Here is a 54107-nt window from a genome sequence, read left to right as displayed (position 1 = left end):
GCAGCAAGCCCAGGCCCGAGGAGGCATGGACGTGGCGACGGTGGTTGCTGTCGCCGCGCACATGCAGATGAAGATGACGATGCTCTGCGGCACCGTCGTGGCGGTGCTCATGGGTGTGCAGTTCCAGCCCGAACGCTGTGCGCACGGCAAGGGCACCCACCACCAGCAGGGCCACACCCACCAAAAATTCCGCCCAAGACGACATGGCCTCCACGTGGGCCAGGTCTTTCAGACCAATGGCGATCAACGCCAGAACCACAACTCCGGTGGAATGACCAACGCCCCAAGCGAGGGCATGTCGAAAGGCGGCCCATGGCTTGCTCAGGGAGAAGGGCGCCATTGCCACCAGGTGATCAGCACCACCGACCACATGAACGGCCCCGGCTGCGACACCGGTCAAAACGCTAATCAGCACAAAGAACCGCCTGAATGTCGCAATTCTGCATCAGCAGTGAAAGAGGAACGGCCTTAACCGGGCTGGATCAACTGCACCAAACCAGCTTCAACATCCGGCTGGCGCATCAGGGCTTCCCCCACCAGCACAGCCCCGGCACCGGCGGCCTGCACACGGTCGAGATCGGCCCGGCTGAACAGACCCGATTCACTCACCAGCAGCACCCCCTGTTGGTTCAACCGGTCGTTGAAATCGACCAGCAGCCGCTCGGTCGTGGCCAGATCCGTCTCGAAGCTGGTGAGATCACGGTTGTTGATTCCGATGAGAGGGAAGCCACCAATGCTCAGCACACGGTCCATTTCGGTGGCGTCGTGAACCTCCACCAACACGGTGAGGCCCAGAGCCGCCGCAGCCTTGTTGAGATAACGAAGATCCTGATCCGAAAGGATGGCAGCAATCAGCAGCACCGCGTCAGCCCCGGCCGCCTTGGCCTGGAACAGCTGATAGGGGCTCAGCACAAACTCCTTGCAGAGCAGAGGCAGGTCTACGGCCTGACGCACCTGCACCAGGACATCAAAGCCGCCCTGGAAGAAGGTTTTGTCGGTGAGCACCGAGAGGCAACTTGCACCGCCAGCGGCATAGGCCTTGGCGATCGCCACCGGGTCGAAATCCTCACGGATCACCCCTTTGCTAGGGCTCGCTTTTTTCACCTCAGCGATCACCGCTGGTTTCGTGGCGGCCGCCTGAAGCGCCCCCAGGAAATCCTTGGTGGGGGGAAGCTTGGCAATCTGCTGCTTCAGGTTATCGAGGGGAACCTTGTCGCGGGCGGCATCGATCTCACGATCTTTTTCCCAGACAATCTTCTCGAGGATGTGACGCGGTTCCTCGTCGTCGTGGGGCACCGCATATTCGAGATGGGCCACCCGCACCTTGGGGTTGGGGGGACGACGGCGGATCTCCATGGAAGAGGGAAATGACTGGAACGAAAAAGCGGGACGGGATCAGGCGGCCAGCTGGGCGGCTGCTTGCTTGTAAGCGACCTCCACCACCTCGCTGAGGGTTGGGTGGGTGTGCACTTCGGTGGCGAGCTGAAGCACGCTCTGGCGCCGGGCAACGGCATTGGCCACCTCCTGGATCAGGTCGGCGGCGTGAAGTCCATAGATGTGGGCGCCAAGCACTTCACCACTGGTTTTGTTGAACAGCAACTTCATCAGGCCATCGCTATCCAGCTCAGCCAGAGCTTTGGAATTGGCCTTGAAGTAGCTGCGAACGGAACCAAGCTGGAAGCCATCCTTCTCCGCCAAAGCTTTGGCATCCGCCTCGGTCAGGCCAACAGAGCTGATCTCGGGATGGGTGAAGGTGGCTGCCGGAATGCTGCGGTAATCGATCTCGCGCCCATGGCCAAGGATGTTGTCCACCGCAACGGTGCCTTGGGCAGCAGCCGTGTGGGCCAGCATCAGCTTGCCGGTCACGTCGCCGACGGCCCAGAGATGGGGAACAGGTTGGCCATTCACCAGAACGCGCATGGCGTCGTCGATCGGAACGAAGCCACGGTTCGTCTCCACATTGAGTGACTCGAGGTTGAGGCCCTTGCTGCTGGGAACACGCCCGGTGGCCACCAGAACGGCATCCACCTCCAGGGTCTCCACCAGTTCACGGCTGTTGAAATCAGCCAGTTCGATCTGCACGGGACAGCCCGGGGTGACCTTGCGGGCCAGCAGACCGGAACGCGCATCGATATCGCGACCATCAATCAGATGACGCCCAGCGATCTTGGCGATGTCGGGATCAAAGGTGGGCATCACCTTGTCCATGGCCTCGATCATCGTCACCTCGCAACCGAGGGCGGTATACACATCAGCGAATTCAAGGCCGATGTAACCGCTGCCGATGATGGCGATCCAACGGGGCAGCCATTCCAGGTTGATGGCTTCGTCGCTGGTGAACACCGTGCGGCCATCGGTTTCGATGCCTGGCGGCACGAAGGGATCAGACCCCGTGGCGATGATCACGTCCTTGGCGGTCAGCACCCTGTCCACCCCGCTGGGCTCCCGCAGCCCCACCTTCTGGCTGCCCTCCAGACGGCCGTGGCCTCGGAGGATCGTCACCCCTGCCCGCTCAAGGGTTTTGGTGAGGTTGGTGCGAATGGTCTGAACCAGCTGATTGGCGTGATCAGCGATCTTCTGCCGCTCGAACCGCACAGGAGCAGCATGAATTCCAAAGCTCGCGAGGTGCTTGTCGTCCGCCAGTTCCCGCACTTTTCCACTGGCTGCCAGCAGCGCCTTGGAGGGAACACAGCCCCTGTTCACACAGGTGCCACCCATATCTCGGGATTCAACGATCGCCGTCTTCAGGCCGTGTTCGGCGGCATGTTTGGCAGCGTCGAAGCCGCCGTAGCCGGCTCCAATAACAATGACGTCGAAGTCGAAGCTGGCGTCGCTCACCCGAACTGCTGCGATGTGGCGGTCATTGTCGCTCTTCGCCGCTCCAGAAGGAGAGGAACAGCGGCAGACGCCACATTCAGGGATTCCACCCGTGCGCTGTGGGGGAGCGTGACGGCATGGGTGCAGCAGGCCTGCAGGTCCGGATGCAGACCTGCACCCTCGGTTCCCAGCACCAGTGCCGTCGGCAGCGTCCAGTCGAGATCCCAGTAGGGAACAGGTGGGTCAGCCTTGGTCGCATCGGGCACAAGGGTGGCCACCACCTGCACACCCAAGGCCACCAGCTGCTTCAGTTCCTGCTGAAGCTGTGAAATCGCCATCGCTTCGCTCGGGCCAAAGCGTTGATGCGGCAGCTGAAGCAGAGCACCGGCAGAGGCCCGCAACACCTTCGTGCCGAGGGGATCAACACCAGCTCCCATCCAGACCGCGTTGACGTCAGCCGCCAGGGCTGTGCGCAGCAATGTGCCCAGATTTCCAGGATCCTGAATCCGATCCAGGACAAGGAGAAAATCCAGCTCTGGAGGGACAGTGGGCAGTCGATCCAGGGGGCTCAGGCAGGCAACACCATCGGGTGTGACCGTTGTGAGCGAAGCCCGCAACACCTCATCGGTGACGATCCGCCACCGCGTCTGGGAACAACGTGCAGCCAGGGCCGAATGACCTTGCAACCAGGCTTCGGTCGCGATGATTTCCTCGGGCGCGTTGCCCTGCCTGAGAACTTCCTGCAACAGGTGGGTGCCCTCAAGAAGCAACAGCCCCTCGGCCTCTCGCCCCGCACGGGTGGCCAGGGTTCGCAGCCGTTTGACCAGGGGATTGCGTCGGCTGCTGATCAGGGGAGAGGAGGAATCCAGAGAACGACTCAGAACGCTGCGTGTTTGCGCACGTTCAGGCCTTTGTGAACGCTCAGATTTTCGCCATCCAACTCAAGGCCGTTGATGGCTGCGATCTCCCCCTTGATTCCCTCCGCCGCAAGGTTTTCGATCATCTTTTTGATCACTTGATCCTCAACGGTGGTGTGATCGATGGAATCAGGAGTAAGCAGCTCAAGGAACTTGCCAACCTTGGAAGCAACAACTTCCGAAGCGTTGGAGATCTTGAGAACGATCATGGTTGTCGAGAACTGCTACCCGACAAAGTTAGTGCGGATGGGGAGACTTGAACTCCCACGATGTTGCCACCACTAGTACCTGAAACTAGCGCGTCTACCAATTCCGCCACATCCGCTGGCGTGTCGTGTTCGACCGGATGAACATAGGGCATCGCCGATCCGTGACTGCCCCGGCCCCGTAACAAACTGTCCAGTTTGGACGCCGGCCGTCTAGACGGTCTCAAAGACTGTTGCCAAAATCCGGACATTGGGGATCAGCTCATCGATGATGGCCGTTGCAGAAGCGTCTCAGGAGAGTCTCAAGCAACGCCTCAATGTCAGCGGCGGACATTTATTGAAGGGAACGCTTCGTGTCAGCGGTGCGAAGAACTCCGCCCTGGTGCTGATGACAGCCAGCCTCCTGAGTGAGGAGACCATTGAGCTGACCAACATTCCCTCTCTCACAGACATCGATGGCATGAGCGCCATCCTTGAAGCTTTGGGGGTTCAGGTCGACAGGCAGTCGGACTGCATTCGCCTCACCGCCGCCGAGCTCAATGGCTCGGCACCTCCCTACGAGCTGGTCAACAGCCTTCGCGCCAGTTTTTTCAGTATTGGCCCCCTGCTCGGACGCCTAGGACACGCGCAGGTCCCCCTTCCAGGGGGATGCCGCATCGGGGCTCGTCCCGTTGTCGAACACATCCGCGGCCTGAAAGCCCTCGGCGCCGTCGTCAACGTGGAGCACGGAATTGTCACGGCCTCAGTGCCCGGCAGCAAAAAACGCCTGACAGGCGCTCAGATCGTGCTCGACTGCCCCAGCGTTGGCGCCACCGAAACCATTCTGATGGCAGCGGTGCTGGCCGATGGGGTCTCCACCATCGAAAACGCTGCTCAGGAACCTGAAGTGCAGGACCTGGCCAACCTGCTCAACAGCATGGGCGCCCAGGTGAGCGGCGCTGGCGGCCCGGTGATCACCGTTCAAGGGGTGGAGCGGCTCCGTGGTTGCACCAACTATCCGGTGATCCCGGATCGCATCGAAGCCGGAACGTTCCTGATGGCAGCCGCCATCACCCGCTCACCACTGGTGGTGGAGCCCGTGATTCCCGAGCATCTCAGCGCTGTGATCCAAAAGCTTCGCGATTGCGGCTGCTCCATCGAGATCAAGGGGAGAGCCGTGACGATCACCCCCGGCGAGATCACGGCCGTGGACATCACCACCCAACCGTTTCCCGGGTTTCCAACCGATCTTCAGGCACCGTTCATGGCCCTGATGTGCACCGCGAAGGGCACCAGCGTGATCAGCGAGAAGATCTATGAAAACCGGCTGCAACATGTGGCCGAGCTGCAGCGCATGGGGGCATCGATTCGGCTCAAGGGCAGCACAGCCATCGTTGAAGGCGTGGCTCAGCTGAGCGCGGCGCCCGTCACCGGCACCGACCTCCGTGCAGCCGCTGCCATGGTGCTGGCTGGCCTCTCCGCTAAAGGAATCACCGAAGTGGCTGGTCTGAAGCACCTTGATCGGGGCTACGACGACCTCGCAGCCAAGCTCAGCGCTGCCGGCGCTGAGGTGAAGCGCAACATCCTCTGAAGAGGGGCCCTTCAATCAATACAATCCCTGTGCGGGAGCCTGGCGGAATTGGTAGACGCAGCTGACTCAAAATCAGCCGGCCACTGGTCTTGGGGGTTCAAGTCCCCCGGCTCCCATCCCTCCGCCGTCATGAACACCTACGGCCGTTTCCCTTTGGCTCTGGCCAAGGGAAAGGGCTGCTGGGTCAAAGACACCCAAGGGCGGCGCTACTTGGATGCTGTTGCTGGCATTGCCACCTGCACCCTGGGCCACAGCGACAGGGTCATGCAGCGGGCTCTGCGCAAGCAGCTGGGACGGCTCCAGCATGTGTCCAACCTCTATCGGATTCCGGAACAGGAAGAGCTGGCCAGCTGGCTGGTGCGCAACAGCTGTGCCGACAGCGTCTTCTTCTGCAATTCCGGCGCCGAAGCCAATGAGGCCGCGATCAAGCTGGCGCGCAAGCACGGCCATCAACGGCGCGGCATCGAACAGCCGGTGATCCTCACGGCAGCAGCCAGCTTCCATGGCCGCACGCTCGCGGCGGTCACCGCCACCGGTCAACCCAAGTACCACAAGGGTTTTGAGCCCATGGTGACCGGGTTTGATTATTTCCCCTACAACGATCTGGAGGTCCTCGAAGCCCTGATCAACCGCTACGAACAGTCCGGTCCCTCGATCGCGGCCGTTCTGGTTGAACCCCTGCAAGGAGAGGGTGGCGTCAACCCTGGAGATCGCACTTTCTTTTCACGCCTGCGCGAGATCTGCACGGAGCGAAATATCCTGCTGATCCTTGATGAGGTGCAGGTCGGCATGGGGCGGAGTGGCCGCCTCTGGGGTTATGAGCAACTGGGCATCACCCCTGACGCCTTCACCCTGGCCAAGGGCCTGGGCGGTGGTCATGCCATTGGTGCCCTGCTGGTGAACGCGTCAGCTGATGTGTTTGAACCCGGCGACCATGCCAGCACCTTCGGTGGGAATCCCTTTGCCTGCCGGGCGGGGTTGACGGTGGCCACCGAAATCGAACGACGAAATCTGCTGACCAACGTCACAGCCCGAGGCGAACAACTGCGCGACGGGCTCCAGGAGCTTGTGAACTGTTTCCCCGAGCACCTGCAAGGCGTGCGGGGCTGGGGCCTGCTGCAGGGCATCGTGATCCGGGAGGGCAGCAGTTGGACGGCCCCCGCGCTGGCGAAAGCCGCCATCGACCACGGTCTACTGCTGGTAGCGGCCGGACCCTCAGTGCTGCGCATGGTGCCCCCACTGACCATCAACAAGCGCGAGGTGCGCGAGCTGCTGCGCCGTCTTGCGGCGACCCTCTCCAGCCTCAGCTGAGTGGACGATCTGTCTGATCTGATCCCACGCTTCGACCTGCGTGGCATGGATCTGCAGTTGGATCGCATGGATGCGGCCCTCCGCGAGCTCGACCATCCCTGTCGGACGATTCCCGCGATTCAGGTGCTGGGCACCAACGGGAAGGGATCCATCGTCAGCTTTCTGGAATCAGCCCTCTGTGCCGCCGGCCTCCGCTGCGGGGTCACCACCTCCCCTCACCTGGTGAGCTGGTGCGAACGCATCCGGATCAAGGGGACCCCCATTGCGGTTGAAACCCTGCGCAGCCGGTTGCAGGCGCTCCAGCCGCTGAGCGAACGGCATCGGCTCACCCCGTTTGAACTGCTGGTGACCGCCGCCCTGTTGGAGTTCCACCGGCACGCCTGCGAGCTGCTGGTGCTGGAAGTGGGGCTGGGGGGACGGCTTGATGCCACCACGGCCCATCCCTGCCGTCCTGTGGTGGCCGTCGCCAGCATTGGGATGGACCACTGCGAGCACCTGGGCCACAGCCTCACCGCCATCGCGACCGAAAAAGCGGCAGCGATCCCGCCTCAGGCGACCGTGATCAGTGGCGCCCAAGCCCCTGAAGTGCAGGAGGTCCTGGAAACAACCTGCCGCACTCAGCAGGCCACGCTCCACTGGGTGAAGCCGCTGAATTCCAGCTGGCAACTGGGCTTGCCCGGCGCCATTCAGCGCAGCAACGCCGCTGTAGCCCTCGGTGCCTTGCAAGCCCTCTCGGGCCTGGGCTGTTCGTTACCTGAAGCGGTGATTCAGGAGGGCTTCGCCAAAGCCCACTGGCCCGGTCGCCTGCAAACCGTGCATTGGGGCGTCCACACGCTTCGCCTCGATGGAGCCCACAATCCACCGGCCGCAGTGCAGCTGGCCGAAGAACGCAGCCAGTGGAGTGGTGCCTGCAACGGTGTTGTTTGGATCCTGGCGATTCAGGCCCATAAGGACGCTGTCGCCATGCTCCAGACGCTGCTGCAGCTCCAGGACCAGGCCTGGATCATTCCGGTGCCGAGCCACAGGAGCTGGAGTCGTTCGGCCCTCCTCCAGGCACTACCCCAGCTCGAGCACCAGCTGCAGGAGGCCGACGGCCTCGAAAGTGTGCTCCACCAGCTCAGCAGCAATGGATGGCCGACACCGATGCCGATTGTTGCCGGATCGCTGTATCTGATCGGTGACCTGTTCGCTCGCGGCGTTGTAACGGCAGAGTGAGCACAGCTTAGGCGTGAACTGTGCTGCGAATCTCCCGGTTGCTGGGCCTTCTCCTGCCACTCCTGCTCATGGCAACGCCGGCCCTGGCCCTGGACACCTCAGCTGGAGTGGGACTGCAGGATCGTGCCCTGTTCCAGGAAAAGGTGGACTACACGCTCACCAACCAGAGCAACGGCGACTTCGAGGGGCAGAACCTGGCCAACACATCCTTCGCCGGAGCCGTGGGCCGCGGAGCGAACTTCCGGGGCGCCAACCTGCATGGCGCGATCCTCACCCAAGGGGCCTTTGCCGAAGCTGATTTCCAGGGAGCTGACCTCTCCGACGCCCTGATGGATCGCGCCGACTTCGTCGCCACCGATCTACGCAATGCCGTGCTGACGGGGATCATTGCGTCGGGCAGCAGCTTCAGCAACGCTCAGATCGAGGGGGCCGATTTCACGGATGCCCTGCTCGATCGTGATGATCAACGCCGGCTGTGCAGCGAGGCCGATGGCATCAACCCCAGCACCGGAGTTTCCACCTTCGACAGCTTGGGCTGCTGATCCTCAGGAGCGCTCCTCCCAACCTCGAAGCTTGCCGGGATTGAGCAGGCCCTCGGGATCAAAGCGCTGCTTGGCCGCCACCTGATCGGCATCGATGACGCCAAGGCCGCCGTCTTCCACCGTGATCACGTGGGGGTTGAACAACATGGCACCCGCGGCCCTGCAGTCGTCCATCAACCGGTTCAGCTGATCTGCCCCCTGCCAACGCACGAGCGGCAGAGCCGCCAGCCGAGGACAGCCCTGCTGACGCACAAGCTCGAGATGCCAGAGCAGGGCATCACCCCAGCGCTGCTTCAAGGCCGCCATCGCTGGGGCCTCCGGTTGCGGCAACAGCATCTGCAGGTAGGTCCATCCCGGCTCTGAAGCCCGCACATGCAGGGTGGTGTGGTTCCAGCTCAGCTCGCGCAAGCCATTGCCCCCGGAGAGATCCTCAGGGCCGAGATCCCGCAGGATGGCGCCAGCTGACTGCGCCATCCGTTGCAGGCTGTTGAGCCCATCGGGGGCAACGAGCAACAGCAGCCGGTGCGCCGAGACGGCAGGACCACCCCAGCTGGGCATCCGGGGCAACAGCGGCTGTTCCAGCAGGCTCGCCAAATGGAGATCCAAGGCCGAGGCAGCGATCCGTTGCATCAGCTCAATCGCCTGCTCCCAGTGCTCGCAGTCCACGCTCACCTGGTGCCAGTTGACCGCTGGAGCTGTGGCCAGGCTGAGGGCCGTGATGATGCCGTTGGTGCCGTAGGCGTGATTCAAAGCCTCCGCATCCATCTCGCCAAGTTGATGGCGCCGGGCATCGGGGCGTAGCGGCACGATCTCCAACCCGAGCAGATGACCTGGATCCCGCAGGAAGCCCCAGCGCAGGGAACCGATGCCCCCAGAGCCCCCTGCCACAAAGCCGCCAATGGTGGCGCTGCGCCAGGTGCTGGGCATCAAGCGCAGCTGGCGTCCATGGCGGCGCAACTCCTGATCCAGATCGCGCATCACACAGCCCGGTTCCACGGTCACCACCCCGGTGATCGGATCAATCGAGCGGATCTGCCGCAGGGCCGTGGTGAGCATCACCACGCCGCCCTGCAGAGGCACACACTGGCCGTAGTTCCCTGTCCCAGAGCCGCGCAGGGTTAAGGGAACCTGGTGCTCGGCGCAGGCCGAAGCCAGCCGTTCAACGGCATCCACCGTGCGCGGACGCACCACCAACTCAGCACGGCAGGCCTCCAGCCGCGGCGTCAGCACGGGGGAGTACTCAAAGGCGTCCCGGGAATGGCGCTGCAGCTCCCCCGGTTCATCCAACAACTCCAGTTCCGGATCAACGCTGAGTGCTTGCCGCAGGGCAATCAAGGCTTCGGCGCGACCCATGGCGTGGCGGAACACTGGTCAGGGTCTAGCGCCTGGCGACGACTGCCAGTGGCCGTCCACGAGAACCTGACGCTGCGGAGCAGAACGGATCAGGTCCGACCATCCCTGGCCCTTCATGCTGATCAGATCGGCAGGAGCGCCGGCCCGCAGCACCCCATCCCATTCCAGTTGAAGAATGGCCGGCGGTGCCGTGGTGAAAGGGGCCAGGCCCAGACGCTGCCAGGGCAACAACTGAGTCCACGGAATCGATGCAGCCAGCAGGGCCAAGGGGTCGAAGTCACCTCCCGGGAACCAGGGATCGGCCACGTTGTCACCCGCCACCGCCACAGGAACACCGGAACGTTGCAACTGACGGATCGGAGCCTGCGGACGCTGAAGGGGGGTGGCATCGTCCGCCCGTGCGAGCAACCAGGCATTGGTCAGGGGCAGGGCAATCACACTGAGCTGCGCTGCTGCCATGCGCTCTGCCAACCGCGCCAGAGAGGACGCCGGCAGAAGGGAAAGACTGCTGGCATGGCTGCAGGTGACGGGAACCTGCACCGGCACGCGCTGCAGGGCCTTCAACAGCTGAACCATGCCCTGCGCCGCACCGTGATCCGCCTCATCGATGTGGAGATCGACGCCGCAGTTGTGGCGCTCAGCCAGGCGCAACAACACCTCCAACTGCTCCGTGACCACGGCCGATCCACAAGGAGGTGTCAGAACACCACCAAGGCAGCCGCCACTGGCGGCCACACGACGCGCCAGAGCATCCGCTTCAGCTGAACACCAGAATTCCAAGGGCACCAGCGCCACCAGCTGCAAGTCGATGCGGCGGCGCCAGCGCTGCTGCAGGGTGAGCAAGGCATCCCAGCTGGGCTCAGCGCCAGGGCCACCACTATCCACATGGCTGCGCATGGCCCGCAGCCCATGGGCGAATGCTCTCTCCATGGCGCGTTCTCCGCGTTGAAGCACGCAGGCGACGGTTCGGGAGCTGTGCTCCCGCAGGTTGGCCTCCAGGGCACCCCCGTAGCTGCCGCTGAGGTTGGGATGCTCCTGCCAGGTGTAGGCCTTGTCCAGATGGACATGGCAATCGACCAAGCGCGGCAACACCATTCGAGACGGTGGCACGCGTTCGGCAGACAGGGGCTGGGGCTCCCGCAGACGCCCCTGCTCCCAGGCCAGGCGCACGGGCGTCAGCCCTTGCTTCTCAACCTCCGGCAAGGGCGTTGAAGGGGCGAAATCCAGCAGTCCCAGGGGCGCCCAGGCCTCAAGGACGCCACTCCCCGGCTTGGAATCAAGCGACGGGGCGTCCATCACCGCTCAGCACCGTTGCTGGAATCGGTGCTGAGGACCACGAAACGACCGGCCACACCAAGGCTGAGCACTTCAAAACCAGGCAGGCGCAGACCGGGCAGCATCTCCTTCTTTTCCATCCGAGTGGAATACAGACTGGCCACAAACAAGTTTCGACGGGTGGTGAACCGACCCGCCAACGCCGCCAGTGCATCCCGCTGGGAGGCAATCAACTCAGGGCAATTGCGAATCCACAGACGCAGCACCATCGGCAGGGTCGGCTCGTCGCAGAGTTCCTTGGTGCCCAACCGGACCAACTGATCACCGGCATGGGTTTGATAGTCCTCCAAAGACGGGTTGGACACCACCAGCGAGAGCACCCCGACCGCTGCAATCCCCCCCGCCAACATCGCCAGAGCAGACCGACCTTGCGGACGCGATGAAGGGGACACCAGGCAGGCTGCAGCTCGTGTTGGTAGATTCTCACGGACGCGGCGGGCGTCGCCAAGTGGTTAAGGCAGCGGCTTGTGGCGCCGCTATTCGGGGGTTCGAATCCCCTCGCTCGCCCTCTCAACAATTCAACAAAGCCCTGAGAAGCGGTTCTGCTCCCCAGCGGATAGGATCTGTGCAGGGAAGACCCAGCGTCTGGCGGATGCGCTCCACCTCGTCTCGAGCCTGAGCCTCATCAAGGCGGGCGGTGTTGAGGGCGACCGCGGCAACCTTGGCTGGCTCAGCAGCCCCATCAGGCCGCGCCCAGCTCGCCAGGGATTCTGTGGTGGCCACCAAGGCCTCAAGGCTTGGAAGCGGGATCTGAGGCAGTCGATCGATGGTCTGCTGTGCTGCCCGATGCACGAGCAACAGAGCCGTCGGCTGCGTGCCCCGCAACAGGGGCAACGTGGCCGTGGAGGCCGGATGGCAGAGCGATCCCTGACCCTCCACCAGCACAAGACCCTGCTCCGGCAGAGCCGCCGCCGCGCGAAGCACCGCCGCCTCGACCGCACCGGCGGCGTAATCGACGCGCACAGCATCCAGAGCGACCCCTTCTCCGCTGATCAGAATTCCGGCCTGCCCTGTGCCCACAAAGCGCGCGGGGATCCCGGAGCGCTGGGCTGCCTCCAGGAGAGACAGGCATGCGCTCATCTTGCCGACAGCCATATCGGTGCCAATCGCCAGAAGGCGCCGGCAGGGAAGCTCTGCGGCGCGTGCCTGGCCAACGTTGAGGCCTTCCGGCTCCCGGCGCAGATCCCAGATCCAACGGTCGCGCCAGCAGGCGTCTGCCAGTTCGGGATCATCGGCCAGGCGGGTGTGGAGTCCGCTGGCGAGATAAAGGCCTGCGCGCAACGCCGCCAAGGCGTCGTGGCGAACAGGATCAGGCAGCCGCCCCCCCGAAGGAGCCAGGCCCACCACAGCAACCTCAGGCTCGTAGGGCAGAGCAGCAGACAAGTCCGCCACCACCGGCACATCACGCTCGATGCCGGTGACGCGTTGCAGAGACTGGCCCGCATGGTCGGGATCGATCACCGCGACGATCGGTCCAGCACGGTGTCGGAGCATGGCCAGACCGGTCTTGCCGGTGAGGCTGGCCAAACCACCGTGTTGGAGCAGCACCAACCGCATCTCCCGAAATCCAGACGGCGCTTGAATCCCGCTCATCACGCTGCAGTGCCTCCTGCCTGGCGGATCCCCAATCCAGCCATCGCCGAAGGCCGCAGACGATCGTCCTGCAACTCAAGGCCAACAAAGGGGTCATCCACCAAGTTGAGATGGCTGTCGAGATCCGGCCAACGAATCAGAGGCAAGATCTGGGCCGCTGCACCGTTCAACAACGAACTGTCGGAGTAGCAACCCACCATCAGGTCCAGCCCCTTCTTCTGCGCCACTTGGGCCATTAGCAAGGCCTGACTGAGCCCCCCGGTCTTGAGCAGCTTGAGATTCACGCCATCCACCACTGGGGCCAGGCGCAGCAGATCCTCCAGATCCCAGCAACTTTCATCCGCCACCAAGGCCATCGGACAGTGCGGGTGCAGCGCCGCGAATCCCGCTGTGTCCTGCGTGGGATCCAGGTCTGGAGCCAGAGGCTGCTCCAGCAGCACCACCTGGTGTGCGGCCAGGGGCTGCAGCATTTGCTTGGCCTGATTCACGGTCCATCCGCCATTGGCATCCACCTGCAGTTCGATGGCCACACCCTGCCGCTGGGATCGATCCGTGATGGCCTGAGCCACCGCCCCCAACAGGCTGAGGTCGTGGTCCAAGCCGTCAGGGCTGCCCAGCTTGAGCTTCACCCGCGTCGCCGGCAGCTGCGTCCACCAGCGTTCGAGACGATCCAACACGGCATCCACTGAAGCCAGTCCCAGGGTGACGCTGGTGGCCACACCCTCGGCTGGGTCCAATCCCCAGAGCCGCCACAGCGGATGGCCGAGCCGTTGCCCATGCCAGTCCCACAAGGCCAGGTCGATGGCACAACGGACCGGGGGACTCAGGGATGCAAGCAGGGGCTCAAACCGTTGCGGACGGTGGGGATCCAGAGCTTCCAGTTGCGGCAAAAGCCCCAGCAGCTCCTGTTCCACAGCCTCAAGGGCAAAGACTCGGTGGCCGGTCTCAAATCCCCCGGTCTCGCCGCGGCCCACCAGCCCATCACGTTCCAACCTGAGCTCCAACCGCACCACGGCAGCTGTGGTGCCCCTGCTGATCGTGAGGGGCACGGCCTTGGTGAGCGAAAACCGTGTGAGGGCCCAGCCCATCGCCATCCGGCTGTCAATCTCCAAACTGACACAACACCGCTGTGACTCACACTGAGAAGGCTTGAGCCAGAGATTTGGTCGCCTCCGCCCCCCTCGCCACTGACGCCACCGCCAACCCCCAGCGCGGCAGCTACTGGATCACCACGTTCGGCTGCCAGATGAACAAGGCGGACTCCGAACGGATGGCGGGAATCCTGGAGGCCATGGGCTATCGGGAGGCGTCAGCCGAACTGGATGCCGATCTGGTGCTTTACAACACCTGCACCATCCGGGACAACGCCGAGCAGAAGGTTTACAGCTACCTCGGCAGACAGGCCCAGAGGAAACGCAGCAACCCCAATCTCACCCTGGTGGTGGCGGGCTGCGTTGCTCAGCAGGAGGGCGAGTCCCTGCTCCGGCGGGTGCCGGAGCTGGATCTGGTGATGGGACCGCAACACGCCAATCGGCTTGAAACCCTTCTGCTGCAGGTGGACAGCGGTCAGCAGGTGGTCGCCACCGAAGACCACCACATCCTTGAAGACATCACCACGGCCCGCCGGGACAGCAGCATCTGTGGCTGGGTGAACGTGATCTACGGCTGCAACGAACGTTGCACCTACTGCGTGGTGCCCTCCGTGCGCGGAAAAGAACAATCACGGCTGCCCCAGGCGATCAAGCTGGAAATGGAGGGTCTTGCCGCCCAGGGCTACAAGGAAATCACCCTGCTCGGCCAGAACATTGATGCGTACGGCCGCGATCTGCCGGGCATCACGCCGGAGGGTCGCCGCCAACACACCCTCACGGATCTGCTCCATCACGTCCACGACGTGGAGGGCATTGAACGGATCCGTTTTGCCACCAGCCATCCGCGCTACTTCACCGAGCGGCTTATCGATGCCTGTGCCGACCTGCCCAAGCTCTGCGAACACTTCCACATTCCGTTTCAGAGCGGGGACAACGACGTGTTGCAGGCCATGGCCCGGGGCTACACCGTTCAGCGCTACCGGCGGATCATCGACCGCATCCGTGAGCGCATGCCCGATGCCTCCCTCAGTGCCGATGTGATCGTTGCCTTCCCTGGCGAAACCGATGCGCAGTACCGCCGCACCCTCGAGCTGATCGAAGAGATCGGTTTCGATCAGGTGAACACAGCGGCCTATTCACCCCGGCCCAATACCCCTGCGGCCCATTGGGACAACCAGCTGCCGGAGGAGGTGAAGGTGGAACGCCTGCGCGAAATCAATGCCCTGGTGGAACGCTGCGCCCGCAAGGCCAATGCCCGCTACGAGGGGCGTACGGAAGAAGTGCTGGCGGAGGGCATCAACCCCAAGGACCCATCGCAGCTGATGGGGCGAACCCGCACCAATCGCCTGACCTTCTTCAGCTCCACCGGAGCGGATGGTCGTGCCTACGAAGCGGGCGATCTCGTGCCGGTGCGCATCGATGCGGTGCGCTCCTTTTCACTCAGCGGCAGCCCCCTGCCCCACTGAGCACAACGCTGATACCTTTGGCGCTCCCACCGCTCAGGGGTCGCCGCATTCATGCCGTCCAGTCCCATCACGGTCGGGCTCGTCTTTGGAGGCCGCTCTAGAGAGCACGACGTGTCGATCCGATCTGCGGCGACCGTCGTCCGAGGCCTGCGCAGCGGGCAGAACCGAGAGCGATTCACGGTACAGCCGATCTACATCGACCGTGATGGTCGCTGGTGGGGAACAGATCTGTCCGAAGCAACCCTGGCCTCCGAAACCGCACCGGAGCTCAACCCACCTCTGCCCCCATCAGGATTCCAGGGGTTCCCGGAGGGATGTGATGCGGTCGACCTCTGGTACCCGGTGCTCCATGGTCCCAATGGAGAAGACGGCACCATTCAGGGGTTGTTCCAGCTGACCGGCAAACCGTTCGTTGGTGCCGGCGTGCTCGGCTCAGCCGTCAGCATGGACAAGCAGGCGATGAAATCTGCTTTCGCCAGCGCCGGGCTGTCCCAGGTGCCCTATGTGGCCCTGCACGCATCCGAACTCGAGAACGCGATCAGCCGATCGGCCCTCATGGATCGGATTGAACGCGAACTGAACTACCCCTGCTTTGTGAAGCCCGCCAATCTCGGCTCCTCGGTGGGCATCAGCAAGGTGCGTTCCCGCCAAGAACTGGAAGCAGGCCTGAATCAGGCTGCAGCGCTCGATCCAAGGCTGGTGGTGGAGCAGGGCGTCAACGCCCGAGAAGTGGAATGCGCCGTCCTGGGGGGACGCATGCTCGAAGCGTCGGTGATCGGTGAGGTTCGTTTTGATGCGGACTGGTACGACTACGAGACGAAATACACCGCAGGGCGCAGCACCACGTTGATTCCCGCTCCACTACCCGATGAAGTGGCTGACCGCATCCGCGCCCAGGCCCTGCAGGCCTGCGCTGCCCTGGGCGTCAACGGCATGGGTCGGGTGGATTTCTTCTACGACGACGCCAACGATCAGCTCTGGATCAACGAAATCAACACCCTGCCTGGTTTCACGGCCCAGAGCATGTTCCCGATGCTCTGGGCGGCCAGCGGCGTAACACTCGAACAGTTGGTGCACAAACTGATCCAAACCGCAGGAGAATGAACGCAGCGTCCTTCGCCTAACCCATGAGCCACGGACTGCTCTGGTTTCCTCTGCTGCTGGCCTTTGTGCTGCTGGCTTCGCTCGGATGGCTGGAACGGCGGCGCCAAAACCTTTTTCGCACCTGGGCCGAAGGCTCCGAACTCGCCAAGCTCGATGGTTGTGGTGGTGCCCGTCTGAAAGACGGTGAACTGCACTGGAGCAGCTTCGAGGCGGGAAGTTTCCAGGATCAGGGCTCGTTTGACGTCTGCAAACTCGAGCTTGTGGAGCTGATGTCGCTGGCGTCCGGTGATGCGCCCCTCACCGACGAATCCCAGGGGCGTTGTCGGCTGCGCCTCATCGGGAAAGATCTGCAGATGGATGTGCCCTTCTCTGATGCCGACCGCGCGCGCAGCTGGGGTGAGCAGCTGATGGCACGGGCCCGATGCGACCTGTGAGCCGGGTCTCGACCAACAACAAATCCTCCCAAAGGCCGGTTTCCGCGCAGGTGGCCCGGCGCCGGGACTTGCGCCGGCAGCGCCGCCAGACCCTGTTGCTGCAGCTCTGGCGCTTTGTGGCCTTGCTGCTGCTCAGTGGCGGATTCAGCTGGATCTTGCTGCGCCATGGCTGGACGCTGCGGAGCCCTGAGGCAGTGATCCTGACCGGAGGTGCTGCCCTTGAGAGCAATCAGGTGATCGAGGCGGCAAAGCTTCGCTTTCCCTCACCCCTGCTGGAGGTCAGTCCGAGGGAGCTGGAACAACAGCTGGTCGGGGTCTTGCCGGTTCACAGCGCTCACGTGCAGCGCCGGATGTTCCCCGCTCGCCTCGTCATCAGCCTGAAGCCGGAGATTCCCATCGCACGCGCTGAGCGTCGGGGACCCGCTGGACGCGAACGGGGGCTGCTCAACGCCGCAGGTGAATGGATTCCCCTGAGCGACGCCGTAGCAGATCCGCTCACGGAGATCGTGGTGCGCGGCTGGAATAGCCCGCAACGCGGTCAGGTCGCTGCGCTGCTGCAACAACGGAATCGTTTCGCCGGGATGCTGAAAGCCATCGTGCTTGATCCCGACGGCAACATCAGTCTGATCACCACCGAGCTTGGCCGGATTGATCTCGGTGGCGAACCGGCCCTCTTAAACACTCAGATCGACACGATCCTCCATCTGAACCGGACGTTGCCAAAGCACCTGCGCGGGGCCCATCACAGCAGCCTTGATCTCAGCAATCCGGACCGCCCGGAACTGCAACTGCCGGCGCCACCCGCCCCCAAGCAGCCCAAAACTGAACCCTGAAACCTTCGGGTGGAAAATCTGGAGACCACAACCTCAGCTCCTGGTTTGTGATCTGTTGAAGCCGAGACAAGGCTTCAGGGACATAATGCAACGCAACCACACGGTTCTGCCTCGACGATGGAGATGGTGAGCGGCTCAGGGTCTTTCACGGCAGCTGGTATCCAGCCCAGCCAGTCCGCCCGCATCGAGGTCATCGGCGTTGGGGGTGGCGGCAGCAATGCCGTCAACCGCATGATCCTCAGCGACCTTGAGGGGGTTGGATACCGCGTTCTCAACACCGATGCCCAGGCCCTGATCCAGTCGCAGGCCCAGCAACGGCTGCAGTTGGGGCAGACCCTGACCCGCGGACTGGGTGCCGGCGGCAACCCCACCATCGGCCAGAAGGCAGCTGAAGAATCCCGCACCGATCTGCACGATGCACTGCAGGGCTCAGATCTGGTGTTCATTGCCGCTGGCATGGGCGGTGGAACGGGGACTGGTGCAGCACCAGTGGTGGCCGAAGTCGCCCGTGAAGTCGGTGCTCTCACCGTGGGCATCGTGACCAAGCCGTTCAGCTTCGAGGGCCGTCGTCGCATGCGTCAGGCCGACGAAGGCATCGCTCGGTTGGCGGAACACGTTGACACCCTGATCGTGATCCCCAACGACCGCCTGCGTGATGCCATCGGCGGAGCTCCCCTTCAGGAAGCCTTCCGGAGTGCGGACGACGTCCTGCGCATGGGCGTCAAAGGCATCAGCGACATCATCACCTGCCCGGGCCTGGTGAACGTTGACTTTGCTGACGTTCGCTCCGTGATGACCGAAGCAGGCACAGCACTGCTGGGCATTGGCATCGGTTCCGGTCGCTCAAGAGCCGTGGAAGCAGCCCAAGCCGCGATTGCAAGCCCGCTGCTGGAAACCGAGCGCATCGATGGCGCCAAGGGCTGTGTGATCAACATCAGCGGTGGTAAGGACATGACCCTGGAGGACATGACCACTGCTTCCGAGGTGATTTACGACGTTGTCGATCCCGAAGCCAACATCATCGTGGGCGCTGTGGTGGATGAAGCCCTCGAAGGGGAGATCCACGTGACGGTGATCGCTACAGGCTTCGAGAACAAGCAGCCATACCGCAGCGAGCGCAGCCGCTCCGTGCCCGGAATGCTGAATCGTGGGGAGCCCGAAGAGAACGGCGCCCGCATTCCTGAGTTCCTGCGTCGCCGTCAGCAACAGGACAACGGCAGCTTGTGAAATCGCTGTCAGACCCCGCGGTCTGACAGCTCATTTGAATGTGGTGACCCGGAACCCACGCCTGCCCTGAGCATCCCGTGTGGCTGCTCCCTTCCGGTCCTGACCAGATTTGGGCGTCAGAGCCGCATGGGCCCGAATCGGCCGAATGCTAGCAATGAGCCCCCGAGGGGTTCTGAAGCTGCATGCGTCCTTCTGATCTGACCCGCTTCAAGCAGAAGGGCCAACCCATCGCCGTGCTCACCGCTTGGGACAGCCTCTCTGCAGCTCTGGCCGAGGCCGCCGGTGCAGACGTGCTGCTGATCGGTGATTCACTGGCGATGGTGGCGCTGGGCCATGCCACAACACTCCCGGTGAGCCTGGACCAGATGCTTCATCACACCCAGGCGGTGGCCCGGGGATTGACGGCCATGCCGGCCGACCAGCCCCTGCTGGTCTGTGACCTGCCCTTTCTCAGCTACCAGTGCGGCGAAGACCGCGCCGTGGCGGCTGCAGGGCGTTTGTTGAAGGAGTCCAGCGCAGCGGCGGTGAAATTGGAGGGGGCGGAACCCGAGGTTGTCGCCGTAATCGACCGTCTGGTACGCATGGGCATTCCCGTGATGGGGCATCTGGGCCTCACCCCCCAGGCCGTGCATCGCCTGGGGTACAGGCGCCAGGCCACGGACGCCATCAGCCAGGAACGCCTGGTTGATCAGGCGCGCACCCTCGAGCAGAAGGGCTGCTTCTCCCTGGTGTTGGAACATGTTCCTGCCGAGCTGGCGTGCCGGGTGCAGCAGGCCCTGACCATCCCGGTGATCGGCATCGGGGCAGGTGACGGCTGCGACGGCCAGGTGCGCGTCACCGCAGACCTGCTGGGGCTCACCGCCAAACAACCTCCGTTCAGCCCAGCGCTGGTGGATGGCCGCCGCCTGTTCATCGACACGTTGAAGGGTTGGGTCCAGCAGACCCGGAACAACACTCTTCCCACCACAGAATCACCTCAATCAGCACCTGATTGCTGAGGGCCATGCCCTCGGGGTCGGTGAGGCACCAACGGCCTGCCCGCTGCTGCAGCCATCCACGCTCAACGAACGGTTGCCAGCGGCGCACCAGGGCATCGGCATCAAGACCTTGAAGGGTCACCCCTTCCCGGCGCCGCAGACCCACCAGCAATTGATCATCCAGGGGGAGTTCAGCCTCGGCGACTGATTCCTCAGGAGGATGATCCAGCCATTCCGCGTAGGCGGCGCGGGTGCGGGGTCTCGCCAAACGCACCCCCCAGGGTGCTGATGTCGCTCCCATCCCAAAACCCCACCAGCCGGCACCGCTCCAGTACACCCGGTTGTGACGGGAGGCATGGCCCGGACGGGCGTGGTTGGAAATCTCGTAGCGGCTGAGTCCAGCAGCCGACAGCCGTTGTGTGGTCCGCTCCATCAAGGCAACGGCCAGGTCGTCCTCCGGCAGCTGCAACAGGCCAAGCGTTTGTTGGCGATCAAACACCGTGCCCGGCTCCACCGAAAGGTCGTAAATCGAGAGATGGGGAGCCTGACTGGCAATGGCCTGATCCAACTGCGCATTCCACCCAGCCAGGGTCTGGCCCGGGAGGTTCTGGATGAGATCGAGACTCCAGGACCGAAGCGCGCCATCGCGCCAGGCCTGAACCAGCCAGTCGATCGCCGCATGGAGGTCGCTCTGGCGATGCCGACGCCCCAGCTGCTCGAGCACCGCATCATCAAAGCTCTGCCCCCCCAGGCTGATGCGGTTCACGCCATGGGCCAGAACGGAGGCCAACTGCGCGGAGTCAAAGGTGGCCGGATCCATCTCCAGGGTGATTTCCGCACCCGGTTGAAGACCGAATTTGTTGGCCAAGGCATCGATCAGTGCTCCGATCTGATCGGGGCACAACAGCGATGGCGTTCCCCCGCCGATGTACACGGTGGATAAGGGAGGACCCCCTGGGGCAGAGGCGATTTCCCGATGCAGCAAGCTCAGGTACTCACGGATCGAGCGACTGCCAGGCCCATCGTCGGCTCGGGCCTGGTCCCCCAGGGGAACCACGGCGAAATCGCAGTAGTAACAGCGCCGGTGGCAGAAGGGAATGTGGAGGTAGGCGCTGCGGGGCGGGATGGGATAAGGCATGCTTCTGGCATCCGGATCGAGCTGCCACGACCTGAACCCATGGTGGATCCGCTCATCCTGCTTCTGTTTGTGGTGTCCGGTGCAGCTGCCGGGTGGATGGGGATTCACTTGCTGCCCGACGGCCTGGTGAGTGCAACCACCAATGCTGAACAGTTGCGTCTCCAGCTCAGCGGAGCTGGCGGTGGCATTGGCTTGATCGCAGGCCTGGTGTTCAAAAAGCTGCGGGTGCGCCTGATGCAACAGGTGCGCACCATGCCCACCGATCTGCTGGTGAGCCGGGCTGTCGGCCTGATCCTGGGGTTGCTGGTGGCCAACCTGCTGCTGCTGCCCGTTCTGCTGCTTCCGTTCTCCGGAGGAATCGTTCTGCTCAAACCCCTTCTGGCGGTGGTGAGCAATGTCTTTTTTGGAATTCTCGGAAGCAACCTGGCGGAAGTTCACGGCCGCACGCTGCTGCGCCTGTTCAATCCGGCGAGCACGGAGGCGCTGCTGGTGGCTGATGGGGTGCTGACCCCCGCCACGGCCAAGATCCTGGACACCAGCGTGATCATCGATGGCCGGATCCGCGGCATGCTCGCCTGCGGATTGCTGGAAGGGCAGGTGATCGTTGCCGAATCGGTGATCGATGAGATGCAGCAGCTGTCGGATTCCACCAACATCGAAAAGCGGGCCAAGGGCCGACGTGGCCTGAAGCTTCTGAAGGATCTGCGGGAAACCTACGGGCGGCGGTTGGTGATCAACAGCACCCGTTACGACGGCAAGGGAACGGACGACCGATTGCTGCAGTTGGCATCCGACACCGGCGGCACGCTGGTGACCGCAGACTTCAACCTGGCGCAGGTGGCCCAGGTCAAAGACCTGAAGGTGATGAATCTGAGTGAGCTGGTGATCGCGTTGCGGCCTGAAGTGCAACCCGGCGACGAGCTCAAACTCAAGATCGTGCGAGAGGGCAAGGAGGACAGCCAGGGTGTCGGCTACCTCGATGACGGAACGATGGTGGTGGTCAACGAGGCGAAATCGCTGATCGGCCAACGCAAACCTGTGGTGGTGACCGGTGCCCTGCAAACCCCAACCGGCCGCATGGTATTTGCACGGTTGGACGAGAACGATGCATCAACCGACACCAAGCCCTCATCCAAATCGAAAAGTCAGGGAAAACCGGCCAAAACCAGCAACCGCAAGCCCGCTGACCCCGGCTAGGCTCGCCCCACCGCGATGGTGGAGATGACAACTTCGGCCCCGTACTACGGCGACAGCGCCGTGATGCGCACACCACCTCCTGATCTTCCATCACTCCTGCTCAAGGAGCGAATCGTCTACCTGGGCTTGCCCCTGTTCTCTGACGACGACGCCAAGCGTCAGATGGGCATCGACGTGACTGAGCTGATCATTGCTCAGCTGCTTTATCTGGAGTTCGACAACCCAGAGAAGCCGATTTACTTCTATATCAACTCCACTGGCACCAGCTGGTACTCGGGTGATGCGATCGGATTCGAGACCGAAGCCTTCGCCATCTGCGACACCCTCCGCTATGTGAAGCCTCCGGTGCACACCATCTGCATCGGCCAGGCCATGGGCACGGCGGCAGTGATTCTTTCGGCAGGGACCAAAGGTCAACGGGCCGCACTGCCTCACTCCTCCATCGTTCTGCACCAGCCCCGCAGCGGCGCCCGCGGCCAGGCGACGGACATCCAGATCCGTGCCAAAGAAGTGCTGCACAACAAGCAGGCGATGCTCGAAATCCTCTCCACCAACACAGGTCGTTCTGTGGAGGAGCTGAGCAAGGACTCCGACCGGATGAGCTACCTCACCCCTCAACAAGCCGTTGAGTACGGACTGATCGACCGCGTGCTCAGCAGCCGCAAGGACCTGCCTGGCAATCCCCCCGTCTGACCGACGGCATCAGACCCAACCCTCCTGCCCTTCCTTCATCAACGTACTGAACCATGCCGATCGGTACCCCCAGCGTTCCCTACCGCCTGCCCGGCAGCCAGATGGAGCGCTGGGTCGACATCTACACCCGTCTCGGGGTGGAGAGGATCCTCTTCCTTGGCTCTGAGGTCAATGACGGCATCGCCAACAGCCTGGTGGCCCAGATGCTCTATCTGGACTCGGAAGACAGCAGCAAGCCGATTTACCTCTACATCAACTCCCCCGGCGGCTCCGTCACGGCTGGACTGGCGATTTACGACACCATCCAGTACGTCAAGAGCGAGGTGGTGACCATCTGCGTTGGCCTTGCTGCATCCATGGGTGCCTTCCTTCTCGCGGCTGGCACCAAAGGCAAGCGGGTCGCCCTGCCCCACAGCCGGATCATGATTCACCAGCCCCTCGGCGGTACCAGCCGTCGCCAGGCCAGTGATATCGAGATCGAAGCACGGGAAATCCTGCGGATGAAGGAAATGCTCAACCGCTCCCTGGCCGACATGAGTGGCCAGAGCTTCGAGAAGATCGAGAAGGACACCGACCGGGACTACTTCCTCAGCGCCGAAGAAGCCAAGGAATACGGCCTGATCGACCGCGTCATCTCCCATCCGAACGAGGCCTGAACCGAACGGGGCAGGCCGCTGCGTAAGCTCGTCCACTGCAGTGTTCCGTAAGCCCGCCCCGGATGGCCCAGCTCTTTTACGACTCCGACGCCGATCTCGGTCTGCTGAACGGCAAGACCGTGGCCATCATTGGTTATGGCTCGCAGGGTCATGCCCACGCTCTGAACCTGAAAGATTCAGGCGTGAACGTGGTGGTGGGCCTCTATGACGGCAGCCGCTCCGCCGAAAAAGCCAAGGCGGACGGCCTTGAAGTGCTGAGCGTGGCCGATGCCTCAGCCAAGGCCGACTGGATCATGGTCTTGCTGCCCGACGAATTCCAGAAGGGCGTCTACGAGAAGGAAATCGCACCCCACCTGAGTGCAGGCAAGGTGCTCAGCTTCGCCCACGGCTTCAACATCCGTTTCGAGCTGATCAAGCCCCCCGCCGATGTGGATGTGGTGATGATCGCCCCGAAGGGCCCTGGCCACACCGTGCGTTGGGAGTACCAGAACGGCCAGGGCGTGCCCGCCTTGTTCGCCATCGAACAGGACGCCTCCGGCAACGCCCGCGGCATGGCAATGGCCTATGCCAAGGGAATCGGTGGCACCCGTGCCGGCATTCTGGAGACCAACTTCAAGGAAGAGACCGAAACCGACTTGTTCGGTGAGCAGGCTGTGCTGTGTGGCGGTCTGTCTGAACTCGTGAAGGCTGGTTTCGAGACCCTGGTGGAAGCGGGCTACCAGCCCGAATTGGCATACTTCGAGTGCCTGCACGAAGTGAAGCTGATTGTGGATCTGATGGTGAAGGGAGGACTGACCTCCATGCGCGATTCGATCTCCAACACTGCGGAGTACGGCGACTACGTCAGCGGCCCCCGTCTGATCACCGCCGACACCAAGGCCGAGATGAAGCGCGTTCTGGCAGACATCCAGGACGGCACCTTCGCCAGGAACTTCGTAGCCGAATGCGAAGCCGGCAAGCCAGAGATGAAAAAGGTGCGCGACCGTGATTCCCAGCATCCGATCGAGAAAGTGGGCAAAGGCCTGCGCTCGATGTTCAGCTGGCTGAAGGACGCCTGATCCAGCGCAAGCGCTGAACAGCCGGTGGCATCAGACACCATCACTCAGCTCACCCCCCGCTCTGTTGCCCTAACGGTGCAGAGCGGGGATTTTTGTTGGTTTCTGGCCACGCCCCTCCCATGAGTTCAGAAGCGTTGGGAAGCCTGATGGTGATCGGGGCAGCCGTGCTTGATCGGCTGATCGGTGACCCGCGCCGGTGGCTCCACCCCGTGGTGGTGATGGGGTGGAGCATTAAGCAGTTGCGCCATTGGGTCGAGCGATGGGCGGGGGACCATCCGATCAAGCTGCGGATCGGGGGAGGCTTGATCAGCCTGATCCTTGTGCTTGGCAGCGTTCTGACGGGCTGGTGTCTGGAGCGGCTGCTGTGGCTTCCATCCCCATGGGGATGGCTCAGCATTCCGATACTGACCCTGAGCCTCGCCAGTGCCCTGGCGGCTCGCAGCCTCAAGGACAGCGTGCTCGCCGTGGTGGATGCACTGCCCTCAGCGGCGGTGGGGGATCTCGAACCAGCCCGCCGGAACTTGAGCTGGATCGTTGGACGCGACGTTCAGAGTCTGGATCGCACGGGACTGCTCAGAGCCGCAGCTGAAACAGCCTCAGAGAATGCCGTGGATGGCGTGTTCGCACCGCTGTTCTGGATGGGGATCGGTGCCCTGCTGTGGATGGTCCTGCCCTCTGGCCCTGGTCCGCTGGCGCTGGCCTGGGGCTTCAAGGCCAGCAGCACGCTGGATTCCATGCTCGGGTACCGCAGCGGTCGGCTGCGCTGGTTGGGGACAGCCGGCGCTCGCTTCGATGATCTGCTCACCTGGCTGCCCTGCCGTCTGGTCATGCTGACGCTGCCCCTGGTCTGCCCACCCTGGACGCATTGGGTGCAACGGGTGCAGGCAGCAGAGCGGGATGGCTCTGCGGATCCATCCCCCAATGCAGGTCGTTCAGAAGCGATCTACGCCCACTGCATCGGCATCCAACTTGGCGGCGAGAACAGATATGGAGAGCGCTTGGTGCATAAACCTGTGCTTGGAGCCGGCCAACCAACGGCAAACGGGCCTCTGGTTAGAGCTGTTCTGAAGGCATCAAGCCGACTGGAGATCGTCTGGATCAGTGGTCTTGGGATCATCCAATGGACGGTGAGCCGATGAGCACAAGTCAGTAAGCACCGCGATCCATCGGCAGAAGCAACACACCAAATGTGCGCAAGATGATGGCAAAGTCCAGGCCGAACGAACGACCACGGGCATAGGCCAGATCAAGCTTGACCCGTTTCTTGTAGCTCAAGTTGTTTCTGCCACTCACTTGCCAAAGGCCGGTCAAACCAGGGCGGACTGAGGCAACTTCGTCCATGTAGGGGTCATAACGAACCAGTTCTTTCTCAACGATTGGGCGTGGACCGACCACGCTCATTTCCCCACGAAGAACATTCAAGAACTGTGGAAGCTCATCAAGACTCGAGCGGCGCAGGAAACGGCCCAGGGGAGTGATCCGGGGATCACGTTTCAACTTGAAGTCACGCTCGAACTCAGCACGCAGCGAGGAATCTGCCTCTAGAACACGCGCAAGAACGGTATCCGCATCGGCCCGCATGGTGCGGAACTTGATGCAGCCAAAACGTTGGTAGCTCCGGCCCACCCGACGCTGAACGTAAAACACAGGCCCCGGTGAACTGAGCTTCACCAATCCCGCCAGAAGCAGCAACAACGGTGAACCGATGCTGAGTACGGCGAGAGAAAAAACAATGTCTCCGGTGCGCTTGAAGACTCGGCCCCAACGGTTCTGATGGCGAATCAGCGTGCCGGTCGACAGATCCGATGGCGGAGCTGAGATCAGCGCAAGGTGCGGCTTGTACTTGCCACGGCGAGGTGCACGCCCTGCGGACTGAATCAAGGATGGCCGGGAGGCCGAGGTCAATGGCTCAACATGGGACTCACCACACTCAACGTCACAGGTGCAGCCCTGACATCTCCGCAGGGTCACTCGCTGCAACGGCACAGCCCCGCTGATGGTCGCTCCAGGCTGCTCGCAGAGCCGATTCAAAGCGCGCCGCAAAGGCTTCCGGCCTGAAGCGCTCAGCCCACGCACGAATGGCCTCTGCATCAAGAAAACGCCAAATGCGTTCTTGTTCAAACCACTCCACGGCCTGCACCAACGACTCGACGCTTTGTTCAGGGAACAGCACCCCAGTGGGATCAGGAATCCCGGCAGCCGCACAACGCACCGTGTCCAACAAACCACCCCGCCCAAACCCAATCACCGGAGCTCCCGACGCCATTGCTTCCACCGGAGCAATGCCGAAGTCCTCCAGGCCGGCGTACACAAATGCCCGACAACGGGCCATGAGCTCTTCCACCTGCTGCTGGGACTGACGGCCGAGCAAGGTGACGGTGGGACCAGCCAGAGCCTCCAATCGCGCCTTCTCCGGACCATCCCCCACCACAAGCAGGGGGAGACCCAGGCGATTGAAGGCTTCCACCACAAGATCCACCCGCTTGTACGGGACCAAACGACACAGACAGAGGTAGACGTCGTCTCGATCGGCATTCCAGCGAAAGCGCTCCACCTCCACGGGGGGATGGATCACGCGGGCCTCCCGCCCCCAGTACTTGCGGATTCGACGCGCCGTGAAACGGGAGTTGGCAATGAGGTGGTCCACCCGCTGAGCACTGAGTTGGTCCCATTGCCGCAGAGCATGGAACTGCCAGCGAATCAAAGGGCCCAGACCACGCCGAGCCAGCGCCGAACGCTGCAGATAAGCGTGCATCTGGTCCCAGGCGTAACGCACGGGTGTGTGCACATAACTGATGTGCAGCTGGTCCGGAGACGTCAGCACACCCTTGGCAACCAGGTGGCTGCTGCTGATCACCAGCTCAGCAGCACCAAGATCAATCTGTTCGATGGCAAAGGGCAGCAGCGGCAGGTACTGCTGCACATGGCTGCGCCCCCACGGCAAGCGCTGAATCGGGCTGGTGAGGACGGATCGTCCGTGCAACCAACTGCCCGGCCGTCGAGATTCGGCGTCAATCAAGGCCGCCATCTGCGGCTCGCAACCGAGGCTGCGCAGTAGGGAATCAACCTCTTGAACAACCTGTTCTGCACCACCGACAGAACGAGGCGAGAACCACTCATGAACCAGAGCGATGCGCTGCGGGAAGTAATCCGAAGCCGAGGCCATCCCTCTGGAGTTAAGCGAACGCTACGAAGTCTCTCAGCTCATTGCAGGAGCAGACCAAGATCACGATGCTGGTGCACATGTCCAGCACGAACCTCACCATCAACATCCTTCTGGAGGAGGCGTTGAATGAACCGGACATCGGCACAACAAGCCGATTCCGTTGGCATGCAACAGCGGTGGGGATAGCAGCACTTTGGATTGACAGCGCTCCGCCATCAACACCGCCCTTTGAGGACGCGCTCAAAGAAGGGCTCAATGTGGGGCTCGACCTCAGCCGAGAGGAACGAGAATTTCATCAAGTGGAGCAGGGACTGGTGCTTTTGTTCCACTCCTAATCAGCGGAAGAGCAGTGTTAGCGCACCATCCTTCCGAACAGCAAAACTGGCGTACCGGCAAAACAGCGGCTGCCCTCCAAAACGTGAACAGGCCAGGACAAGCCTGAATGCATGCAGCGATCATGGCATGACAATGGGCAGCATGAGACATCACTCCGAGGGAAAGCGCGCTCGCCACGTCATCGTGATCGCAGGAGCGTCGGGCTGCGGGAAAACACACCTGATCCAAAAATTAAGCCGACCTCCCCACGATGAATTCATTCGGAAGGTCTTGGAAAAACTTGACTGCAATCCAAATCAACGCCTCAAACGCTCCACCCTGAACCGGATGCAAAGGCTGATGGATCCAGCCAATGCGAAGAAGCAAAAAACACAAAAATTGGAGTACTGCCTTCTTCTTCACATCGATCTCACCAGCATCAATCACCACAGCAATCTGAAGCGGTTACGTCAGACCCTCACAAACACAACACGCCTTGACGTCATCACCCTGTACACAACTCCCCATGAATGGCGAGAACGCATTATCAATCGAATTCACACAGACAACGAGCCGTCAATGCGGGCAGCGCTGATCGCCCTTTCAGGAAAGATTAGCAGCACATTATCAGCCTTTTTGTATCACAGGGAATACAAAAAGTGGTCTAAAGACCTACAGAGCCTCGACAGCAAAAAAAGCATAATCATCAACACATTCAACAGAACGATCTACTCCTCAGCCAATACCCCATTTTGAGGATGCACTCGAAAAGAAACTGACAATGGGTCTCGAACACAATCGAGAAAAACGCTATCTCAATCAGGTGGAATAGCGCCTAGCACTTCTGTTTCACTCCGAGGGGAGCACCTCCTCTATCCGCTTGTTGCCTCGCACACGTCGACGGGTGCCCATGGCGTCGTGGGTCATGAAGAGATAGGGGCGTTCACACTTCGCCTTCGGCACAACGAGCTACGCCGTATTCATAAGCCGAGCCAAAAATCTGTCCGCAGGGATCACTAGCGCCCTTCGATGTGATCCACGGATTACACCCCATCGCTTCCGGGGTGCCCCTTGAAAACCAAGTTCGACCAATCAAGAATTGAACGGAGAGGGTGGGATTCGAACCCACGAGGGTGTGACCCCTACACGATTTCGAGTCGTGCGCAATCAACCGGACTCTGCCACCTCTCCACACGCCCAAAGGCGTACGGGAACTTTATAGGCCAATGAACCGCAATCCAGCCCCATGCTGCAGAAGCCAACGGCGCTCGGTTGCAGACGGCTTGAAGCCCAGCCATATTCCGGTGAAAACCTGCTGTGGACCTGATCGCTGCTGATCCTGCAGTGTCCACAAGGCCTAAGGGCTGGGAAACAACTGCCAGCGCTGACGCCTCAACACCCCCGTGGCCTGGACACGCCAGCCCTGCAGCAGGGGTGCAGGGCACTCAGGCAACTGCAGCTCGGTTCGCCCGTCGACCCGACGAGCATCGATCCGATCCAGCTCCAACAGACCGGAACACCCCGAGGGAAAACGGCGCACATCGGCAAGCAAGCGCCCGCTGATCGCCACGGCCGCCGGTGGCGTCTGAATCAGGCGAGATGGATCGGATCGGCTCGGCGTTGGCGCCCCCCACAACACCCCTCGAAGCACAAGGAGCGCCAGGAGACAGAGGGCAATGGCATCAGCAGAACGACGTCGACGCAGAAACCATCAGGCCGCTGTCTCGAGAGTTCCCCCTTTCAAGAGCGGGAAACCAAGGGCCTCCCGTTCCGCAAGCCAGGCCTCGGCCACCTTGCGAGCCAGGTTGCGGATCCGACCGATGGTGGCGGTGCGCTCCGTCACGGAAATCACGCCACGGGCCTCCAGCAGGTTGAAGGTGTGGCTGCACTTCAGAACGAAATCCAAGGCCGGTGCCGGCAGCTGCTTCTCGATCAGATCTGCCGCTTCCGCTTCATAGATGGCGAACAACTGCTTGAGCCGCTCGGGATTGGAGGCCTCAAAGTTGAAGTGGCACTGCCCCTTTTCAAACGGCAGCCAGATCTCGCCATAACTGCGCTCGCTGTTCCAGCTGAGGTCCCAGATGCTTTCCACGTCTTGGAGATACATCGCCAGCCGCTCGAGCCCGTAGGTGATCTCAATCGAAACGGGCTTGCAATCGATGCCGCCGCATTGCTGGAAATAGGTGAACTGGGTCACCTCCATGCCGTCGAGCCACACTTCCCAGCCCACACCCCAGGCGCCGAGGGTTGGGGACTCCCAGTTGTCTTCGACGAAACGGATGTCGTGGTCAGCGGCCTTGATGCCCAACGCCTCCAATGACGCCAGATAGGTCTCCTGGATGCCATCTGGGGATGGCTTGATCAGCACCTGGTACTGGAAATAGTGCTGGGCCCGGTTGGGGTTGTCGCCATAACGGCCATCGGTGGGGCGACGGCAGGGTTCGGGATAGGCCACGGCCCAGGGCTCCGGGCCAATGGCCCGGAGCACCGTGTGGGGGCTCATGGTGCCGGCACCCTTTTCGGTGTCGTAGGGCTGCAGCAACAGACATCCCTGGTCTGCCCAGAACCGGTTGAGCGTGCTGATGATGTCCTGAAAATGCACTGGGCCGGGGCGTCCTGGGTTCCGATTCTGCCCAGTGGCCGGTCAGCCCTCCAAAGCCAGGCAACGGTGCAGGTGCGCGATGGCGTGATGGCGATGCGGATTGTTGCCGCTGGGACCAATCATTCCGAGCCAGAAACTGCCATCCCCCTGAAAGACCAGGACGGGCTTTGCACCGCCCTTGCCATGGCAATCCAGCAAGGACATGCACAGCTTTTCAGCGACCTCAGGGCCCTTGGGGCGCTGGCGCAGGCGACGCAACAGTGGATCCACCTGCGAGAAGGAGACGAAACAGGCGCGGTCGGAGTCGGTGATCAGGATCAGGCCATCCAGCCACTGCACTTCTTGAAGCAGCTCTTCAATGCGGGGCAGGAGCTTCGGCAGCGGAAACGCCAAACCGGATCGTCCCCTTAACGTTCTCTTCGGCTTTCCTACGTCAGCAGCGGGGTGTGTCGCAAGCGACGCAGTCGAAGATTCATGCCCTAAGGATCAAAACGCCCATCTGTCCTGCCACGAGCGAGCGGTGGTTCGCTTCGGCAAATCCAGCCTGCCGTGCCAGCCGCTCCTGTTCCGGGCCGGCAGGAAAGCGCTCCAGGCTTTTCTCCAGGTAGGCGTACTCCTCCCGTAAGCCCACAGAGGCTGCAGCGGGCACCACCAGGCGACGCAGATAAAAACGCTGAAAGGCAGCCGCAGCGCCGCTTTGGGGCAGACGGTTGAAATCCAGAACCCCAGCACGGCCGCCGGGCTTCAACAGCCGGCGCAGTTCTTTCAGCCCCTGCAGGGGGTCAGCAAGATTGCGCAATCCGTAGGCCATCACCGCACCATCCACGCAGGCACTGGGCAGTCCGGTGTCGAGGGCATCCCCTTGCTGGAAGGTCACCGGTAACCAGGGCTGCTGCTGCTGGCGCTGGCGGGCGCGCTCAAGCGGAGCAGCGGCAACATCGAGACCAGTAACAGCACCAGCGGGGCGAACACATCGCCCCAGTTCCAAGGCCAGGTCCCCCGTTCCGCAGCACAGATCCAGCCAATGCTCGCCAGCCACCGGCTTGAGGGCGCGCACCAACTGACGTTTCCACTGGCGATGCAACCCGAAACTGAGCACATCGTTGAGGCGGTCGTAGCGGGGAGCGACAGCGTCAAACAGCTGTTCCACCGCCGCGGAATCACCAGGCTTCATGGACGGATCGTCAGGCCACGGGAAAGCAGATCTTGCTTGATCTGTTCCACGGTGAGAACACCGTCGTGCAGCAACGAGGCCAGCAAGGCTGCGGAAGCATGGCCTCCCTCGGGGCCCACGTCCAACGCCTCAGCGATGTGATCCAGGCAACCCGCACCACCGGAGGCGATTACCGGGATGGGGACCGCATCGGCCACAGCCCGGTTCAGGGCGAGGTCATAACCAGCCTGGGTGCCATCACCATCCATGGAGGTGAGCAGGATCTCTCCAGCCCCGAGGCCTGCCACCCGCTGGGCCCACTCCACAACATCGAGGCCCGTGTTCTCGCGGCCTCCCTTCACATACACATCCCAGCCGCCGGCATCGCGACGACGGGCATCAATGGCCACGACGATGCACTGGCAGCCGAACTGATCGGCCCCCTCTCGCACCAGCTCAGGCCGCCGCACCGCCGAGGAGTTGAGACTCACCTTGTCGGCACCGGCCCGCAACAACTCGGTAATCCCTTCAACGCTGCTGATGCCACCGCCAACCGTGAAAGGAATCGTGACCGATTCAGCTGTGCGACGCACCATGTCGATCAGGGTGCCGCGCCCCTCATGGCTGGCTGCGATATCGAGAAACACGAGTTCATCCGCCCCTGCGCGGCTGTAACGGCAAGCCAGCTCCACTGGATCGCCGGCATCGCGCAGGCCAACGAAATTGACACCTTTCACCACCCGTCCCCGGGCGACATCCAGGCAAGGAATCAGACGCAGAGCAACCATCGATTTGGCGCAAAAGCGACTGTTAGGGTTGCGCCACTCTCCAAGCCTCGCAGGCCATGTCCCAGGCTGACGCCATTTCGATCGGCTCCAAGGTTCGCGTGACCCGAGTGCGTGATCGCATTCCCCAGGCCATGGTTGACCTTCTGAAGAAGGACGCCAACGGCACGGTGAAGGATTTCCGCACCGTCGACGGCAAAGGAATCGGTGTGGTTGTTGAGCTCAGCGATGGCTCCACCAGCTGGTTCTTCGAAGACGAAATCGCCGCCGCCTGAGGACTGTCTCTGTGAGCGACGCGCGTCAGCTGCTTGGAATGAAAGGTGCCTCAGGCACCACCAACATCTGGAAGCTGCGGCTGCAGCTGATGAAACCGGTCACCTGGATCCCCTTGATCTGGGGGGTGGTTTGTGGTGCTGCAGCCAGCGGCAACTACGAGTGGCGTGTGGATCACGTGCTCGCCGCCTTCGCCTGCATGTTGATGAGCGGCCCCCTGCTGGCGGGCTTCACCCAGACCATCAACGACTACTACGACCGCGAGATCGACGCGATTAACGAGCCGTATCGGCCAATCCCGTCGGGAGCGATTCCACTGGGCCAGGTGAAGCTGCAGATCTGGGTGCTGCTGCTTGCCGGTTTGGGCGTGTCCTACGGACTCGACCGCTGGGCCGGCCACACCACCCCTGTGGTGTTTCTGCTGGCATTGGGTGGCTCGTTTGTGAGCTACATCTATTCAGCACCTCCGCTGAAGCTGAAGCAGAACGGTTGGCTGGGGAACTACGCCCTCGGCGCCAGCTACATCGCCCTGCCCTGGTGGGCCGGCCAGGCCCTGTTTGGGCAGCTGACCTGGGGCACTGCACTGCTCACCCTGGCCTACAGCCTTGCGGGCCTTGGCATCGCTGTTGTCAACGACTTTAAGAGCGTTGAGGGCGACCGTGAACTCGGGCTTCAATCGTTGCCGGTGGTGTTCGGCATCAAACGCGCCAGTTGGATCAGCGCCGCGATGATCGATGTTTTTCAGCTGGCGATGGTTGCCGTCTTGATCGGGATCGGCCAGCATTTCGCAGCGGTTCTGCTGGTTCTTTTGATCGTTCCCCAGATCACCTTCCAGGACATCTGGCTGCTGAGAGACCCCGTGGCCTTTGACGTGAAATACCAGGCCAGTGCCCAGCCCTTCCTTGTGCTCGGCATGTTGGTGACCGCTCTGGCCGTGGGCCATAGCCCCTTGACCCAGGTGATGTGAACCGTTCCCGCCTGCACTGGGCACTGATTGCTGGCACAGCAGCTGCAGTGGGCGTGGGCGCTGCTTTAAGCATGCGCGCCCTGACGGAACTGGTGGATGCAACGCTGCCGGATGCCCGGGGGATTGCCAGTTTCAATCGGCCGGGAACGATCACCCTGCTCTCCACCAACGGCAAGGTGATCCAGAAGTTGGGGCCAGCCACGCGGGAGAAGGTGAAACCCGGTGCGATGCCGCCAACGGTGGCAGAGGCTTTCATCGCCGCCGAAGACCGTCGCTTCTATCAGCACGACGGTGTGGATGGCTGGGGCATCGCCAGGGCCATCGTCACCAATGTTCGCCAAGGGGCGGTTCGGGAAGGGGCAAGCACCATCACCCAGCAGCTGGCTCGAACCGTCTTTTTGAGCCAAGACCGCACCATCACCCGAAAACTCAAGGAAGCGGCTCTGGCCATGAAGCTGGAGCGCCAGCTGAGCAAGCAGCAGATCCTCGAGCAGTACCTCAATTACGTCTACCTGGGCTCCGGCGCCTATGGCGTTGCCGATGCGGCCTGGATCTACTACTCCAAAACCCCGGAGCAGCTCACGGTTCCTGAAGCAGCCATGATCGCTGGGCTGCCGCCAGCTCCATCGATTTATTCACCCCTGGTGAACCCAGACCTGGCCAAGGAGCGGCGTTCGATCGTTCTGGATCGCATGGTCCAGGCCGGATTCATCTCCGCCAGCGAGGCAGAGCGCGGTCGCAACAGCCCCCTCGGCCTGAAGCCCGCAACACCCAAATACTTCAACAGTTCAGCGCCTTACTTCACCACCTGGATTGCCCAGGAGCTGCCCAAATTCTTGACCCCAGAACAACTGGAGGTGGGCGGGGTCAAGGTGCGCACCAGCCTCAATCTCGACTGGCAGAAGAAGGCTCAGCAGGTGATTCGAGCCAATGCCCCCTTCGACACGGAAGGCGCGATGGTTTCGATCGATCCCGGCAACGGACTGGTGCGGGTGATGGTGGGCGGCAAGGATTTCTCCAAGAGCCAGTTCAACCGCACCATCCTGGCGCTGCGCTCTCCGGGCTCCACCTTCAAGCTGTTTCCCTACGCCGCGGCCATTGATCGGGGCATGAAGCCCGAAACCAAAGTGTTTGATGCCAAGCGGTGCTGGAACGGCTACTGCCCCAAAAACTTTGGCAACAAGTACTACGGCAACATCTCCCTGGCCGATGCCCTGAAGAACTCACTCAACACAGTGGCGGTTCAACTGCAGGACATCGTTGGATTTGATGCCGTCATTGACGTTGCCAACAACTTCAACATCGGCACCGATCGGCCTCTCGGCAAGTACTACCCCATGGCCATCGGGGCCTACGAGCAAACCATCCTCGACATGACCGCCGCCTACGCCGGCATGGCCAACCGCGGCGTGTTCTTCTCACCCAGCCCCTTTGAGGAAATCCGTGGACCGAAGAATGAACTGCTATGGAGCCGGCGCCTGAGCGACAACCGAGGCAAGCGAGCGATTGATAGTGATGTGGCGGACACCATGAACTGGATGCTGCAGCGGGTGGTGACCGGCGGCACCGGCATCGCCGCCAAACTGGATGATCGACAGGTGGCGGGCAAAACGGGAACGTCAGAGAACACCCGTGATCTCTGGTTCATCGGCTCGATTCCTCAGCTCACCACAGGCGTCTGGTTCGGATACGACGACGACCGCGCCACCAAGAGCACAAGCGGCGAGGCAGCATGGGCTTGGAAACAGTTCATGCTCCAGATCAAGGACGAGATCCCCGTCCGAAACTTCCCCGACAAACCCAAGCTGAAACGCGAAGTGCGCTTGGCTGTTGACCCGAAAACGATCGCCAAGCCACCGAAGACCAAACCAGGGCAGGAGAAGGGGAATGGCAGCGGCGATCCTGATGGAGCTCAACCGACTGAGCTGCCCGCGCTAACACCCTTGACGCCTCCACCTCGCCGGACCCCCTATCTCTGGAGAAACAGCACACCAGGCAGAAGCGTCGATCGCCAAGGACGTCGCTGGACGCGGGATTAATCCAAGGCCCTAAGCCCTCTGCAGCACAGCCGAGTAGAAGCCATCTCCCCCGCTGGCTTGATCCGGCCAGAGCTGGCTCTCCTGCGCCAGGCGAAGGGCTGGATGGCGCTTCAACAACGCCTGGATCTGTTTCTGATTTTCATCGGGATGAATGGTGCAGGTGGCGTACACCAACACCCCTTGGGGAGACAACAACGGCAAAAGCCCGTCCAGGAGAGCCTGTTGTTGGGGCAAAAGGCCATGAATGGATTGTGGCGTCACCCGCCAGCGGGCATCGGGGTGACGGGCCAGGGTTCCCAGCCCTGAGCAGGGGGCATCGATCAGGATCCGCTGAAAGGATTCACGCCATTGGGGGCGCTGCTCCAAAAGATTGGCGGCATCCGCAGCCAGGGCATTGATGGAGGCAAGGCCGAGCCGGGCGGCATTGGCCGCAACGCGCTTCAGCCGTCCGGCTGAACGGTCCACAGCCCAGATCTCCGCCTGATCTCCCACCAACTCCGCCAAATGGGTGGCTTTGCCCCCAGGAGCCGCGCAGGCATCCAGGATGCGATCTCCCGGCTGGGGATCGAGCAGAGGTGCAATCCATTGCGCGGAACAATCCTGCACACACCAATGGCCCTCGGCATAACCAGGCCAGTGGCGTAGATCGCCGCTGTGGCTTGAGATGCGCAAGCCATCAGGACAACCAACGATGGGCTCACTGCTGATGCAAGCTGCAGCCAGATCCTGCTGCACCTGCGAAGGGCTCGATCGCAACCGGTTCACCCGCAAATCCAGATCCGGTACGCGGTTGCAGGCGCTTGCCACCGCCGCGGCCCCCTCCGCCCCGCGCCACTCGATCAACAACTGGGTGAACCAATCCGGCAGGGAATGGGTCTGGGCCAGCTGAGCCGCCAGATCATTGGGCCGTTGCAGGGTTTCGCCGGCCTCCCGCGCCCGCAGCGCCGCCCGCAGAACCCCATTCACCACAGGGGCCAGTCGGGCCAATCCCTTGCTGGCTTTGGCCAACTCCACGGCAGTGTTCACCGCTGCTGAATCTGGAATCCGCTCCATCAACAGCAGTTGATAGAGACCCACATGCAACAGCCAGCGCAGCTTGGGCGGCTGCTTGGCGGCCGGCACCTTGCCCAACCGATCCAACCAGGCATCGAGAGTGCGCCGTTGGCGGATTGCGCCATAGGCCAGCTCGGTCACCAATCCCCGATCCGAAGGCTTGAGGTCCCGCTCCCGCAGCACCCGCTCCAGCGCCACATCGGCATAGGCCCCAGCCGCAACCGCCTGCAACACATCCCAGGCGAGACGGCGCGGCAGCAGTCCAATCGGAGCCGAATCAGACAAGAGCGACACGCATCAGTCCCCAGCATGGGCGTCCGGGTGCCAGAGGAACTGACGCAGCGGCAAGCGTCCTTCCTCATCCACCGGAATGCCCTCAGCCAGCAGAAGATCCCGCTGGATCCAGTCACTGCCCTCACGGCTGAGGCTCATCGAAATCCGACCCTGAGCGTTCACCACGCGGTGCCAGGGAACGCTGGACGGGAGTTTGAGCCGCCGCAAGGCCCAACCCACCTGACGCGCACAACCAAAGGCACCGATCAAATCGGCAATCTGGCCGTAGGTCGCCAAGCGACCGTGGGGGATGCGGGCCACCCGGCTCCAGACACGCTGATCAAACGTGCCGCCGGAGACGTACGGTTCAACGGAGGGATCCTTGGGCGGGATCTGGATGGCGAGGAAGCACTGACTTCTTGATTGTCGTTCCAGACCCCAAAGCATGGAAGGCCCCCACCTGTTGCTCTCTCCCGACTGACCGCCCATGCCCCTGCTGCCGCGACGGTTTGAGCGGCTGAAATCCGTGCTCAACCACCGCATGGCGGATCTCACGGTGCTGCTCGAACACGTGGAGAAACCGCACAACCTCTCCGCCATCCTGCGCAGCTGTGATGCCGTTGGCGCGCTGGAGGCCCACGCGGTGAGTTTTGACGGGCGACCACGCACGTTCAACAGCACGGCCCAAGGCAGCCAGAAATGGGTGCCTCTGCACGACCATCCCGACACCGCAACCGCCATCCGCCATCTGAAAGCGAAAGGGTTCCGGCTCTACGGAACCCATCTCGGTGTGGATGCCAAGGACTACCGGGAGTGCGACTTCACCGGGCCCACCGCCTTCGTGCTCGGGGCCGAGAAATGGGGGCTGACCGATCAGGCCCGGGACCTGATGGATGAAGCGCTGTTCATCCCGATGCGCGGCATGGTTCAGTCCCTGAACGTGTCAGTGGCCACCGCAACCCTGCTGTTTGAAGCGCTGCGCCAACGCCAGGTGGCCGGAATGGCTCCAACCCAGGGCGAAGGCCTGAAGCCAGAGCAATACCAGCAGTTGCTGTTTGAGTGGTCCTACCCCGAGGTGGCCCGCTGGTGCCGGGAACAGGAACGGCCTTACCCCGCCTTGAGTGAGGAGGGGGAGCTGATGGAGGAGTTGCCGCGAACTGTGAAGCTACGCTGCTGATCCAAGGGAAGACTTGTATCTCCGTGAACCCTGGGCCATAACCAAAGCAGCAGATTGTCAGCAATGGACAACAAACAGCTGCACCAGTACGCGGTCACTTACCACTGCGGCAACGAATGGGGCGAAGAAATGCTCCAGTCCGACGATCTCAGCCATGCCGTGGAAGCGGCCCACGCCATCTTCCCCAGCTCCTGCCGGATTTCAATCCGTGAGGTGAAGGCACCGAAACCAGCCTGAGATCAGCGCGGTCGCCGCGGCACTCCAGGCAACTGAACCGCGGCGATCAACACCGCGGTTTCCAGCAGCAGATTGCGGCTGACTAGCACCACCACCAACATCAAGGTGGTGGCGAGGATCCGCTCGAGCAAGGCGATCACGTCATCGGTGCTGTCGCAGCTCTTTTTCCAGAGCAGCGCGGCCATGCTCAGCAACAGCAAGCTGATCCACCAGGCCATCACACCCGTGCCGATGGGGTCAGTCTGACGCGGGCCGGGCTTCTGCGCCGCTCACCCAGGCCTCAATGCCTTCCCCAAGGAAGGACAGCCCCAGCACCAGCACAAACATCGCCAAGCCCGGGAACAGCGCGGTCCACCACACCCCTGTGGGCACTGCGGCAAGGGCCAAGTTGAGATCACCACCCCATTCAGGCACGGTCTCCGGCAGACCCAGGCCGAGAAATCCCAATCCGCCCAGCACCAGCACTGCATCGGCGGCATTGAGGGTGAGCAGCACCGGCACGGAGGTGATCACGTTGCGGAACAGGTAGCGCCGCAGGATCCAGAGAGGCCCCGCCCCGAGGCTCTGGGCGGCCTCCACAAACAGCTCGCTCTTCACCTGGGCGGTTTGATTACGCACCACGCGGAAATACTGCGGCACATACACCACACAAAGGGCGGCGGCGGCATTGGGAATGCCCTTGCCCAGCAGAAAGGCCAACACCACCGAAAGCAACAACACCGGCAGGGTGTAGAGCGTGTCCATCAGCAGCACCATCAGGCGATCGACAGCGCCGCCGAAATAACCACTCACCATGCCCAGGGGCACACCCACCAGCAGGGCCACACCCACCGCCAGCAACACCACCTGAAGCGCCACTCCACTGCCGGCCATGGTGCGCACACACACATCCCGGCCGAGCCGGTCGGTGCCGCACCAATGGGTCCAGCTGGGAGCGGAATAGATCGGGTTCTCCAGGCCGGCATTGGCGTCCGGAAGGACGCCAGCACTCACCAACAAGGGCGTGATCAAAGCCACCAGCAGATAGATCCCCACAATCACCAGGCCCCAGCGGGCCATGCGGGTGGAGAGGCTGCGGGTCACAGGCAGGTTGGCCTCAGGCAGATGCATTGTCTCCCGAACCGCGGAAGAATGAAGCCATGGCGTCCCGTTACCGCTGGCGACAACAGCTGCTGGGCAGCCTGCAAGGGCAGCTGCAGCTGGCCACCTATCTGGTGGTCTTCCTCGGCTTCACCGGGGCCTCATCGGTGGGGCTGTTGATCGGTCAGCGCCATCTGCTGGCCAACGACCAGCAGTTGGCTCGCCAAAGCATCGCGCTCTGCGACAAAGCCATCCGTGGCCTGCAAGACGACCCAGCACGGCTCGAACAGGAGTTGCTGTTCCACTCCAACGCCAACACCAGCCTCTGGATCGAAGACAACAGCGGAACGCTGCTGCGGCCCCGCATCCACCGATCCCTCTCGGACGCCGCCATCCAAACCGCCATGGCCACCAACCCCGGCCGTGAGCCGGGGTTGCAGCGCACGATCGACATCGGCAATGAACGGCTGCTGACGGAACTGGTGAAGCAGCTGCCTGATGGCTCCCATCTGTGGATGGCCCAACGGGCCAGCTCCAACCTTCAGGCCCTGAACAACTATCTGGTGTTGATGATCGTGGTGTGGGGCAGCTGCCTGGCCATCACCCTGCTGAGCGTGAGCTGGGTGGTGCGGCGGGTGGTGCAGCCATTGGATCAACTCAATGCCGCCAGTTCCCAACTCACCGCCGACACCCTGGCCACCGCCAAACTTCAGCTGGGCGAAGGCCCGATCGAGGTGATGCAGCTGAGCCGCACCTACAACGAACTGCTGGAACGGCTGGCCCAATCGTGGAGCCAGCAACGCCAGTTCGTGTGCGCCGTGAGCCACGAACTACGCACCCCCCTCACCATCGTTCAGGGCTATCTGCACCACACGATCAAACGGGGCGACAACCTCAGTCCCAACCAAGTGCAGGGGCTGCAGACCGCCGAGGAGGAAAGCATCCGCATGCGCCGGCTGTTGGATGATCTGCTGGATCTCTCCCGCGGCGACTCCGGCCGGTTGGCGATCACCAAGGAGCCGGTACGACTCGCCGACCAACTGGAACAGGTGGCGGATCTGGCCCGCAACACCTTGAACCGCCCGCTGCTGCTGGAGCTGCCTGAGGATCGAACGGCCCGTGATGTGGTGGCCCAGGCCGATCCGGCCCGCCTGCGCCAGGTGTTGCTGGATCTGATTGAAAACGCCGAAAAGTATTCCGCTGAGGACGCGACCATCCGCTTGGTGCTGCGTCAGCGCGACGGTGCCTCGTTGATCGACGTAATTGACCAAGGCATCGGCATTCCTGAGACCGAGCTGAACAAGGTGTTTGAACGTTTTCAGCGCGGCAGCAACGCTCCGGAAAAAACAGGTTCGGGCTTAGGACTTTCCGTTGTGAAGCTGCTGGTGGAGGGCATGGACGGCAGCATTGAAGTGCACAGCCGCCTAGGCGAGGGCAGCTGCTTCACCGTGGTGTTGCCGACATGATTCCGTTCCTGGTGTTCTGCTCACTGCTGATCCCGGTGAACCTCTGGGCTGCAATCACACCCCACATGCACAGCGATGTGTCGATGCGGATCCTGCATGGCGTCTGCACGGTGGTGTTGCTTCCGCTGCTGTGGACTCTTTGGACGCAACGCCGTCTGCTGCGGCCTCTGCCTGCACTGCTCTTAGCGATCTTTGCAACGGTGATGGTGGTGGTGAACAGCTGGATCACCGCCATGGGCATGGGCGTGGAATTCGGCTGGCTGGACCACCTCTTCCTGGCGCTATCTGAAGTGGCGTTGACGGTGTTTTTCCTGATGGCACCTGATCCTGAGCCCATGACCGAGCCCTAACCCACACCCTGGGAACGGACCCGACCGCCACGGCGGGTCCGTTGTTCGAGCTGCATCTGCAGCACCGGCAGCCCCGATGGCTGATGGAGTTGAAAACGGTCGAAGCCGTCCAAGACGACACGATTCTGATAGCGGCTGCCGTTCCGGACCCGCCGTGGAGATCAAAAGCAGGCCCGCAGCGCATCAACACATCGCCGCGCCAGATCGCAGACGGCGCCGGTCCCAGGCTGTACACCACAGGATCGGAGCCGTCTGTTGGGGTGATGGCGAGCCTGGGTTGCCGATCAGCAAAGGGACAGGGCCAACGCCCGGACGGATCTGGATCGATCTGCCAGCTGGAGGCTCGTTCGAGGTCCCCCTTCACCAATTGCAGCGTGCGCCGTTGCCATTGCTTGAGGTGCAGGCTTCAGCCAATGCGCCGCCTTGGCGGGTTTCGGCGAACAACAGCTGAAACACCACACCGCAGAGATCAGCTCCCCCCACCATCGTTGAGTTTGAGCACCGCCATAAAGGCCTCCTGAGGCACATCCACCTTGCCCATGGCCTTCATCCGTTTCTTGCCCTTGGCCTGCTTCTTCAGCAGTTTCTTCTTGCGTGAGATATCGCCGCCGTAGCACTTAGCGAGCACATCTTTACGGATGGCACTGATGCTGGTGGAAGCAATGATCCGGCTACCGATCGACGCCTGAATCGGAATCTTGAACTGCTGGCGAGGAATCAGCTCCTTGAGTTTTTCCACCAACGCTTTACCCACGTTGTAGGCCTTGTCTTGATGGACGATCGTGGTGAGGGCATCGGCCCGCTCGCCGTTGATCAGCACATCAAGCCGCACAAGTTGGTTCTTGCGGTAACCGATCAGGCTGTATTCCATCGAGGCATAGCCCTGGGTGCGCGTCTTCATCTGATCGAAGAAGTCGGTCACCACCTCCGCCAGCGGTAATTCGTAGATCAACGTCACCCGATCGGTGGTGATGTACTTCATATCGATGTAATCGCCCCGCCGTTCCTGGCAGAGGCCCATTAAGGCGCCGTTGTAATCGTTCGGCGCATAGATCTCCATGCGCACGTAGGGCTCTTCGATCGACTCGCGCTTCTGTGGATCCGGAAGCGTGGCGGGGTTGTCCACCATCACCTCTGAGCCATCGATCATGTTCACCTTGTAGATCACCGATGGCGCGGTGACGATCAGATCAAGGTCGTACTCGCGCTCGAGCCGCTCCTGCACGATCTCCATGTGCAGCAGGCCAAGGAAGCCGCAGCGGAAGCCGAAGCCCATGGCGCTGCTGGTTTCCGGCTCATACTTCAGCGCCGCATCCGAAAGCTGCAGCTTGTCGAGCGCATCGCGCAGATCCGGGTACTGGTCAGCTTCGGTGGGGAAGAGGCCGCAGAACACCATCGGCTTGGCCTCGGTGTAACCGGGCAAAGGCTCATCCGCCGGCGCATTCACCAGGGTGATCGTGTCGCCCACACGGGCATCAGCCACGGCCTTGATCGACGCGGCTAAGTAGCCCACCTCACCGGCGTGGAGCTCATCCACCTTCGTCTGATCCGGCGCCATGATCCCGATCTCATCGAGCTCATAGGTCTTCTTGCTGGCCATCAACAGCACTTTGTCTTTGCAGTTGATCCGGCCGCTCATCACCCGGAAGTAGACGATCACGCCCCGGTAAGGGTCGTAATAGGAATCGAAGATCAACGCCTTGGTGGGCTCCTCCACCGCATCCTTCGGGGGCGGAACCCGGTCCACCACGGCTTGCAGGATCTCGGGCACCCCCATGCCGGTCTTGGCCGAGCAGGGGATGGCGTTGCTGCAATCGAGGCCGATGATCGCCTCCACTTCCTCCTTGATCCGATCCGGATCCGCACCGGGCAGGTCGATCTTGTTGAGCACCGGGATAATCTCGAGATCGTTGTCCAGCGCCAGATACACATTGGCCAGGGTCTGGGCTTCCACGCCCTGGCTGGCATCCACCACCAATAGAGCCCCTTCACAGGCTTGAAGGCTGCGACTCACCTCGTAGGAGAAGTCCACGTGGCCCGGGGTGTCGATCAGGTTGAGGACGTACTCCTCGCCATCGGCCGCCGTGTAGTTCATCCGGGCAGCCTGGAGCTTGATCGTGATCCCTCGCTCCCGCTCCAGGTCCATGTTGTCCAGGAACTGATCCTGCATGTCCCGGTTGGCCACGGTGCCCGTGTCCTGCAGCAAGCGGTCGGCCAGGGTCGACTTGCCGTGGTCGATGTGGGCAATGATGCAGAAGTTACGGATCCGTGAGACGGGGGCGTCGGTCATGCAGCGGCGGAATCCCGTCTCGGGTCCAGAAAGCGTCGTTGCCACAATCCTAAGGAGCGGCACCAGTGGTCATGAGCAATCCCTGGACCCTGCTGCTGCTGGCGATCAGCGCTGAGGTGATCGGCACCTCCTGCCTGCGCTTGTCGGAGGGCATGACCCGACCGCTGCCCACACTGCTGGTGTTCAGCGCCTACGCCCTTGCAATGGCCCTGCTCTCCAAGGTGGTGCTGAGCATCCCCCTGGGGATTACGTATGCCCTCTGGAGCGGCATCGGCACTGTTGTGATCGTGCTGGTGGGCCGGTTTGCCTACAGCCAGATGCTGCAGCCAGCCCAGTTGATCGGCATCGGCCTAATCACAGCCGGAGTAGTGTTGGTGAACCTGGGGGAATGACGCTCAGGCGGTGAGCCCCAGCAAGGCATCGCTGCGTTCCCGCATCCGGTTCAACACCTGCTTATCCTGCTGCGGGTCTTCATGGATGCTGGGCAACAGCGCTTGCAGCCGTTGCTGCCAGGCGTTGCTGTCGAGCCGTTGCTTAAAGCAGCGCTGCAGCACCTCCAACATGATCGTCACCGCTGTGCTCGCTCCCGGGGAGGCCCCCAGCAGCGCCGCCAGGGAGCCATCACCCGAGGCCACCACCTCGGTTCCCAGCTGCAGCCGTCCGCCCTGCTTGCTGCGTTTGATGATCTGCACCCTCTGGCCCGCCACCGAGAGGGTCCAGTCGTCGGCGCGGGCGGTGGGCATGAACTGCTGCAGCGCCTCATGCCGCTCCGCCGGGCTCTGGCGCAGCTGATTGATCAGATACTGCACCAGTTCGAAATTGGTGGCCCCCACCTGCAGCATCGGCAGCAAATTGGTGGCCCGCACAGAAGCAGGGAGGTCCAACAGTGAACCCTGCTTGAGGAACTTGCTGCTGAAGCCTGCAAAGGGGCCGAACAACAGCGACCGCTTGCCATCGATCCAGCGGGTGTCGAGGTGGGGCACCGACATCGGTGGAGCTCCCACCGCCGCCTTGCCGTAGACCTTGGCCCGCTGGCGGTCGGCCAGCTGGGCATCACCGCAGACCAACCAGAGGCCGCTCACCGGGAAGCCCGCGAAATCAGCCGCCTCCGGAATGCCGGAGCGTTGCAGCAGCGGCAGGGCACCACCCCCGGCACCGAGGAAAACGAAAGGAGCCCGCACTTCTTTTTTGCCGGAGGGCCCCTTGAGCACCACGCGCCAGTCGGCCTCGGTCATGTCGCTGCGGCGCAGACGTTTGAGGTCGTGCACCTGGGTGCCGTACTCCACGCTGAGCGCTCCGCTCTGCTGCAACGGCATCAGATAGGCCCGGGTAAGAGTTCCGAAATCCACGTCGGTTCCCCGATCAATCCGGGTGGCCGCCACCGGCTGCTTGAGGTCACGGCCCGCCATCACCAGGGGCATCCATTCGGTGAGCTCGCTCTGCTCTTCGCTCCAGCGCATCCGCGCAAAGGCCGGCAGCTCCTTCAGCTGGCTGTAGCGCTGACGCAGAAAGGCGATGTTCTCCGGCGTCCACACGGCGCTTATGTGTGCCGCCTGGTGGAGAAAGCTGCTGGTGTCGAGATCGCCCCGCTCCCGCAACGACCCCCAGAACTCCAGGCTGCGTTCAAACGAAGCATTGATGGCCACCGCTTTGGCCGTCGCAACGGTGCCATCCGCCTGGATCGGGGTGTAATTCAGCTCGCAATTAGCGGCATGGCCGGTGCCGGCGTTGTTCACCGCAGCGCTGCTCTCCAGAGCAGGCGCTTCGAGCCGCTCCACCAGAAGAATTCGCAGCTGCGGGTCGAGTTCGTGCAGCAGCGCCGCCAGGGTGGCGCTCATGATTCCGGCGCCCACCAGCACGGCGTCGTAACGGGCCTCGGGGTTGAACGAACCGTCGTGCTGCACCGGAGCTGGAGGGTTAACCGCTCTCGTCACCCTATGGGGCCGCTCCGTAACCTTGGGGTCTTGATGTCTGGTTCATCCCGATGAGCACTGAAACCATGGCCCTCACGCTTGAGAACGTGGAGAAGGTGCTGGATGAGCTGCGCCCCTTCCTGATGGCCGACGGCGGCAACGTTGAAGTGGTGGAACTGGACGGCCCAATCGTGAAGGTGCGCCTGCAGGGAGCCTGCGGCAGTTGCCCCAGCAGCACGATGACCTTGAAGATGGGCATCGAACGCAAGATGCGCGAATCGATCCCCGAAGTGAGTGAAGTGGTGCAGGTGCTCTGAAGCGCCTCTTCGTCTACGGATCACTCAAAAGCAACGGCAGCGCCCATCACTTGCTGAAGGGCGCACAACGAGACCGCGACGGCATCGTTGACGGCTTCATCGAGATCCAGCACCGGGGCTACCCGATGCTGCAAAGAGGTAATGAGGCCATTCCAGGAGAGGTGTATTGGGTGCCCGAGCCTTGTTGGCCCGCCTTGGATGATTGGGAGGAGGTGCCTGAGGTGTATCAACGCAGCAGCGTGACCCTCAGGGATGGCCGCAGCGCGTGGCTCTATGAAGCAGCCCCAAGAATTAATTAATCGAAGAAAGTAAAATCCACAAAGCTAAATTTTTCGCACTGCACATTTACAGAAAACAAAAAAATGATGCCTTAGACCATTGGCATACCAAGTGAGGTGGGCCGATGCAGGCAGCACCCAAACCGATCAACGAAGCAGCCAGGCTGAGATCACTCAGTGAATATCGAATTCTGGGAACGAAGCCTGAACAAGCCTTTGACAACATCACCCGGATGGCCTCAGAGATCTGCCAATCTCCGATTGCCCTGATCTCCTTGGTGGACGAGAAACGTCAGTGGTTCAAATCGAAGGTAGGCCTTGAGGCCAGCGAAACCGAGCGGGATATCTCCTTCTGTGCCCATACGATCCTCGATTCGAAACCTCTGGTGGTGGAGGACGCGCTGTTTGATGAGAAATTCCGCGACAACCCCCTCGTTCAGGAAGAACCCCACATCCGGCTTTATGCGGGCTTCCCCCTGAAAACAGACATCAACCACCGCATTGGAACGCTTTGCGTGATTGATCGCATTCCCAAATCACTCACGAATTCGCAATACAAGGTGATGGAAGGCCTGGCGGAACAGGCCACCACACTTCTGGAACTCAGACGCCGATCCCTGGCCCTGATGGATGAGTTCTGTCAGATGCATCAAGCCCAAGGCTTAATCACCACCTGCAGCTACTGCAAATCGATTCGCGACAGCGAGGGGTTCTGGCAGCCGATCGAACGATTCCTGATGCAGCACAGCACGCTGAATTTCAGCCATGGCATCTGCCCAGACTGCATGAGCGAGCACTTTCCCGACGTGCAATTCAGTCGCGCGGAATCGTCGAACAACGAGAGTTGAGCTGATTGAGGTGGAAAGATTGGAATCCGTAACACCCTGAACCCTTGACATCGCCGGAAAATTAAAGGTAGTTCCAGTCATTCGTCATGCGAATTGCAGATTTTCTGTATCGCAAGCTCGGGCTGAATATCTTCAAGGCCGCACCACACCTAAGGACACAAACACCTGAGGTTCCAGCCCCCGCCGAGGATGAGCCCGAACTTCTGGAGCCACCAACCCCGATCAATGCATCAAGCACCGATGTGATTCACATCGGGCCACGGGGTGGCCGCTACAGGGTAGATGCCAATGGCCGCAAGGTCTACCTAAAAGCCAGTTGATGTCGTCCAAACCGACAGATTGGACGACAAGCTGAGTTGAAATACTGATCAATTTGGTTCGGTAGCAAACACAACCACCATCCATTCAGCCTGCACGACAAGGTTGAATCAGGTCGGGAGCTCAAGGTGAACGCTGGTCCTGCTTGCCCCATCCGCTTTGGCACCACCAACAATCAAAAGGAATCGCTCGCCGATCAATGCCTCACGGCAGCTGAGATCGAATGGCGTCGTTGGTCGGGTTGGCAGATGGAACGAACCGCTGAAAAACAGTTCAGAAAAAGGTGGTCCTGAGTCGTTGACGAAAGCTCTAAGTCCCTGAAAAGCAACGCAGCCTTGCCAACGTGGTGACACCGATCCTTTGGCTCACGCCATTGCCGTGACCATGCGCGACCTCTGCCCTGCCCTGCAGAACAAGACCTACTTCAACTACGGCGGCCAAGGACCTTTGCCCGCTCCATCTCTGGAGGCGATCAGAGCAAGCTGGGAACGCATCCAGGAGCTGGGGCCTTTCACAACGAATGTTTGGCCCTACATCGCCAAAGAGGTGAACAGCACCCGCCGCCTTCTGGCCCAGTGCTGCGGTGTTCCGCCCCACCGGCTTGCCCTCACTGAAAACGTCACCAGCGGCTGCGTACTGCCGCTCTGGGGGTTGCCCTTGACCGAAGGCGACCGGCTGCTGATCGGCGATTGCGAGCATCCCGGTGTTGTGAGTGCCTGCGTGGAACTGGCCCGGCGCCAGAACCTCGCCATCGATGTGCTGCCGGTGAAGCAACTGCGGGGTAATCAGACCCAATGCGATGCCGCCGTGGTCGAGGCGATTGACCAAACCCTCACCCCCCGAACCCGTCTGGTGGTGCTGAGCCATCTGCTCTGGAACACCGGCCAGGTGATGCCGATTACCGCCGTCGCCAAGCAACTCCATCAGCACCCCCAACAACCTTTTCTGTTGGTGGATGCAGCCCAAAGCTTCGGACAGATCCCCGTCGAAGACGCGGCTTCTGCAGCGGACATCTATGCCTTCACCGGGCACAAGTGGGCCTGTGGACCGGAAGGCCTTGGGGGCGTGGCGCTTTCAGAGCGTGTGGTGGCCGAGGCGTCTCCAACCGTGATCGGTTGGCGCAGCCTGCGTGATGAAAGCAAGGTGGATCTGAGCAGCACTGATCTGTTTCATCACGACAGCCGCCGCTTCGAGGTGGCCACCAGCTGCATTCCCCTGATGGCCGGCCTGCGCTGTTCACTGCAACTGCTGGAGAATGCGGGATCAGCCCAGCAACGCTGGGACCACATCCGAAGCCTCAGCGGCAAGTTCTGGCGGGCACTCCAGGGGCTGGAGGCCGTCAAGCCCCTGCTGGAAGTGCCGCCCGCCAGCGGACTGGTGAGCTTTCAGATCATTGGCGATGTGTCCCCTGCAGAGCATGTGAAGCAGCTCGGGGCCCAGGGGCTGTGGATTCGCGATCTGGCAGACCCCAGTTGCTTGAGGGCCTGCACCCACATCACCACCACAGACGTCGACATCAACGCTTTGGTGGCCGCAATCAGCACCCTTTGATCGGCTCAGATCAACCGCGTCAGAGCACCTTGCTTCAAGACAACCGCAAAAGCAGGGCGCGTTCCGCCTCCTCGCGATCATCGAAGTGCACCTTTTCGGTGCCAAGAATCTGGTAGTCCTCGTGCCCCTTGCCGGCCACCAGCACCAGATCGTTCGCCTCAGCTTCGGCAATGGCTGAGGCAATCGCCTTGGCTCGATCACCCTCCACAAGCAAATCGCTACCCGCCGGAATCCCCGCCACCACGTCATCCAGGATCTGCTGAGGATCCTCGGTTCGGGGGTTGTCGGAGGTGACCACCACGCGGTCAGCCAGGCGTGCCGCAATCGCCGCCATCTGCGGACGCTTCCCCCGATCCCGATCACCACCGCAACCGAACACGCAGATCAGCCGCCCGGTGCAGAACGGACGTGCTGCCGAAAGCGCGTTGTCCAGGCCATCGGGAGTGTGGGCGTAATCCACCAGCACCGGCGGCAAATTCGATGCATCCACCCCGTTCAGGATCACCCGCTCCATCCGGCCGGGCACTCCGCCGAAACGGCCGATGGCCTCCAGCAGCACCGGCAAGGGCAGCTGCTGCTGAAGCATCACCCCCACCGCCTGCAGCAGGTTCATCAGATTGAAGCGACCCAGCAAGGGCGAACGGAAACGACCCTCGCCCACAGGACTGATCAAGCGACCCTCCACCCCAGCAGCCGTCATCTGCAGGTCGCTCATGTACAACTCCGCCGATGGATCTTCAAGAGAGCTGCGCCAACAGGAGGCCCCGAGCCGTTCGGCCAGGCGCGCCCCCCAGGGGTCATCGCTGTTGACCACCGATCGCACGCCGTCGGCAAGCAACAAAGGATCTGAAAACAGCGACGCCTTGGCCTCAAAGTAGTCCTCCATCGAGGCGTGGTAGTCGAGGTGGTCCTGCGTGAGGTTGGTGAACACGGCGCCCGCGAAGCGGCAGCCCGCCACCCGCTGTTGCGCCAGGGCATGGGAACTCACCTCCATCGCCGCCAGGCCGCAACCGGCGGATGCGGCTTCGGCGAGTTGCCCCTGCAGAAGATCGGCAAAGGCCGTGGTGTGGGTGGCCGTGATGCTGTGGCCCGGCCAGCGGTTCACCAACGTGCCGAACAAGCCCACCGATTGGCCTGCTGAAGCGGCCAGATGCTCGATCAAATGGGTGGTGGTGGTTTTGCCATTGGTGCCGGTCACACCAATCAGGGCCATGCGCCTGCAGGGGTGATCCCAGTACGCCGCGGCGATCTCACCGATCCGACGCGCCACCGGCTCCTGGATCACCACCACGGGGTCATCAGCAGCTGGAGGTTGCGCAGCAGCGGCTTCAGCTCCAATCACGGCAGCGGCGGCCCCGGCCTCAAGGGCTTGAGCCCAGAAGCTGCCTCCATCCACCCGTTCGCCCGGGAGACCGAGAAACAAGGTTCCAGGGCCGACGCGACGGGAATCGGTGGTGATCGCCTCCAACCCAGGGTTCACCAGGCCCGGCGGCACTGCGATGCCTGCGTCACTCAACAGGGCATGCAACGCCTGCGTCATCCCATCTCCCCTGAGCTTGGGGGAGTTTTAAGCCGTTCAGAGCGCTGTGGACAGACAGCGTTGCAACCAATTCAACAGTCCCTCACCCGTGAGACGCGGGGAAACCCGCGGAAGCTCAGAGCCATCGAGCGCGAGCACAGGCACCTCGAGGTCGTAGCGCGCCTTCAGCTCCTGGGGGGTGCCTTGCGCATCGATATCAATCACCGCCAGCTCGATCGAGAGCCCCAAGAGATCGAGGTCGCGCAAGCGGGATTCCAAACCTTCACAGAGGCAGCAACCAGCGCGGCTGTAGAGGGTGAGCTGCTTCATCAATCGGGCACCGGGTCACAGCCGCAGGGCGTGAAGGGATGGCAGCGCAGAAGCCGTTTCACAGTGAGCCAACCCCCCTTCCACGGTCCATGCTTCTGGATGGCCTCCAGGCCATAGGCGCTGCAGGTGGGCGTGAAGCGGCAGCGGGGGCCGATTATCGGGGAGATGAAGCGCCGATAAAACCCAATCCCTGCCAGGAGGACAGCCGCCAGAGCCTGGTTCAATGCCTGTCGCAGCTTGGCCATCGGGCCGCCAGATACAGTGGCAGATTCGTGCATCGCGGCAGATGCCTGGAGCTGTTTCGGTTCCAGCATGCCCAACAACCGCACGATCTCAACACACACCTTCCCACCTATGTCTCGTTACCGCGGCCCTCGCCTGAGGATCACGCGGCGCTTGGGAGACCTCCCCGGTCTCACCCGGAAGGCCGCCAAACGGTCCTATCCCCCCGGTCAGCACGGCCAAGCCCGTCGCAAGCGCTCTGAATACGCGATCCGTCTCGAAGAGAAGCAGAAGCTTCGCTTCAACTACGGCGTCTCCGAGCGTCAGCTCGTGCGCTACGTGAAGAAAGCGCGCGCCCAGGAAGGTTCCACCGGAACCAACCTGCTCAAGCTGCTCGAGAACCGTCTCGACAATGTTTGTTTCCGCCTCGGCTTCGGTCCCACCGTGCCCGGCGCCCGTCAGCTGGTGAACCACGGCCACGTCACCGTGAACGGTCGTGTGACCGACATCGCCAGCTACCAGTGCAAGCCTGGCGATGTGATCGCCATCCGCGAGCGCAAGTGCAGCAAGAAGCTGGCTGAAGCCAACCTCGAGTTCCCCGGTCTGGCCAACGTGCCCAGCCACCTCGAGCTGGACAAGTCCAAGCTGAGCGCCAAGGTCACCGCCCGCTGCGAACGCGAGTGGGTTGCCCTGGAAATCAACGAACTGCTGGTGGTGGAGTACTACTCCCGCAAGGTCTGATCCAGATCCGCAGTTCACACCCCACGATGCGCAACCCTGGGTTCAGGGTTGCGTTTTTTTTTGGCTGATCCCCAGGCACTGCAGTCGCTCACCGGCCACGACTGGCTGGGATTGATCCACCCCGTGTTGATGATCCTGTTCGTCTACCCGGTGGTGGGCGCCACGATCCGGCTGGGAATCCTGGCGCGGGAAAAGCGGCTCAAGATCAACCCAATTGCCGACACGGTGCCGGTGGAGCATGCGCAGCATGGGGCCTGGGTGACCGGCGGAGTGCTGGTGGCGGTGTTGATCGGCCTGGGGCACAGCCTCTGGAGCAGCCATCCCCTGGGTCTGGTCGTTACGGGCTGCGCCGTGTTGTTCGGCTTCGGGCGCCTCCTGGCGACCCGGCTGGTCTGGCAGCGCTTTCTCTGGGCTGTCGCCAGTGCGGGCGGCTTGCTTCTGCTAGGGCTGCAACCGGCCGTGGAGCGGTTCAGCGATGTTCCCTGGACCCCCCTCTTCTGGCAATCGCACTTCTGGATGGGGATGTTGCTCAGCGCCCTGTTGCTGAGCTCAACGGCGCTGCAGCCCTTGATTGGTCATTCCGTGAGGGCCAGGCGCATCCACATCAGCAGCAATCTGCTGGTGGCTTTGCTGCTGGCCATGCAAGCAATCTCGGGAACGCGAAATCTGCTGCTGCATTAGGCCAAAGGCGAAAGCTGCTGACGCAACCAGGGAAGGCTCAGGCCGATCACGTTGGAGTAACAGCCATCCAAGCCATCGATGCAGAGGCCGCCGCGGCCCTCAAGGGCAAACCCACCAGCGCATTGCAGCGGTTCTCCACTGGCCACATAGGCCTCGATCTCGGCCTGGCTGAGCGCGGCAAAGCGCACCACCGTTTCCACGCAGGCCAACAGCTCAGATTGCCCGCGACGGATCAGGCAATGGCCCGTCAGCAGAGATCCGCAGCCGCCAGCCATCCGCTGCCAACGCTCGATTGCCTCCGCTGGCCCTGAGGGCTTGCCGAACACCTGCCCTTCAAAACTGAGCACCGAATCACAGCCCAGCACAGCCGTGATCTCGGCATCGCCCACCGGATCAAGCGTCTGGGCGACAGCTTTGGCCTTGGCCTGAGCCAGCAATTTCACCAGCTCTGCAGGCTCCGCATGCTGGATCTGGTCTTCATCCACACCGCTGACGCGCACCTGATGCGGGATTCCCGCTTGCTCCAGCAAACGGCGACGTGCTGGCGAGGCGGAAGCAAGCATGAGCACGGGAACACACCGCAGAACAACGCTCCGTAGGCTGCCAGGGACGGAAGGCTTCGCCATCGCTCACCCCACCGACCTGCTGGATCGACGCAGCCGTGACCGGGCTTGCCGGGCCATGGGATGCCTGCCCTTCTCTGAAGCCCTCTACCGGGATCTTCAGCAGCAAGGATTGGATGCTGGTGACCTCTGGAACGAACCCAGCCGCTACGGCCGCAAAACACGCTGGTTCCGCAACAGCGAAGCCCTCGAAGACGACCTGCGTTGGCTGATCAGCGTGGGCGTGCTGCGCCGGGAAGTGGATGGACAGGGGCTGACCAGCCGCTTCAGGCTCACCCCCCTGGGTCGCCAACTGCTCGATGACGACCCCGCACTGCTGCAGCGTTCGATTCCGGTGCTGGAGCGTCTGCGTCACAGCCTGCGTCGGCACTGGCCGCTGTGACCGGCACCACGCCGCGACCCCTGATGGTGCTGGGCACCTCCAGCGGTGCCGGCAAATCGCTGATGACGACAGCACTGTGCCGGGTGCTCCAACGCCGTGGGGAACAGGCACTGCCCTTCAAGGGCCAGAACATGAGCAATAACGCCTGGGTGGATGCCGATGGCGGCGAAATGGCCTACTCCCAGGCAATGCAGGCCTGGGCGGCGGGCCTTGAGCCCTGCTGCGCCATGAACCCCGTATTGCTGAAACCCCGGGGAGACAGCACCAGTGAGGTGATCCATGGGGGCCAGAGCGTGGGGATCGCCCGCGCCGAGCACTACTACCGCGACTGGTTCCGCCCCGGTTGGCAGGCGATCCGCACCGGCCTGATGCAGCTCCAGCAGCAATGGCCGCAAGGCCGGCTGGTGCTGGAGGGGGCGGGAAGC

At 62.2% G+C, this 54107-nt stretch carries 60 protein-coding genes, 4 tRNA genes, 1 other RNA gene and 1 pseudogene (1 of these 66 running past the window's edge); 35 read left to right on the top strand and 31 right to left on the bottom strand.

Annotated features, from left to right (window positions below):
• From DXY35_RS08675 to DXY35_RS08650, 6 genes are all read right to left on the bottom strand, one after another.
• On the bottom strand, positions 1 to 415 hold the 5' portion of the coding sequence (locus DXY35_RS08675) for a hydantoin utilization protein A (RefSeq protein ID WP_115081971.1). The gene continues 254 nt to the left of window position 1, outside the view; only the first 415 of its 669 coding nucleotides appear in the window; its start codon is at positions 413 to 415; its stop codon lies off the left edge, out of view.
• A 53-nt stretch (positions 416 to 468) separates the two neighbouring features.
• Positions 469 to 1356 (bottom strand): indole-3-glycerol phosphate synthase TrpC, encoded by an 888-nt coding sequence (trpC, locus tag DXY35_RS08670; RefSeq protein ID WP_115081970.1) that lies wholly within the window; start codon positions 1354 to 1356, stop codon positions 469 to 471.
• Between the two features lie 39 nt (positions 1357 to 1395).
• A complete protein-coding gene (lpdA, locus tag DXY35_RS08665) occupies positions 1396 to 2838 on the bottom strand; it encodes a dihydrolipoyl dehydrogenase (protein WP_115081969.1) in 1443 nt (480 codons plus the stop codon).
• Complete coding sequence (locus tag DXY35_RS08660) at positions 2835 to 3668, bottom strand: RNA methyltransferase (RefSeq protein ID WP_115081968.1); 834 nt, start codon at positions 3666 to 3668, stop codon at positions 2835 to 2837. Before DXY35_RS08660 ends, lpdA begins: the two co-directional genes overlap by 4 nt.
• Before the next feature lie 26 nt (positions 3669 to 3694).
• Positions 3695 to 3943 (bottom strand): hypothetical protein, encoded by a 249-nt coding sequence (locus DXY35_RS08655; protein ID WP_114988434.1) that lies wholly within the window; start codon positions 3941 to 3943, stop codon positions 3695 to 3697.
• A 32-nt stretch (positions 3944 to 3975) separates the two neighbouring features.
• Positions 3976 to 4059: transfer RNA gene (locus tag DXY35_RS08650), tRNA-Leu, on the bottom strand.
• Positions 4060 to 4208: 149 nt separating this feature from the next.
• Here DXY35_RS08650 and murA point away from each other — a divergent pair.
• From murA to DXY35_RS08630, 5 genes are all read left to right on the top strand, one after another.
• On the top strand, positions 4209 to 5510 hold the full coding sequence (murA, locus tag DXY35_RS08645) for a UDP-N-acetylglucosamine 1-carboxyvinyltransferase (RefSeq protein ID WP_115081967.1): 1302 nt from the start codon (positions 4209 to 4211) through the stop codon (positions 5508 to 5510).
• A 33-nt stretch (positions 5511 to 5543) separates the two neighbouring features.
• Positions 5544 to 5626 (top strand) — tRNA-Leu (locus tag DXY35_RS08640).
• 13 nt (positions 5627 to 5639) lie between these two features.
• Positions 5640 to 6821: an aspartate aminotransferase family protein gene (locus DXY35_RS12995; protein ID WP_179948674.1), complete on the top strand. Its 1182-nt coding sequence runs from the start codon at positions 5640 to 5642 to the stop codon at positions 6819 to 6821.
• Complete coding sequence (locus DXY35_RS12990) at positions 6822 to 8036, top strand: folylpolyglutamate synthase/dihydrofolate synthase family protein (protein WP_179948673.1); 1215 nt, start codon at positions 6822 to 6824, stop codon at positions 8034 to 8036.
• Positions 8037 to 8104: 68 nt separating this feature from the next.
• On the top strand, positions 8105 to 8578 hold the full coding sequence (locus tag DXY35_RS08630; RefSeq protein ID WP_244273148.1) for a pentapeptide repeat-containing protein: 474 nt from the start codon (positions 8105 to 8107) through the stop codon (positions 8576 to 8578).
• Between the two features lie 3 nt (positions 8579 to 8581).
• Here DXY35_RS08630 and DXY35_RS08625 read toward each other — a convergent pair whose 3' ends face one another.
• The 3 genes from DXY35_RS08625 to DXY35_RS08615 are packed head-to-tail and all read right to left on the bottom strand — an operon-like array spanning position 8582 to position 11616.
• Positions 8582 to 9931: an FAD-binding oxidoreductase gene (locus DXY35_RS08625; protein WP_115081965.1), complete on the bottom strand. Its 1350-nt coding sequence runs from the start codon at positions 9929 to 9931 to the stop codon at positions 8582 to 8584.
• A gap of 18 nt (positions 9932 to 9949) precedes the next feature.
• Positions 9950 to 11227 carry an amidohydrolase family protein gene (locus DXY35_RS08620; protein ID WP_115081964.1) on the bottom strand — a complete coding sequence of 426 codons (1278 nt, stop codon included), beginning with the start codon at positions 11225 to 11227 and terminating at the stop codon, positions 9950 to 9952.
• Complete coding sequence (locus tag DXY35_RS08615) at positions 11227 to 11616, bottom strand: DUF4359 domain-containing protein (RefSeq protein WP_115081963.1); 390 nt, start codon at positions 11614 to 11616, stop codon at positions 11227 to 11229. Before DXY35_RS08615 ends, DXY35_RS08620 begins: the two co-directional genes overlap by 1 nt.
• Positions 11617 to 11700: 84 nt before the next feature.
• Here DXY35_RS08615 and DXY35_RS08610 point away from each other — a divergent pair.
• A tRNA-His gene (locus DXY35_RS08610) sits at positions 11701 to 11773 on the top strand.
• A gap of 3 nt (positions 11774 to 11776) precedes the next feature.
• On the opposite strand, the gene DXY35_RS08605 is transcribed toward DXY35_RS08610, so the two are convergent.
• Together DXY35_RS08605 and DXY35_RS08600 are read right to left on the bottom strand one after the other, a co-directional pair.
• Positions 11777 to 12859 (bottom strand): DUF1611 domain-containing protein, encoded by a 1083-nt coding sequence (locus tag DXY35_RS08605; protein WP_115081962.1) that lies wholly within the window; start codon positions 12857 to 12859, stop codon positions 11777 to 11779.
• Entirely contained in the window at positions 12859 to 13947 is a 1089-nt protein-coding gene (locus DXY35_RS08600; RefSeq protein WP_170950629.1) for a dipeptide epimerase, read from the bottom strand. The genes DXY35_RS08605 and DXY35_RS08600 overlap by 1 nt, the downstream gene beginning before the upstream one ends.
• 74 nt (positions 13948 to 14021) lie before the next feature.
• Here DXY35_RS08600 and miaB point away from each other — a divergent pair, with 74 nt between their 5' ends.
• The 5 genes from miaB (at position 14022) to ftsZ (ending at position 19014) form a co-directional block, all read left to right on the top strand.
• Complete coding sequence (gene miaB / locus DXY35_RS08595; RefSeq protein WP_115081960.1) at positions 14022 to 15416, top strand: tRNA (N6-isopentenyl adenosine(37)-C2)-methylthiotransferase MiaB; 1395 nt, start codon at positions 14022 to 14024, stop codon at positions 15414 to 15416.
• A gap of 51 nt (positions 15417 to 15467) precedes the next feature.
• Positions 15468 to 16520 (top strand): D-alanine--D-alanine ligase family protein, encoded by a 1053-nt coding sequence (locus DXY35_RS08590; RefSeq protein WP_115081959.1) that lies wholly within the window; start codon positions 15468 to 15470, stop codon positions 16518 to 16520.
• A 23-nt stretch (positions 16521 to 16543) separates the two neighbouring features.
• Complete coding sequence (locus DXY35_RS08585) at positions 16544 to 16954, top strand: hypothetical protein (RefSeq protein ID WP_114988446.1); 411 nt, start codon at positions 16544 to 16546, stop codon at positions 16952 to 16954.
• A complete protein-coding gene (locus DXY35_RS08580) occupies positions 16942 to 17787 on the top strand; it encodes a cell division protein FtsQ/DivIB (RefSeq protein WP_244273044.1) in 846 nt (281 codons plus the stop codon). Before DXY35_RS08585 ends, DXY35_RS08580 begins: the two co-directional genes overlap by 13 nt.
• Positions 17788 to 17904: 117 nt before the next feature.
• Positions 17905 to 19014, top strand: coding sequence for a cell division protein FtsZ (ftsZ, locus tag DXY35_RS08575; protein WP_115008739.1), 1110 nt, complete (start codon positions 17905 to 17907; stop codon positions 19012 to 19014).
• Positions 19015 to 19055: 41 nt separating this feature from the next.
• Here the strand turns inward: ftsZ and ffs are convergent.
• An RNA gene (gene ffs / locus DXY35_RS08570) (signal recognition particle sRNA small type) lies at positions 19056 to 19153 on the bottom strand.
• A 43-nt stretch (positions 19154 to 19196) separates the two neighbouring features.
• Here ffs and panB point away from each other — a divergent pair.
• Complete coding sequence (gene panB / locus DXY35_RS08565) at positions 19197 to 20012, top strand: 3-methyl-2-oxobutanoate hydroxymethyltransferase (protein WP_115081958.1); 816 nt, start codon at positions 19197 to 19199, stop codon at positions 20010 to 20012.
• Here panB and hemW read toward each other — a convergent pair.
• Positions 19924 to 21129, bottom strand: coding sequence for a radical SAM family heme chaperone HemW (gene hemW / locus DXY35_RS08560; RefSeq protein WP_115081957.1), 1206 nt, complete (start codon positions 21127 to 21129; stop codon positions 19924 to 19926). The genes panB and hemW overlap by 89 nt on opposite strands.
• Before the next feature lie 39 nt (positions 21130 to 21168).
• Here hemW and DXY35_RS08555 point away from each other — a divergent pair, with 39 nt between their 5' ends.
• From DXY35_RS08555 to cbiB, 5 genes are all read left to right on the top strand, one after another.
• Entirely contained in the window at positions 21169 to 22326 is a 1158-nt protein-coding gene (locus DXY35_RS08555) for a PIN/TRAM domain-containing protein (RefSeq protein WP_115008736.1), read from the top strand.
• Positions 22327 to 22350: 24 nt separating this feature from the next.
• Positions 22351 to 23019, top strand: coding sequence for an ATP-dependent Clp protease proteolytic subunit (locus tag DXY35_RS08550; RefSeq protein ID WP_114988632.1), 669 nt, complete (start codon positions 22351 to 22353; stop codon positions 23017 to 23019).
• A 53-nt stretch (positions 23020 to 23072) separates the two neighbouring features.
• Positions 23073 to 23675, top strand: a complete 603-nt coding sequence (locus DXY35_RS08545) for an ATP-dependent Clp protease proteolytic subunit (protein ID WP_006851781.1) — start codon at positions 23073 to 23075, stop codon at positions 23673 to 23675.
• Between the two features lie 62 nt (positions 23676 to 23737).
• On the top strand, positions 23738 to 24733 hold the full coding sequence (gene ilvC / locus DXY35_RS08540) for a ketol-acid reductoisomerase (RefSeq protein ID WP_115081956.1): 996 nt from the start codon (positions 23738 to 23740) through the stop codon (positions 24731 to 24733).
• 146 nt (positions 24734 to 24879) lie between these two features.
• Positions 24880 to 25872, top strand: a complete 993-nt coding sequence (gene cbiB, locus DXY35_RS08535; protein WP_170950573.1) for an adenosylcobinamide-phosphate synthase CbiB — start codon at positions 24880 to 24882, stop codon at positions 25870 to 25872.
• A 7-nt stretch (positions 25873 to 25879) separates the two neighbouring features.
• Here the strand turns inward: cbiB and DXY35_RS08530 are convergent, their stop codons facing one another.
• Positions 25880 to 26638: a sugar transferase gene (locus DXY35_RS08530; protein WP_115081955.1), complete on the bottom strand. Its 759-nt coding sequence runs from the start codon at positions 26636 to 26638 to the stop codon at positions 25880 to 25882.
• 31 nt (positions 26639 to 26669) lie between these two features.
• Positions 26670 to 27899, bottom strand: a complete 1230-nt coding sequence (locus tag DXY35_RS08525; protein WP_115081954.1) for a glycosyltransferase — start codon at positions 27897 to 27899, stop codon at positions 26670 to 26672.
• A gap of 65 nt (positions 27900 to 27964) precedes the next feature.
• Here DXY35_RS08525 and DXY35_RS08520 point away from each other — a divergent pair, with 65 nt between their 5' ends.
• Both DXY35_RS08520 and DXY35_RS08515 read left to right on the top strand, forming a co-directional pair.
• Positions 27965 to 28234, top strand: coding sequence for a hypothetical protein (locus DXY35_RS08520; RefSeq protein WP_045172942.1), 270 nt, complete (start codon positions 27965 to 27967; stop codon positions 28232 to 28234).
• A gap of 127 nt (positions 28235 to 28361) precedes the next feature.
• The gene (locus tag DXY35_RS08515) at positions 28362 to 28970 is read left to right on the top strand and encodes an AAA family ATPase (RefSeq protein WP_170950572.1); all 609 of its coding nucleotides are present in this window, start codon (positions 28362 to 28364) and stop codon (positions 28968 to 28970) included.
• 348 nt (positions 28971 to 29318) lie between these two features.
• Here the strand turns inward: DXY35_RS08515 and DXY35_RS08510 are convergent.
• The 6 genes from DXY35_RS08510 to hisF all read right to left on the bottom strand — a co-directional run bounded on the left by DXY35_RS08510 (position 29319) and on the right by hisF (position 32757).
• A tRNA-Ser gene (locus tag DXY35_RS08510) sits at positions 29319 to 29405 on the bottom strand.
• A gap of 166 nt (positions 29406 to 29571) precedes the next feature.
• Positions 29572 to 29919, bottom strand: coding sequence for a DUF4131 domain-containing protein (locus DXY35_RS08505; protein WP_256359528.1), 348 nt, complete (start codon positions 29917 to 29919; stop codon positions 29572 to 29574).
• Between the two features lie 6 nt (positions 29920 to 29925).
• Positions 29926 to 30816, bottom strand: a complete 891-nt coding sequence (gene glyQ, locus DXY35_RS08500; protein WP_115008732.1) for a glycine--tRNA ligase subunit alpha — start codon at positions 30814 to 30816, stop codon at positions 29926 to 29928.
• Between the two features lie 42 nt (positions 30817 to 30858).
• On the bottom strand, positions 30859 to 31209 hold the full coding sequence (locus DXY35_RS08495) for a hypothetical protein (protein WP_114988475.1): 351 nt from the start codon (positions 31207 to 31209) through the stop codon (positions 30859 to 30861).
• Positions 31210 to 31288: 79 nt separating this feature from the next.
• A complete protein-coding gene (gene ubiE / locus DXY35_RS08490) occupies positions 31289 to 31990 on the bottom strand; it encodes a bifunctional demethylmenaquinone methyltransferase/2-methoxy-6-polyprenyl-1,4-benzoquinol methylase UbiE (protein WP_115081952.1) in 702 nt (233 codons plus the stop codon).
• Positions 31987 to 32757, bottom strand: coding sequence for an imidazole glycerol phosphate synthase subunit HisF (gene hisF, locus DXY35_RS08485; protein WP_115081951.1), 771 nt, complete (start codon positions 32755 to 32757; stop codon positions 31987 to 31989). Before hisF ends, ubiE begins: the two co-directional genes overlap by 4 nt.
• Positions 32758 to 32813: 56 nt before the next feature.
• Between hisF and DXY35_RS08480 the strand changes: the two genes are divergently transcribed.
• Genes DXY35_RS08480 through DXY35_RS08470 form a run of 3 tightly spaced genes read left to right on the top strand, consistent with a single transcriptional unit; the run spans position 32814 to position 36033 of the window.
• Positions 32814 to 33029: a DUF2862 domain-containing protein gene (locus DXY35_RS08480; RefSeq protein ID WP_114988478.1), complete on the top strand. Its 216-nt coding sequence runs from the start codon at positions 32814 to 32816 to the stop codon at positions 33027 to 33029.
• Positions 33030 to 33040: 11 nt separating this feature from the next.
• Positions 33041 to 33994 (top strand): chlorophyll synthase ChlG, encoded by a 954-nt coding sequence (chlG, locus tag DXY35_RS08475; RefSeq protein WP_115081950.1) that lies wholly within the window; start codon positions 33041 to 33043, stop codon positions 33992 to 33994.
• On the top strand, positions 33991 to 36033 hold the full coding sequence (locus DXY35_RS08470) for a transglycosylase domain-containing protein (RefSeq protein ID WP_115081949.1): 2043 nt from the start codon (positions 33991 to 33993) through the stop codon (positions 36031 to 36033). Before chlG ends, DXY35_RS08470 begins: the two co-directional genes overlap by 4 nt.
• 9 nt (positions 36034 to 36042) lie before the next feature.
• On the opposite strand, the gene DXY35_RS08465 is transcribed toward DXY35_RS08470, so the two are convergent.
• Both DXY35_RS08465 and DXY35_RS08460 read right to left on the bottom strand, forming a co-directional pair.
• A complete protein-coding gene (locus tag DXY35_RS08465) occupies positions 36043 to 37380 on the bottom strand; it encodes a 16S rRNA (cytosine(967)-C(5))-methyltransferase (protein ID WP_170950571.1) in 1338 nt (445 codons plus the stop codon).
• A gap of 3 nt (positions 37381 to 37383) precedes the next feature.
• Positions 37384 to 37806, bottom strand: a complete 423-nt coding sequence (locus DXY35_RS08460; RefSeq protein ID WP_244273041.1) for an MGMT family protein — start codon at positions 37804 to 37806, stop codon at positions 37384 to 37386.
• A 40-nt stretch (positions 37807 to 37846) separates the two neighbouring features.
• Here DXY35_RS08460 and trmH point away from each other — a divergent pair, with 40 nt between their 5' ends.
• Together trmH and DXY35_RS12705 are read left to right on the top strand one after the other, a co-directional pair.
• Positions 37847 to 38536, top strand: a complete 690-nt coding sequence (gene trmH, locus DXY35_RS08455) for a tRNA (guanosine(18)-2'-O)-methyltransferase TrmH (protein ID WP_115081947.1) — start codon at positions 37847 to 37849, stop codon at positions 38534 to 38536.
• A 63-nt stretch (positions 38537 to 38599) separates the two neighbouring features.
• On the top strand, positions 38600 to 38773 hold the full coding sequence (locus DXY35_RS12705; RefSeq protein WP_170950570.1) for a hypothetical protein: 174 nt from the start codon (positions 38600 to 38602) through the stop codon (positions 38771 to 38773).
• Positions 38774 to 38775: 2 nt separating this feature from the next.
• Here the strand turns inward: DXY35_RS12705 and DXY35_RS08450 are convergent, their stop codons facing one another.
• Both DXY35_RS08450 and DXY35_RS08445 read right to left on the bottom strand, forming a co-directional pair.
• Complete coding sequence (locus DXY35_RS08450) at positions 38776 to 38991, bottom strand: hypothetical protein (RefSeq protein WP_114988483.1); 216 nt, start codon at positions 38989 to 38991, stop codon at positions 38776 to 38778.
• 19 nt (positions 38992 to 39010) lie between these two features.
• Complete coding sequence (locus tag DXY35_RS08445) at positions 39011 to 39883, bottom strand: ABC transporter permease (RefSeq protein ID WP_170950569.1); 873 nt, start codon at positions 39881 to 39883, stop codon at positions 39011 to 39013.
• A gap of 29 nt (positions 39884 to 39912) precedes the next feature.
• Here DXY35_RS08445 and DXY35_RS08440 point away from each other — a divergent pair, with 29 nt between their 5' ends.
• Together DXY35_RS08440 and DXY35_RS08435 are read left to right on the top strand one after the other, a co-directional pair.
• Complete coding sequence (locus DXY35_RS08440; RefSeq protein WP_137006737.1) at positions 39913 to 41319, top strand: sensor histidine kinase KdpD; 1407 nt, start codon at positions 39913 to 39915, stop codon at positions 41317 to 41319.
• Positions 41316 to 41669 (top strand): hypothetical protein, encoded by a 354-nt coding sequence (locus tag DXY35_RS08435; protein ID WP_115081945.1) that lies wholly within the window; start codon positions 41316 to 41318, stop codon positions 41667 to 41669. Before DXY35_RS08440 ends, DXY35_RS08435 begins: the two co-directional genes overlap by 4 nt.
• A 469-nt stretch (positions 41670 to 42138) precedes the next feature.
• On the opposite strand, the gene lepA is transcribed toward DXY35_RS08435, so the two are convergent.
• Positions 42139 to 43959, bottom strand: a complete 1821-nt coding sequence (lepA, locus tag DXY35_RS08430) for a translation elongation factor 4 (RefSeq protein WP_115081944.1) — start codon at positions 43957 to 43959, stop codon at positions 42139 to 42141.
• A 71-nt stretch (positions 43960 to 44030) separates the two neighbouring features.
• Here lepA and DXY35_RS08425 point away from each other — a divergent pair, with 71 nt between their 5' ends.
• Positions 44031 to 44351: a multidrug efflux SMR transporter gene (locus DXY35_RS08425; protein ID WP_136987605.1), complete on the top strand. Its 321-nt coding sequence runs from the start codon at positions 44031 to 44033 to the stop codon at positions 44349 to 44351.
• A gap of 3 nt (positions 44352 to 44354) precedes the next feature.
• Here DXY35_RS08425 and DXY35_RS08420 read toward each other — a convergent pair whose 3' ends face one another.
• Positions 44355 to 45863, bottom strand: coding sequence for a malate:quinone oxidoreductase (locus tag DXY35_RS08420; RefSeq protein ID WP_115081942.1), 1509 nt, complete (start codon positions 45861 to 45863; stop codon positions 44355 to 44357).
• 80 nt (positions 45864 to 45943) lie between these two features.
• Here DXY35_RS08420 and DXY35_RS08415 point away from each other — a divergent pair, with 80 nt between their 5' ends.
• The 4 genes from DXY35_RS08415 to DXY35_RS08400 all read left to right on the top strand — a co-directional run bounded on the left by DXY35_RS08415 (position 45944) and on the right by DXY35_RS08400 (position 49184).
• Positions 45944 to 46189, top strand: a complete 246-nt coding sequence (locus DXY35_RS08415; protein ID WP_011128549.1) for a NifU family protein — start codon at positions 45944 to 45946, stop codon at positions 46187 to 46189.
• Positions 46186 to 46488, top strand: a complete 303-nt coding sequence (locus tag DXY35_RS08410; RefSeq protein ID WP_115081941.1) for a gamma-glutamylcyclotransferase — start codon at positions 46186 to 46188, stop codon at positions 46486 to 46488. The genes DXY35_RS08415 and DXY35_RS08410 overlap by 4 nt, the downstream gene beginning before the upstream one ends.
• Before the next feature lie 104 nt (positions 46489 to 46592).
• Positions 46593 to 47315, top strand: coding sequence for a GAF domain-containing protein (locus DXY35_RS08405; RefSeq protein WP_115081940.1), 723 nt, complete (start codon positions 46593 to 46595; stop codon positions 47313 to 47315).
• A 702-nt stretch (positions 47316 to 48017) separates the two neighbouring features.
• Positions 48018 to 49184, top strand: coding sequence for an aminotransferase class V-fold PLP-dependent enzyme (locus tag DXY35_RS08400; RefSeq protein WP_115082451.1), 1167 nt, complete (start codon positions 48018 to 48020; stop codon positions 49182 to 49184).
• A 34-nt stretch (positions 49185 to 49218) separates the two neighbouring features.
• Here DXY35_RS08400 and DXY35_RS08395 read toward each other — a convergent pair whose 3' ends face one another.
• Genes DXY35_RS08395 through yidD form a run of 3 tightly spaced genes read right to left on the bottom strand, consistent with a single transcriptional unit; the run spans position 49219 to position 51311 of the window.
• Positions 49219 to 50724, bottom strand: a complete 1506-nt coding sequence (locus DXY35_RS08395; protein ID WP_115081939.1) for a UDP-N-acetylmuramoyl-L-alanyl-D-glutamate--2,6-diaminopimelate ligase — start codon at positions 50722 to 50724, stop codon at positions 49219 to 49221.
• A gap of 36 nt (positions 50725 to 50760) precedes the next feature.
• Positions 50761 to 51033 (bottom strand): glutaredoxin family protein, encoded by a 273-nt coding sequence (locus DXY35_RS08390; RefSeq protein ID WP_115081938.1) that lies wholly within the window; start codon positions 51031 to 51033, stop codon positions 50761 to 50763.
• Positions 51033 to 51311, bottom strand: coding sequence for a membrane protein insertion efficiency factor YidD (yidD, locus tag DXY35_RS08385; RefSeq protein WP_115082450.1), 279 nt, complete (start codon positions 51309 to 51311; stop codon positions 51033 to 51035). The genes DXY35_RS08390 and yidD overlap by 1 nt, the downstream gene beginning before the upstream one ends.
• A 76-nt stretch (positions 51312 to 51387) precedes the next feature.
• On the opposite strand from yidD, the gene rpsD reads away from it, so the two are divergent.
• Both rpsD and DXY35_RS08375 read left to right on the top strand, forming a co-directional pair.
• A complete protein-coding gene (rpsD, locus tag DXY35_RS08380; RefSeq protein ID WP_011363781.1) occupies positions 51388 to 51996 on the top strand; it encodes a 30S ribosomal protein S4 in 609 nt (202 codons plus the stop codon).
• A 60-nt stretch (positions 51997 to 52056) separates the two neighbouring features.
• Positions 52057 to 52677: a DUF4079 domain-containing protein gene (locus tag DXY35_RS08375; RefSeq protein WP_244273037.1), complete on the top strand. Its 621-nt coding sequence runs from the start codon at positions 52057 to 52059 to the stop codon at positions 52675 to 52677.
• On the opposite strand, the gene DXY35_RS08370 is transcribed toward DXY35_RS08375, so the two are convergent.
• Positions 52674 to 53240: a nucleoside triphosphate pyrophosphatase gene (locus DXY35_RS08370; protein WP_115081937.1), complete on the bottom strand. Its 567-nt coding sequence runs from the start codon at positions 53238 to 53240 to the stop codon at positions 52674 to 52676. The genes DXY35_RS08375 and DXY35_RS08370 overlap by 4 nt on opposite strands.
• On the opposite strand from DXY35_RS08370, the gene DXY35_RS08365 reads away from it, so the two are divergent.
• Positions 53239 to 53682: an Npun_F0494 family protein gene (locus DXY35_RS08365; RefSeq protein WP_115081936.1), complete on the top strand. Its 444-nt coding sequence runs from the start codon at positions 53239 to 53241 to the stop codon at positions 53680 to 53682. The genes DXY35_RS08370 and DXY35_RS08365 overlap by 2 nt on opposite strands.
• A 23-nt stretch (positions 53683 to 53705) precedes the next feature.
• A pseudogene (locus tag DXY35_RS08360) lies at positions 53706 to 54107 on the top strand (cobyric acid synthase CobQ); the annotation flags it as partial.

Source organism: Synechococcus sp. N32, from assembly GCF_900473895.1.
Lineage (GTDB): Bacteria > Cyanobacteriota > Cyanobacteriia > PCC-6307 > Cyanobiaceae > Parasynechococcus.
Note: the sequence above shows the minus strand (reverse complement) of the source record. Positions and strands in the feature narration are given on the sequence as shown.

What these genes read in the sequence shown, in the direction of transcription:
- DXY35_RS08445 (WP_170950569.1), bottom strand. Translation starts at nt 39,883, where the DNA reads ATGCATCTGCCTGAGGCCAACCTGCCTGTGACCCGCAGCCTCTCCACC.
- trpC (WP_115081970.1), bottom strand. Translation starts at nt 1,356, where the DNA reads ATGGAGATCCGCCGTCGTCCCCCCAACCCCAAGGTGCGGGTGGCCCAT.
- DXY35_RS12705 (WP_170950570.1), top strand. Translation starts at nt 38,600, where the DNA reads ATGGACAACAAACAGCTGCACCAGTACGCGGTCACTTACCACTGCGGC.
- DXY35_RS08525 (WP_115081954.1), bottom strand. Translation starts at nt 27,899, where the DNA reads ATGGCCTCGGCTTCGGATTACTTCCCGCAGCGCATCGCTCTGGTTCAT.
- DXY35_RS08585 (WP_114988446.1), top strand. Translation starts at nt 16,544, where the DNA reads ATGAGCCACGGACTGCTCTGGTTTCCTCTGCTGCTGGCCTTTGTGCTG.
- rpsD (WP_011363781.1), top strand. Translation starts at nt 51,388, where the DNA reads ATGTCTCGTTACCGCGGCCCTCGCCTGAGGATCACGCGGCGCTTGGGA.
- DXY35_RS08580 (WP_244273044.1), top strand. Translation starts at nt 16,942, where the DNA reads ATGCGACCTGTGAGCCGGGTCTCGACCAACAACAAATCCTCCCAAAGG.
- cbiB (WP_170950573.1), top strand. Translation starts at nt 24,880, where the DNA reads ATGGTGATCGGGGCAGCCGTGCTTGATCGGCTGATCGGTGACCCGCGC.
- DXY35_RS08655 (WP_114988434.1), bottom strand. Translation starts at nt 3,943, where the DNA reads ATGATCGTTCTCAAGATCTCCAACGCTTCGGAAGTTGTTGCTTCCAAG.
- hemW (WP_115081957.1), bottom strand. Translation starts at nt 21,129, where the DNA reads ATGCCTTATCCCATCCCGCCCCGCAGCGCCTACCTCCACATTCCCTTC.
- trmH (WP_115081947.1), top strand. Translation starts at nt 37,847, where the DNA reads ATGCCCCTGCTGCCGCGACGGTTTGAGCGGCTGAAATCCGTGCTCAAC.
- DXY35_RS08625 (WP_115081965.1), bottom strand. Translation starts at nt 9,931, where the DNA reads ATGGGTCGCGCCGAAGCCTTGATTGCCCTGCGGCAAGCACTCAGCGTT.
- DXY35_RS08435 (WP_115081945.1), top strand. Translation starts at nt 41,316, where the DNA reads ATGATTCCGTTCCTGGTGTTCTGCTCACTGCTGATCCCGGTGAACCTC.
- DXY35_RS08365 (WP_115081936.1), top strand. Translation starts at nt 53,239, where the DNA reads ATGAGCACGGGAACACACCGCAGAACAACGCTCCGTAGGCTGCCAGGG.
- DXY35_RS08600 (WP_170950629.1), bottom strand. Translation starts at nt 13,947, where the DNA reads ATGGGCTGGGCCCTCACACGGTTTTCGCTCACCAAGGCCGTGCCCCTC.
- ubiE (WP_115081952.1), bottom strand. Translation starts at nt 31,990, where the DNA reads ATGAAGCCTGGTGATTCCGCGGCGGTGGAACAGCTGTTTGACGCTGTC.
- DXY35_RS08450 (WP_114988483.1), bottom strand. Translation starts at nt 38,991, where the DNA reads ATGGCCTGGTGGATCAGCTTGCTGTTGCTGAGCATGGCCGCGCTGCTC.
- lepA (WP_115081944.1), bottom strand. Translation starts at nt 43,959, where the DNA reads ATGACCGACGCCCCCGTCTCACGGATCCGTAACTTCTGCATCATTGCC.
- DXY35_RS08415 (WP_011128549.1), top strand. Translation starts at nt 45,944, where the DNA reads ATGAGCACTGAAACCATGGCCCTCACGCTTGAGAACGTGGAGAAGGTG.
- hisF (WP_115081951.1), bottom strand. Translation starts at nt 32,757, where the DNA reads ATGGTTGCTCTGCGTCTGATTCCTTGCCTGGATGTCGCCCGGGGACGG.
- DXY35_RS08460 (WP_244273041.1), bottom strand. Translation starts at nt 37,806, where the DNA reads ATGCTTTGGGGTCTGGAACGACAATCAAGAAGTCAGTGCTTCCTCGCC.
- yidD (WP_115082450.1), bottom strand. Translation starts at nt 51,311, where the DNA reads ATGCACGAATCTGCCACTGTATCTGGCGGCCCGATGGCCAAGCTGCGA.
- DXY35_RS08620 (WP_115081964.1), bottom strand. Translation starts at nt 11,227, where the DNA reads ATGGACGCCCCGTCGCTTGATTCCAAGCCGGGGAGTGGCGTCCTTGAG.
- murA (WP_115081967.1), top strand. Translation starts at nt 4,209, where the DNA reads ATGATGGCCGTTGCAGAAGCGTCTCAGGAGAGTCTCAAGCAACGCCTC.
- DXY35_RS08615 (WP_115081963.1), bottom strand. Translation starts at nt 11,616, where the DNA reads ATGTTGGCGGGGGGGATTGCAGCGGTCGGGGTGCTCTCGCTGGTGGTG.
- DXY35_RS08405 (WP_115081940.1), top strand. Translation starts at nt 46,593, where the DNA reads ATGCAGGCAGCACCCAAACCGATCAACGAAGCAGCCAGGCTGAGATCA.
- DXY35_RS08550 (WP_114988632.1), top strand. Translation starts at nt 22,351, where the DNA reads ATGACAACTTCGGCCCCGTACTACGGCGACAGCGCCGTGATGCGCACA.
- DXY35_RS08370 (WP_115081937.1), bottom strand. Translation starts at nt 53,240, where the DNA reads ATGCTTGCTTCCGCCTCGCCAGCACGTCGCCGTTTGCTGGAGCAAGCG.
- DXY35_RS12995 (WP_179948674.1), top strand. Translation starts at nt 5,640, where the DNA reads ATGAACACCTACGGCCGTTTCCCTTTGGCTCTGGCCAAGGGAAAGGGC.
- DXY35_RS08545 (WP_006851781.1), top strand. Translation starts at nt 23,073, where the DNA reads ATGCCGATCGGTACCCCCAGCGTTCCCTACCGCCTGCCCGGCAGCCAG.
- panB (WP_115081958.1), top strand. Translation starts at nt 19,197, where the DNA reads ATGCGTCCTTCTGATCTGACCCGCTTCAAGCAGAAGGGCCAACCCATC.
- DXY35_RS08630 (WP_244273148.1), top strand. Translation starts at nt 8,105, where the DNA reads ATGGCAACGCCGGCCCTGGCCCTGGACACCTCAGCTGGAGTGGGACTG.
- DXY35_RS08400 (WP_115082451.1), top strand. Translation starts at nt 48,018, where the DNA reads ATGCGCGACCTCTGCCCTGCCCTGCAGAACAAGACCTACTTCAACTAC.
- DXY35_RS08395 (WP_115081939.1), bottom strand. Translation starts at nt 50,724, where the DNA reads ATGACGCAGGCGTTGCATGCCCTGTTGAGTGACGCAGGCATCGCAGTG.
- DXY35_RS08555 (WP_115008736.1), top strand. Translation starts at nt 21,169, where the DNA reads ATGGTGGATCCGCTCATCCTGCTTCTGTTTGTGGTGTCCGGTGCAGCT.
- ftsZ (WP_115008739.1), top strand. Translation starts at nt 17,905, where the DNA reads ATGGAGATGGTGAGCGGCTCAGGGTCTTTCACGGCAGCTGGTATCCAG.
- DXY35_RS08520 (WP_045172942.1), top strand. Translation starts at nt 27,965, where the DNA reads ATGCTGGTGCACATGTCCAGCACGAACCTCACCATCAACATCCTTCTG.
- ilvC (WP_115081956.1), top strand. Translation starts at nt 23,738, where the DNA reads ATGGCCCAGCTCTTTTACGACTCCGACGCCGATCTCGGTCTGCTGAAC.
- DXY35_RS08590 (WP_115081959.1), top strand. Translation starts at nt 15,468, where the DNA reads ATGCCGTCCAGTCCCATCACGGTCGGGCTCGTCTTTGGAGGCCGCTCT.
- DXY35_RS08440 (WP_137006737.1), top strand. Translation starts at nt 39,913, where the DNA reads ATGGCGTCCCGTTACCGCTGGCGACAACAGCTGCTGGGCAGCCTGCAA.
- DXY35_RS08515 (WP_170950572.1), top strand. Translation starts at nt 28,362, where the DNA reads ATGACAATGGGCAGCATGAGACATCACTCCGAGGGAAAGCGCGCTCGC.
- DXY35_RS08605 (WP_115081962.1), bottom strand. Translation starts at nt 12,859, where the DNA reads ATGAGCGGGATTCAAGCGCCGTCTGGATTTCGGGAGATGCGGTTGGTG.
- DXY35_RS08390 (WP_115081938.1), bottom strand. Translation starts at nt 51,033, where the DNA reads ATGAAGCAGCTCACCCTCTACAGCCGCGCTGGTTGCTGCCTCTGTGAA.
- DXY35_RS08425 (WP_136987605.1), top strand. Translation starts at nt 44,031, where the DNA reads ATGAGCAATCCCTGGACCCTGCTGCTGCTGGCGATCAGCGCTGAGGTG.
- DXY35_RS08480 (WP_114988478.1), top strand. Translation starts at nt 32,814, where the DNA reads ATGTCCCAGGCTGACGCCATTTCGATCGGCTCCAAGGTTCGCGTGACC.